Origin of the sequence: Roseibium sp. MMSF_3247, assembly GCF_030733765.1 — a bacterium.
Classification (GTDB): domain Bacteria; phylum Pseudomonadota; class Alphaproteobacteria; order Rhizobiales; family Stappiaceae; genus Roseibium.
In genome coordinates this window covers 921,537-979,207 of the sequence record NZ_JASHII010000002.1, presented here as the reverse complement: position 1 = coordinate 979,207, position 57,671 = coordinate 921,537, and the positions used below count along the sequence as shown (strand labels likewise).

Here is a 57,671-nt window from a genome sequence, read left to right as displayed (position 1 = left end):
GGTGTACTGCGCGTCCGGGGCAAAGGCGACCATGTCGGATGCCTGGCCGAAGCCGTGAACGCCGCGCTCTTGAGCGACCTGAAGCGGTGCGGTGGAGTCGGTATGCTGTGTGATGATGTCAGCGCCTTGGTCGATCAACGCCTTGGCGGCATCGGCTTCCTTGCCTGGGTCAAACCAGGTGTTCACCCAAACTACCTTCAATTGGAAGTCCGGATTGACGGATTGTGCGCCCAACATGAACGCATTGATACCAGCGATAACTTCCGGGATCGGGAAGGAGGCGATGTAACCCGCTACGCCAGTCTTGGACTGTTTGGCCGCGACCTGACCGATGATGTACCGGCCCTGGTGGAATTTGGAGTTATAGGTCGCGACGTTGTCGGCGGTCTTGTAGCCCGTGGCGTGCTCGAACTTCACATCCGGGAACTTCTTGGCAACCTTGATGGTCGGGTTCATGTAGCCGAACGATGTCGTGAAGATGATGTTGCAGCCTTCCCGCGCGAAACGCTCAATGGCGCGCTCTGCATCCGGGCCTTCTGCAACACTTTCAAGAAACGCGGTTTCGACCTTGTCGCCGAAATGCTCTTCAACGGCCAAGCGGCCCTGGTCGTGCTGGTAGGTCCAACCGAAGTCACCGACCGGTCCGACGTAAACGAAACATGCCTTAACATCGGCTGCGTTTGCTGCGGTTCCTGCTGCGAGGAACGCAGCGGCAGCCACAGTTGCTTTCAATAGAGATTTCATCAGTTTGGTCCCCTCTGTTTGATCTCTCTTTGTGTACGATCTTTTTGCTTTGATCCAGCCCTGATCGCTGCAGGCTGAACCCGACCGGTAACGGGGAGGCGCTACCGGTCCGGAACAAATGGCTTGCCAAGGCAGGCCGGTGTATTGACGAGCGTCAGTCTGCGGTTTGCGGAGATGAGCACAAGTACTCCAATGGTCGCAAGATATGGCAGGCTGGACAGGAATTGCGATGGAACCCCAAGGCCGATTGCCTGGGCATGCAAATTCAGAACGCTGACCGCGCCGAACAGGTACGCTCCAATGATGACACGGAACGGCAACCAAGATGCAAACACCACCAAAGCAAGCGCAATCCAGCCGCGGCCGGCCGTCATGTTTTCCACCCACTGCGGTGTATATGCCAGCGACATGTAAGCGCCGGCCAAACCCGCACAGGCCCCGCCAAACAACACCGCCATGAACCGGATTTTCAGGACTGAATACCCCAACGCATGCGCGGATCCGTGATTGTCACCAACAGAGCGCAAGATCAGGCCGGCACGGGTTCGGAAGAGGAAGTAGGCCACCCCGATGACAAGTGCAAAGCCGATATAAACGATGGCATCCTGCTGGAAGAAGACCGGTCCAATGAACGGGATGTCCGACAAGATCGGGATGTAGAGTTCCGGGATCCGCAGACCTGGCACCCCGATATAGGCTTCTCCGATCATCCCGGAGAGCCCAAGACCAAGGATCGTCAGTGCAAGACCGGTTGCAACCTGATTGGCGACCAGAACCAGCACCAAAAAACCAAACAAGGCAGACATGGCCATACCGGCCGCGATTGCACCGATAACCCCGAGTGTTCCAGAGCCGGTCTGGTTAGCGACTGCAAATCCAATCACCGCCCCCATGATCATCATGCCTTCAACGCCCAGATTGAGGACGCCGGAGCGCTCCACCACCAATTCGCCAATTGCCGCAATAAGAAGCGGGGTTGCCGCCGTGATGACTGTAAGCAGAACAGCCTCAAACATGAGAAACCTCCCCGGCCGGATTGGCAGCACGGCGGGAGACCATGCGGATGCGATAAAGAATGAGCGTGTCGCAGGCGAGCACGTAGAACAGAAGCAATCCCTGGATCACGCTTGCAATCTTGTTGGAGACGCCTAGCCCGGACTGGACGCCCTCCCCGCCGATGTAGGACAAGGCAAGGACAAACCCGGCGATGATAATACCGATCGGGTTCAAGCGGCCCAGAAAGGCCACGATGATCGCCGTGAAGCCATAGCCCGGAGAAATGGACGGCAGAAGTTGGTTCAGGGACCCTGAGACGACCATGGTGCCGGCAAGGCCGGCCAACCCGCCTGCCAAGGCGAACGAGAAAATGGTCAACCCTTTTGCTGAGAACCCGGCAAAGCTGCCTGCGCGCGGGCTTTCGCCCATTACGCGGATTTCAAAGCCCTTGATGGTTTTTGCCAAAACGAGCGCGAGCACCAACGCCACAATGATGGTGATGGGCGTCGCCAGGCTCATCATTCCGCCAAAGACTTCCGGCAAGGTCGCAGCATCAGAAAAGATGCGCGATTCCGGGAAGTTGAAGCCATCCGGATCCCGCCAGGGACCGCGAACGAGATAATCCAGCAGAAGCCCGGCCACATAAACCAGCATGAGGCTTGTGAGGATCTCATTGGTGTTGAACCGGGTCTTTAACAGCGCCGGGATCATCGCCCAAAGCGCGCCCCCGATCACACCGCAGATTAGCATCAGCGGCAGTGTCAGGCTGTTTTCAAAACTCGGGAACATGACCGGCAGGATGGAGCCGAACATTGCCCCCACTACGAACTGTCCTTCGGCGCCGATGTTCCAGTTGTTCGAGAGGTAACAAACCGCCAAACCGCAGCCGATCAGAATAAGCGGTGTTGCTTTTTCGATCGTTGCTTCCAGCGACCACTGTTCTGTCAAAGGTTCAATGAAGAACTTGTAGAGACCAAGGGCTGGATTGACGCCGGAAATGGCAAAGATGATCGCAGCGGACAGAGCTGTCAGGCCGACAGCAATCAGAGGCGACATCAGCGACATCAGTTCGCTGTGTTCCTTGCGTTTGACGAGTTCGATCCGCATCAAGCGACCTCCCCTTGTGTCTCGGCTCCACCTGCCATGAGAAGGCCAACCCGTTCGCGAGTCATATCCGCGGCCGGCTCTGGTTCAGACAGATAGCCTCTGGAGATCACCGCGATCTTGTCAGCAATTTCAAAGATTTCATCGAGATCCTGGCTGATCACCAGAACTGCAGAGCCGCTTCGGGCAAGATCAATGATCGCCTGACGGATCAGGGCAGCTGCCCCGGCGTCGACGCCCCATGTGGGTTGATTGATGATCAGGACGCCGGGTTGCCGGTCGAGTTCGCGACCGACAACAAACTTCTGGAGATTGCCACCTGACAGCGACCGAGCTTCTGGGTCATCATGCGACATACGGACATCAAATGCCTGTTTGATCCGCTGCTCCATTTCTCCGGCGTTGGCCGTGGACACCATCCCGCCATTGACCAGCTTGTCACCTGTGCTGTGCCGCGTGAGGACGATGTTCTGGGAGAGCTTCATGCCAGGAACGGCGCCATGACCGAGCCGCTCTTCGGGAACGAACGCGGCGTTTTTCTTCCGGCGCCAATTGATGCCCTTGGAGCCGCAGGGAACGCCATCCAGCAGGACCATGTTGGAACCAACGCGCATTTCACCAGAGATTGCGTCGAACAATTCCCCTTGCCCATTTCCAGCAACGCCCGCAATCGCCACAACTTCACCCGCACGGAGTTCCAGCGAAATGTTGTTCAACGCCGTTGCAAAGGGGGTGGCCGCAGGCGCGGACAACTTGTTCAACCCAAGCCGGCCATCTCCGATAGCCGGTTTTTGTGCTGCCGCGTTTACCGCGATCACTTCAGCGCCCACCATCATGCTGGCGAGTGTTGCTGGTGTTTCCTTCGTGGGATCACATTCATTGACGACCTGGCCGTGGCGCAAGATGGTCGCGTGATGGCAGATACGCTGAACTTCTTCCAAACGGTGGCTGATATAAAGGACAGCACAGCCTTCGGACGCCAACCGTTGCAGGGTCAGGAAAAGCTGATCCGCTTCCTGCGGCGTCAGGACAGACGTTGGCTCGTCCATGATGATCAAACGGGGTTCCTGAAGGAGACAGCGGACGATTTCGATCCTTTGGCGAATTCCGACAGGCAGATCGGCGACAATGTCACTGGGGTTCAGCGGGAGACCATACTCACGGGAAACCGTTTCGATCCGTTTGGCCAGATCTTTCATATTGCCTGGATTTGGAAGTGCGAGCGCAATGTTCTCGACCACATTCAGCGCCTCGAACAAGGAAAAGTGCTGGAACACCATCCCAATGCCGAGTTCGCGGGCAGCGGCAGGATTGTCTATCGCAACCTTTTGGCCATCCCACCAGATCTCGCCGCCATCCGGCTCGAGCGACCCGTAGAACATCTTGACAAGCGTAGACTTTCCCGCGCCGTTTTCACCAAGAAGAGCGTGAATCTCACCCTTGTTGATCGTCAGATCGACGGCGTCGTTGGCAAGGATATCGCCGAACCGCTTGGTCAGCCCTTGCGCGTCCAGCAACTTGTCTTTGCCGGATCTCGCGAACGGGGCAGCTGCCGTGTCCACTTCTGAATGGTTTTCTGTACCCACACTGTCCCCCGGTTGGATGCCGCCTTATTATTCATGTCTTATTTGTGTGCAAGCCTCCCGCTTGCAGCGGCTTGTTGATAACAGGCCTCGTCCCGGGCGATCAGGTCGACAACAATTCCAGCTGCGATCGCAGCCGGGTGTTTTGATTTTATCGTTGTCACCCCGACCGGGCAGACCATGGATGAAAGAACGCTTTCACTCAGACCGCGTGTTTTGAGACGTTTCAAAAACCGGGCCCGCTTGGTTCTGGAACCGATAACACCGCTGTATTTAAAGCGTTGAGCCAGAAGCGCACGGGCCATGATTTCTTCATCGAGGCCGTGTGAATGGGTCATGGCAAGAACGAAGGCACCATCCGGCGCATCCCCGAGTGCTTTTGCGGGGTCCGAAGTGCAGACCTTCGTGACATTGGCCGGGACGGCAGTTGGAAACTGATCCGCTCTGCTGTCGATCCAAACGATCGAAAACGGCAAGGGTGCCAGTGCCAGAACGAGGGCTTTTCCGACATGCCCGGCGCCGAAGAGATAGAGTGTCCGCCGTGTTTCGCCGAAATTTTCGATGAGCAGCTTTCTGCCGTTCTCCTCGACGATTTGAAATGCGTCTTCAGGCACTTGATCCACGAGTTCCCGTTCGAGAACGGAGCCGTTTTCAATGATCGCACGTGTTGCAAACTGAAGTTGTTTTTCTTCTTCCTGCGCTAGCCGTTCGGCAAATTCCAACTGTTCGTCGTTGAACACTTCGATCGCGATTTTGGCCCGGCCACCACAACACTGGCCGAGATCAGGCCCGAGAGAAACGGTTTTTAATTCGAAACCGGCCGTCTTTATGCTTGCAGCCTTTGCCGCCTGACGGATCACTTCAAATTCCAAAGTGCCGCCGCCGATTGTGCCGTAAAACCCGCCGTCCGGCCGTACGATCATCCGTGCGCCGGTTTCCCGCGGTGTCGATCCGCCAGTTTCAGCAACCGTGACGAGGGCGCAGGCGCCGCTGCTTTTCAGGCAGTTCGCGATGTGCCCCCAGACCTTCATGCCGAGACCTTTCGTGAGCGCAAATCCCTGACGGCCTTCATGATCGCTTCGGGCGTTGCCGGCGCATCAAGATTTGGAATTTGACCTGGCGCGATACTCGCCACCGCGTCATTGATGGCGCAGAAGACAGCGTTTGCCAGCATCACCGGTGGCTCACCGACCGCCTTGGACCGGTAGACAGTATCCTGAGGATTGCCGTTGCCGTTATAGAGACTGACGTTGAACTCCTCGGGAATGTCCGACGCCGTCGGGATCTTGTAAGTCGACGGGGCGTGGGTGCGCAGCCGGCCTTTTTCATCCCAGACAAGCTCTTCAGTGGTCAGCCAGCCCATGCCTTGCACAAACCCGCCCTCGATCTGGCCAAGATCAATCGCCGGGTTCAGCGAATGGCCGACATCGTGAAGGATATCGACCCGATCGACCGTCATTTCACCCGTCATGGTGTCGATTGTGACCTCAGCGCAAGCGCCGCCGAAGGCGAAGTAGTAAAACGGCCGGCCGGTTACACTTTCCCGGTCCCAGGTAATCCCGGGTGTCGCATAGAACCCGGCGTGAGACATCTGGATCCGCGCCATATGCGCCTGTTTGGCGACTTCCGCCAGAGTGAAACTCTGATCGCCAATAAGGACCTTGTTGTCCCCGAAATGAATAGCTTCAGGACTGCACTGGTGCTGCTCGCACAAGAACGAGATCAAGCGTCCCTTGATTTCCTGCGCTGCAAGTTTTGCAGCCATGGCATTCAAATCGGTCCCGGAGGACGCGGCTGTCGGGCCGGTATTGGGCACCTTGGAGGTGTTGGTTGCGGTGATCCGCACCTTATCCAGTGTCACGCCAAATTCTTCGGCGACGACCTGGGCAACCTTCTGGTAGAGCCCCTGCCCCATCTCGGTGCCGCCGTGGTTCAAATGAACCGAACCGTCGGTGTAAAGATGTACAAGCGCGCCTGCCTGATTAAGGTGTTTCAGCGTGAAGGAAATGCCAAATTTCACTGGCGTCAGGGCCAGCCCCTTCTTCAAGACGGCATTTACAGCATTGAAATCACGGACATCGTCCCGCCGGGACCAGTAATCAGAGGTTTCTTCTAGCTGGGCGATAAGATCATGCATCACCGCGTATTCTTCCACCGGCATACCGTAGGGTGTCAGATTGCGCTCGCCGTCATAAAAGTTCAGCTTGCGAATATCCAACGGATCCCGGCCGGTCTTGAAGGCAATCGCATCAATCATGCGCTCGGCAGCCAACATGCCTTGTGGCCCGCCAAACCCGCGGAACGCAGTGTTTGAACACGTGTCCGTTTTCAAGCGGCGGGACCGGATGGCCGCGTCTGGATAGAAATAGCTGGAATCCGCATGAAACAGCGTACGGTCGTTCACACCAAGGGACAGATCGACCGAGTAGCCGCACCGGGCCAGGAACTCCATATCAACCGCGCGGATCTTGCCCGTACCATCATGGCCAACGGTCCAGTCAACGCGGAAATCATGCCGTTTTCCGGTCATGATCATGTCATCATCCCGGTCAAGCCGAACCTTGCATGCCCGGCCCGTGGCGTGAGCGGCAAGCGCGGCCAAGCTCGCCCATTGGTTCGCCTGGGATTCCTTACCGCCAAAACCACCACCCATGCGCCGGACTTCCGCAGTGACCAAGGCATCCGGGACGCCAAGAACTTTTGCCACGGTGTGCTGCACTTCCGTCGGATGCTGGGTCGACGTATGAACCAGCATGCCGCCCGCTTCCTGCGGCACGGCCATGGCGATCTGGCCTTCCAGGTAAAAATGCTCCTGCCCGCCAATGCGGAAGGAGCCGGACAAGACCTCTTCTGCCGCTGTAATACCGGTTTCAGGGGATCCGCGCCGAAACTGATAGTCCGGCAGAACCATTGTTTCTGCAGCTTCCGCGTCTTCCTGCGTCAGGATTGGTGGGATCGGTGCGACCTCGATTTTGGCTTTCAGGGCGGCCTTACGAGCCTGATCCCGCGTCTCGGCAACAACAGCAAAGACAACCTGGCCGTAAAACAGGATTTCACCGTCTGCCAAAACCGGATCATCACCGAAACCGGATGAGCAATCATTGGTTCCCGGAATATCCTCAGATGTCAGCACGGCGACGACGCCGTCACTTGCGCTCACATCCGTCAGATCGATGGAGCTAATCTTGCCGCGGACCGCAGATCTCGCCCAGCCCGGAACGACATGCAGCGTACCAACGGCCTCCGTCAGATCATCAATATATGGCGCTGTACCTGTGACATGCATTTCTGCACTGTCATGGGGCAATGGTTTCCGCACGTGCTTTAGCGGGGCGGTCACTTTGCTCTGATCAAGCGGCGCGGTCATGATCTGCCTCCCGCTTTGCCAAAACCCGGACGCTTTCCGCCGCCGTTCCATCGGTTTCCATCAAGGCTTTCGCGAGCAAGGCCCGCGCCGTTTCCATGCGGTATTCCGCGCTTGCCCGCATATCCGTCAATGGCGTGAAGTCGGTGTTGAGTGCGTCAATGGCGGCCGCCCAGGTCGATGCATCCTCCAGGATCGCTCCTTTCAATGCCGCTTCTGCTCCACTGGCCCGCTTCGGTGTTCCCGCCATGCCGCCATAGGCGATCCGCGCGTCGATGATCCGGCCATCAACAATGGTAAACCGGAAGGCGGCCATGACGGATGAGATATCCTGGTCGAAGCGCTTTGAAATTTTGTAGCAGTGAAAGACCTGATTGGCGGAGGGGCGCGGAACAAACAGTCCGGTTACGAATTCCCCGGGAAGACTTTCCTGTTTACCGTAGTCGATGAAGAAGTCTTCCAATGCCAGAGCGCGATCAGTGTCTGCTGACTGAAGCTCCAAAGTTGCGCCAAGTGCAATGAGCGCTGGAGGCGAATCTCCGATCGGCGATCCGTTGGCGATATTGCCGCCAACCGTTCCGGACGCGCGAACCTGTTTGGACCCAATCCGCTTCCAGAGTTCGCCCAGATCCGGTGAGATCCGCGTCATCGCGGCCTCAGTTGCCGCAAAGGTCGCCGTCGCCCCCATCAAAATACCGGACTCGCTTTCCTCGACTCTGTCCAGGCCCTCGATCCGGCCGAGCCAGATGGTTTTAGGCAGATCGCGGAGGTGTTTTGTAATCCAGAGGCCGACATCGGTCGCGCCAGAGACCAGGGTGGCATCCGGATGCTGACCGTAAAGCGCTGCCAGGCCGTCCAAAGATGCCGGCGAGGAGAAAAACCGTTCACTGGTTCCGAGGAAGATATCCCGGCTGTCAGCGAGTTTCTTTAACTGCTCACGGGTTTCATTCGACCGCCAGGTGAACGCGTCATCTGCAACGTTGAAACAGGCTTCAAGCGCCGCATCAACGATGGGTCGATATCCTGTGCACCGGCAAAGGTTTCCGGCGAGCCATTCCGAGACCGTCTTGCGGGATTTTGCTTCACCCTCTGCGTGATACAGGGTGAATAGCGTCATGATGAAACCCGGTGTACAGAACCCGCATTGCGACCCGTGAAGATCCATCATGGCCTGCTGAACCGGGTGCAGTCTCTTGTCCTGAACAAGATCTTCCACGGTCACCAGTTCAGCGCCGTCGACCATACCCAAGAGTTGAATGCAGCTGTTCACAGGCTGATAAGTCAGCTTGCCATCTATGACCCGGCCAAGCGCGACGGTGCAGGCACCACAGTCACCTTCGCCGCAGCCTTCCTTGGTGCCGGTTTCCTTTCGGCGGAGCCGCAAATAGTCAAGAAGTGTCTCGGTCGGCCCGACATCGTGGAGCTCGACAATTTCACCGCCTTTGATGAACCGGATCGTGTCCCGCATCTCTCAACTCCCCCGATAAGTTGAATAGCCGAACGGCGAGAGCAACAACGGCACATGGTAGTGCGCGTTTGCGTCGGCGATTCCGAAGCGGATTGGAACGATATCCAGAAAGAGCGGATCCGGGAGGGTTTGATTGGTGCGTTTAAGATATTCACCTGCATGGAAGCGGAGCTCGTAGGTTCCGGTTTCAAACACATCGTCGGTGAGAATTGCACCGTCGACCCGGCCGTCATCGTTGGTCAAATGGCTTGAAATATGAGCCGGCGCATCGTTCGCAGACCAAAGCTCTATCTTGAGGCCCTTTGCAGGGACCCCCAAAGCAGTATCCAGAACGTGCGTTGTCAAACGCCCCATCAGTCTCTCCCTCTTGCGGCAGTGCCGCAAAATCCATCAGATTAAAAATGTGCCTGAAATAGACGCAGATCCAAAGCGCTCATTTGCGTACTTAATGATGCCTAATTGGCATCAATGGATGCTAGCCGCTCTTTCAAGGCGAACACTGCGTGATCAAAAAACATCGCCGGGGCCAATGCCAAGGCGCGCAAAGACGATGTTACCACACAAAGACGATCGGCCTGAAGAGGTTCATCTTTCAATGGCTTAAAGATCAGATGCCCGGCTTCAATATCTTCTTCGCAGCCGATCTGCGTTTGAAACCCAATAACGTTCTCATCCCGCGCCAGTGCCCGCATCAATTGCAAGGAATTCGCCTCAACATAGGTCATGGATGCGCCAGGAATCCGGCTCCGAATGACATCAATCCGGGCCCGGATCGACAAACCTTCTGCCGGCAAGGCAACCGGATAACGGAGACAATCGGCAAGACTCAGTCCGTTTTCGTCCGCCAGAGGATGGTCGGGCGCCATCACCGCGCCAATTACCAGGTCATGATGGAAGGCCGCGGTCAGGGTCGACATGTCGGGAGGGTCAAAGGTGAACCCGACATCCGCTTCGGCCGCTTCCACCTTCCGGGCCGCTTCCTGCGAAGAGGAAACCGAAACGTTGACATGGATGCCGGGATAAGTCCGGCGGAACGAACTGATCACCGCAGGTAAAAGCCGTTCGGCAACGCTTTCGACCGAGGCAATCGACACAGTGCCACGCCGCAAGCCCTTCAAGGCGTCCAACTCGGCGACCGTGCCCTCAAAGTCCGAGTAGGTCCGTCGGATGTGCGCCAGCAGCACCTCGCCCGCCTGGGACAACCGCATCCGCCGGCCTACGCGCTCAAAGAGCTGGAGCCCAAGCGCTTCTTCAAGCCACAGGATTTGCCGGTTGACTGCGGACGAAGCAACATTCAGCTCGCGCGACGCGGCCCGGATAGACCCAGCCTCGGCAGCGGCAAGAAAGTACCGCATCGCTGGGCTGTAAAGATTCCGGGCCAGCTCCTGTGCGCGCGCTGAACGCATTCTGAACCTTCCTTACGGGATCAGAACGGTCGTGCCGGTGGTTTTCCGGCCTTCCAGATCGGTATGCGCCTGGACCGCGTCGGCCAAACGGTACTCCTGGTTGACCGCGATCTTCACAATGCCTTTGGATACGACATCAAACAGATCGCCGGACGTCATCTCCAGCTGTTCGCGGGTCGCAATATAGCTAAAGAGCGTAGGCCGGGTTGCGAACAGCGATCCCTTTTGCGCAAGCAGTGCAAGATTGAAGTCCTGGATCGGGCCGGAGGACTGACCGAAGCTGACCCACAGCCCGCGAGGCTTCAAGCAATCCAGCGAACCCGGGTAGGTGTCCTTGCCAACAGAATCATAAACAACGTCGCAGCCCTTGCCGTTGGTGATTTCCTTGACGCGTTCGACGAAATTTTCGGTTCTATAGTTGATGACATGCTGGTAGCCGTTGGCCTTGGCCAGATCGACTTTGTCCTGTGACCCTGCAGTGCCAATCACCGTTGCCCCGAGATGGGCTGCCCATTGCCCGGCAATCAGGCCGACGCCCCCGGCTGCGGCATGAAACAGAAGGGTTGTCTCCGGGCCGACATTGAAGGTTTGGCGGAGCAAATACTGGGCCGTCATCCCCTTCAGCATCATGCCGGCCGCAGCCTTGTCATCAATTCCGTCAGGAACGACCACAAGGCGGTCCGCCGGAATGATCCGCTCTTGAGCATAGGCGCCAAGCGGACCGACATAGGCCACACGATCACCCGGCTTTATGTGGGACACGCCCTCACCGACTGTCTGAACAATACCGGCGCCTTCATTTCCTGGGATGAACGGCACCCCATCGGGTGCCGGATAAAGGCCGGACCGGAAATAGGTGTCGATGAAATTGAGGCCAATCGCCGTGTGCCGGATGCGCGCTTCACCGGGGCCCGGCTCGCCCACCTCTACATACTCCCAGGTTAAAACATCGGCGCTGCCTGTCTCATGCACGCGGATTGCCTGTACCATATCAACTCCCACAGATTTTCGTCATGATTGCACGCAAACAACTGGTGCAGATCCTTGCAAAGACCATATCCAGCCCGTCGCAACGATGCCAGCGCGAAACGAAGAACACACTGTTTACAGTGCATTAGAAGCTAGAGCCGGGAAAAGTTCCGGTTGAGTGACCGATCAATCCACGCGATCGATCAGCTGCTGAACCGCGGACACTGAGAAGAGGTAAAGGCTGGCACCTGTAAACAGGACAGCTGCCCAGGTGCTCAACACCATCCCATCCCAGATCGCGAGCGCAGCCAGCGCCATCCAAACAAGCGTGACTGGGAGGGTCAGCCAGCGCCAGCGTTTGACGCGGACCGGGTGAACAAACCGGATCGGCGCAAATGTGAGAACACAGCACACGATGACAGCGGCAATTGTGAAGGCTTCGGATGGCGACAGCACCATGAGACCGAACACCACCATATTCCAGCCTGCCGGGAAGCCCTTAAAGGAGCCGTCCGGCGTTTTCATGCCGTTGTCTGCAAAATAGAGCGCACCGGTGAACACAACGAGGCCGCCGCAGATCCAGTTCCACGGGCTTGAGAGCATCAGGCTCCAGGACAGTGCAAAGGCGGGCAAGAACACATAAGTGGCATAGTCGATGACAAAATCGAGGGACGCGCCCGACCAGCGCGGCAGGCGTTCCGCAATGTTGTACTTGCGCGCAAGTGGACCATCAATGCCGTCGACGAAAAGTGCCAGTCCAAGCCAGGCGAACATCTCGTCCCATTTGCCCTGTGCACCAGCGAGCAGCGCAATCAACGCAATCGGGGCTCCGGAAGCTGTCAGAATGTGGATCAAAAACAGCGCGGGTTCCGGCGCGACTTTGCCAGGCGTTACGTCCGTCACGGGCCTAGGTCCTCGTTTAAACAATAAAATCCGCGCGGAGTTGCATTTCTTTTTCCGTGGCGCGGCGGCTCCCAATTCTTCGCCCTGATAAGAGTGCTAAGGAGTCAACAGCTTCTATGTGTATTGCAAATCGATGACAGTGTGAACCGCAAAAGCAGAGAAACACTTCAAACTGCAATGTTTCTAAGAAGCGCCTTGGCCGAGAACCATTCCAAGCGCAAGCGCACCGCCCCACACCAGCAAAAATATCCCGATCCCGATTGGGAAAGCCCGGCTGGGAAATGTTTTTTCCAAAGCCATTACCGCGCCAAGCAATGCAATCCAAAGAATGTTCATCAACCCGACCGCAAACATCACCGTCATGACGGCCCAGCAGCAACCAAGGCAGATCCAACCCTGTGCCAGTCCCTCACGAAAAGCAGACTGGGTACTATAATCTGCTCGGTTCCGGGCAAAAGACCATCTGGGATACCAGCACCGTTCTAGACAGGCGCGCTTAGCCGGCGTGAATTGATACAGACCTGCGGCCAGCAAGATGGATGTCGTGAGCGCCATGCTGACCGGCGCCATCATGTCGGACAATGCACCTAGCTTGGACAAACCAACCTGCGCGGTAGTCGCAACAACCGCGTAGCCGATCCAGACAGCGAGATATCCAAACACAACTGCCACTGTTGCCGAAAAGACTGATTTTGTCTGAGTGCCCTCAATAGACACATACTGGTGAAAGGCTTTCACCATGGGCGTCGCGGACGGCAGCATCATGGCCAGTGCCATCATGGCCCACATCATAAAAATCTTGGCAATGTCGACACCCGTCAACGCAACGCTGGGCATGCCGAACGTTGCGCCGGCCGGCAAACAAAGGGCTGCAAGTGCTGCCCTGGCCTCTTCCGGCAAACCGCGCATGAAATTGAACTGATTGAACAGAATCATACCTGGGCCAGCTTCAGCCATGTCCATGCTTGGAACCATGGCTGCGACCATAACAATCAGATACGACCAGCCGCTCATTGTCAGTGCCGCGACGACCAAGAGAACAAGCGGCCATCCACGCTGTGGTTCGCCGATATGCGGTTTCAGGCCATCAGGAGAATGCAAAACAGTCATATGTGTTGTCTTGGGCCGGACTCATTGCCAATTTCGAGCAGAACCTACCGCGGATTTTAGCCCAACGAATTGATATTTCTCATGGAGCAGACCACACCGTCGGTGCACCAAAGATCTAATTACCGACCTGCGCGATTTGGTCCCGTTGATCTTTATGAGGTATAGCCCAACATCGTAAGGCAAGTTGCAACAAGTCTTTAAGTGCGGAAACGATCATGGCCCGGGCGAAGAAAGAAATCTCGTGTGATGCAGTTGTTGTCGGTGGTGGACCGTCTGGGCGGATCACGGCGCTGGCGCTTGGGAAGACCGGCATCAAAACGGCTTTGGTCGCCCCTTTTGACGCACCTCAAGATGCTCGGACCACAGCCCTCTGGCAAAAATCGATCGATCTGCTCAAAGGCCTCGGCGTCTGGGACGACATTCTGCCTACGGCAGAACCCTTGAAAACGATGCGCATGATCGATGGATCCAAACGGCTGATCCGCTCGCCCGAAACCCTTTTTGAAAGCGCAGAACTCGGCGTTGAAGAGTTTGGCTACAACATCATCAACGCCGAACTCAACAAGGTGCTGGCCGCTGCCTGTTCCGCTGAGGACAACCTCACTTGCGTCGATGACCTCGCTGAAAACGCTGCTTTTTCCGAAGATAAAACCGTTATCACCACAAAAACCGGGACAACCGTTTCTGCAGATCTCGCTGTTGCAGCCGATGGCCGTAACTCGCTTCTGCGGACTTCGGCCGGAATAGAGGTCAAGCGCTGGTCTTATCCACAGACCGCCCTTGTTCTCAATCTCGAGCACACGCTCCCACACAGCGGTATCTCGACCGAATTCCACACACCAACCGGACCGTTCACGCTTGTTCCGCTGCCCGGCCGGCAGTCCTCTTTGGTCTGTGTTGAGACGGCAGAAACCGCGGACCGGTTGAAAACCATGGACAAGACGCTGCTCGCACGGGATTTGGAAGACCGGGCATGCTCCATTCTCGGCAAGTTCACGGTATTTTCCGAACCGCAGACCTTCCCGTTGTCTGGCATGACGGCCCAGTCGGTGATTTCAAATCGTTTGGCTTTGGTCGGGGAAACGGCGCATGTCTTTCCACCAGTTGGCGCGCAGGGCCTGAACCTATCAATGCGTGACATCTCCGATTTAATATCAGCTGTGGCCGCGGCTCAGGCCAAAGGACAGGACATAGGCAGTCCGGAAGCCCTGATAACTTTTGAACACAAGCGGATGGCCGATATCCGGTCCAGGACCAATGCGGTCGATATGTTGAACCGGTCCTTTTTGACAGATTTCCTGCCGGTTCAGGCAGCCCGAAGCGCAGGCATGTATCTGGCGGGCAAGATTGGCCCCTTCCGGCGTTTGCTCATGCGCGAAGGAATGGCGCCAGGAACCGGGTTTCAGCTGCGCCCATAACGCCTGCCTCAGCGCGCCTGTTTCAGCGCGATTTTTTTCTGCTGTGGTAGGTCAGGGCCATCCGGATCATCTGCCGCAACTCCGGCAGTGGCAGGGGTTTGGCGAGGGAAAGATGCAGGCTGCGGTCACCGCCAAAGATGAGGTCTGGGAAGAGACCGCGCCATTCCGACACAAGACTGGTGTTGCAGGAAACATAAAGCGCAATGTCGCCCAACTCGGAACCATCTTTCGCAATGCGGATTGTCGTACCTGATTTGGGTTTTTCCGTCAGGTAGCTCGGCTGGCCCCATTTGAGCGTTTCGACAACTTTGCCGCTGCCGTCAGTCTCAGCGGCCGTCTCGAGGATCAGACGGCGCAGCTCCATTAATCCTTCACGGATGTCAGGTGGCTCGCGCTCTATGACTGAAAGTACGTCATTGTCCGGCACATCACCCTCCCCGCATGACTTCCGCGAATCCGGTCGGGAGTGCGCCTGTGGTGATGGCCCAAATGAAGGTGGTCACAGTGACAATTGAAACAAGCGTGCCTATCAGGACAAAGCTCGAGGCCCGCTGCACGTAAGTCCCGTAATGCTGGGCGATGACGAACACGTTTGTCGCCGGTGGCAAACATGCCATCAGGACTGCCGTCGCGATCCAGACCGGGTCGATATTGCCAAGCCACATCAACAACATGAAGATCAGCAATGGATGCACGATCAGTTTAACCGCCAGTACGATCGGCAGTTCGATCGGGATCCGGCCAATTGGGCGGATGGCTATGCTGACTCCCATGGCAAAGAGCGCACAAGGAGCTGCGGCGTTGCTTAGGTAGGTCAGGAGTGTCGAAAACGCCTGAGGCTGCTGCAACTCAAATGCAGCGGCCAACACCCCTGCGATGGTCGCCAGAATAAACGGATGACTGAAGATCCGCCAAAGAATGCTTTTGACGGTATCTGCGATGCTCTGATCTTCCGCGCCCGCAACCGCCATCATCATCGGTGCCAGAATAAACATCAGGGCGTTGTCGAACGACAGGATAAGCGCGGTTGGCACTGTCGCTTCTTCTCCAAGGACCGCGAGCGTCAGCCCCGGCCCCATGTAGCCGACGTTGGAATACGCGCCTGCAATGCCCAGAATCGTTGATTCGGCGATGCTGCCGCGTGTGGCGACCACCCCGATGCAGAAAGCCACCGCGAACACGATGTAAGTGGTGAAGGTCGTGGCCGCGATGAATGCGAAATTTGCCAATTCTTCAAAAGGGGTTCCGGACAACAGCCGGAAAAACAATGCGGGCAGAGCCAGATAGACAACAAAGAAGTTCATCCAGCTCAAACCGGCTTCGGGGATCTGTTTGATCTTGCCGGCCGCGTAGCCCAGGAAAATCAGCCCGAAAAACGGTAGAGAAAGCGAGATGACGTTCTGCATAGTGAGTTCAAAATACTTACGTTTGGCAGGCCGGTTGCGGTGATACGTGGCTGAACGCTTGCATAATCGTGCTGCCTTCGATAAGGACCCCAACATGCAAGACGGCGCGCCGGATCGCATTCCAAACAGGTCTTGAGGTGAACCGCAAGGCCATAACGTTCCGTATGCCGCTTGTCCCGTGTGCTTTTGCCGGAACGGTGAGACCAATTCAGGCCGTGTGGACCGGGACTGTCCACCATCAGTGACCAGTTCAGCTTCTATGACGTTTCGAAACCACCTTGAAAGCCTTCTGCTTTCCACAGCGATTGGCCTTTTCCGGTTGTTCCCGGTGGATTTTGCGTCCTGGCTGATGGGACGTTGCTGGCGCTGGATTGCTCCTTTGAATGCGCGCCACAAACGGGCGCTAACGCATCTGGAAAACGCTTATCCGGACATGCCACTCAAGGAGCGGGAAAAAATCGTTCTGGGGATGTGGGACAATCTCGGTCGGGTCGCTGCCGAGACCTTCCATATCGACCGGCTCCTGCATCAAGATCATCGGTTCGAGGCCGATGCCGACGAGATCACGCAGGCGGTTCTCCGCGGGGAACAGGCCGCTCTGTTCGTGTCGTTTCACAGTGGCAATTGGGAAATGTGCGTTCAACCCGCGGTGATTGGCGGTCTTGAGATTACCGGGGTCTATCAGGCTTTGAAAAACCCGGAGGCCGACAAGGCGCTCCGTTCGTTGCGCAAGGATCTTTACAAGGGTGGTTTGTTGTCGAAAGGCCACCAGACAGCGCGAAAGATTTTGTCGACCCTGAAAGCTGGCGGGATTGTCGCTATCATGGGAGATCTTCGTGAGACCCGCGGAATTCAGGTCCCGTTTTTCGGTCAGATGGCTTATGCGAACCCAATTCCCGCCTCTCTGGCCCGCTCCTGCGGTGTGCCGATTGTCCTTGGACGGGTTATCCGAAAGAACGGCGTGAACTTCCGCATAGAAGGGCGTGCAATCTCGGTGCCCGTCACAGAAGACCGGCAAGCAGACATTGAAGCGGCGACTGTCCGTATTCATGAGATTTTTGAAGAATGGATTCGCGAACATCCTGAGCAATGGATGTGGATCCATAAGAAATGGGCTGCAGCGGGAAGCGCCGCTCCGGCGAAGGACGCTGCGTAAGCAGGCCGCGCCTGTCCGCCTTTCGGAGCAGTTGCAGTGCAACATTTGAAAGATATGCTAGGGCCACAATTGTGGAGGACAGCATTTTGACCAAAACCCCGAGCGCATTTTACAAACCCCTTGCGATTGGCGCGCCGGATCCCTTCCGTGAACTGCCCGTTACCCTGGAGCGGATGATCCATTTCGTCCCGCCGCATATTGAGAAAATGCGCGCCAAGGTGCCGGATCTCATTGCCAAAGTGGACGTGGTCCTCGGCAATCTCGAGGACGCAATTCCCGCCGATGCCAAAACGGACGCACGCCGTGGCTTCATCCAGATGGCCCAAGACAACGACTTCGGCCAAACGGGGCTTTGGACACGGGTCAACTGCCTGAACAGCCCCTGGTTTTTGGATGATCTGATGGAAATCGTTCCGGCAGTTGGTGAGAAACTCGATGTCATCATGCTGCCGAAAGTCGAGGGTCCTTGGGATATTCACTATCTCGACCAGCTCCTTGCGCAGCTTGAAGCGAAGGCGGGCATTCAAAAACCGATTCTCATTCACGCGATCCTTGAAACCGCCGAAGGGGTGAAGAATGTTGAGGCGATTGCCGCTGCAAGTCCGCGGATGCACGGCATGAGCCTGGGGCCGGCTGATCTTGCAGCCTCGCGTGGCATGAAAACCACCCGGGTTGGTGGCGGACATCCAGATTACGCAGTTCTTGCAGACCCTACCGAAGGTGCGGCACGAACGGCTTACCAGCAAGATCTTTGGCATTACACGGTGGCAAAGATGGTGGATGCCTGCCTATCGTATGGATTGAAGCCGTTTTATGGGCCATTCGGCGATTTTTCCGATACCGATGCGTGCGAGAGCCAGTTCCGCAATTCATTTCTGATGGGCTGCCTCGGTGCCTGGTCACTGCACCCGACACAAATCGACATTGCAAAACGTGTCTTTTCGCCAGATCCCGGCGAAGTGGCGTTTGCCATGAAGATCCTTGATGCCATGCCCGATGGCACAGGCGCAGTCATGATCGATGGAAAAATGCAAGATGATGCAACCTGGAAACAGGCCAAGGTGATTGTTGACCTGGCTAAAGTTGTCGCATCCAAGGATGCAGAACTTGCAGAAGTTTACGGTCTTTAGATTTCGGCAAGTTTGCCGAGCTAATATTGACACTTAGACCCCTTGCATGTGCACAATAGGAAAGCTACTTCCTGCACATGCAAGCAGTTGGCGATTGAGTAATCATGCGTACGGCGAAATTCAAAATCGGTCAGGTGGTTCGGCACCGGGTGTACCCCTTTCGCGGGGTAATCTTTGATGTCGATCCGACCTTCAGCAACACCGAAGAATGGTGGGATGCCATTCCAGAAGACGTTCGTCCGAAACGCGACCAGCCGTTTTATCATCTGCTCGCCGAAAACGATGAAACCGAGTACGTCGCTTATGTCAGCGAACAAAATCTTGTTCCCGACATGACAGGTGAGCCGGTGCGCCATCCGCAGGTTGCTGAGATCTTCGAAGAACAGTCAGATGGCTCTTATCTGCCGCGGTCGGTGGAGATGCACTGAAGACCTTCCCGATTAACAGCTCCGAAGATTGAAAGCCGGGTCACTAGGTCCGGCTTTTTTGTTGGCCACGTCCCTGTTTTTCCGACACAAACAAAAAGGCCGGAGCATTTTCGCTCCGGCCTGATCGGATACTATCACAAAGAAGAGATCTTACTGGTTGGCCGCGTTTTGTGCGTCGATCAGCTTCTGACGTGCCTCATCAGCCCGTTTCTGCAACTCGTTCTGCAGTTCTTCCTGACGCTTTTGCAGCTCAGCAATGTCCATCGGCGCGCCGTCATAGACCTTGGTGAAGCCAATTAGCGTGACATCGAAAGCGATTTCCTTGCCCTGCTGGTTGAACGGGATGACCCGCATGCCACCGCCCTGCTTCATCGCGTTGACGAAGTTGTTGTCGATTGCCAACTCGGCGTAACACGCATTCGGCGCACAGATGCTGTACTTGCCCTGCACCGGCTTGCTGTCATCGATCTGGATGCGAACGCCCGGCTGAATCAAAACCCCGGTCGGTACGGCCACCAGGAGCTTCTTCCGAGCTTCGCCTTCAACTTCCTGAATGGCGACGTTGCTCAAGAACTGACCGGTATTCGTCCGCAACTCAATAGAAATAAAGCAGACTTCCTTGTTGTTGGTCTGCTCGTTCTTGTTACACGCCTTTGTCCAAGGGCTCTCTTCTTCCTGGGCAATTGCGGGAGCACTTGCGAAAGAAGACAGGGTCACGAGCGCGGCGGCGGCGCCAGCGATCAATCCTCTTTTCAAAACACTCTTCATCGAAACGTCCTCAATCGTGGATGTGCAAATCTTTGCGCTGTTCTGTGACATTCCGCATACAACCGCAAGACCCGGCCGCGCTTTCATGTCGGTTTTCCATGGTAAGACATCCAATTTGGGCAAGAGGGTGACCGATATGCAACGCACTTTCCGATCTGCGAAACAATTCTGAATATCCAACAGTTTCCTGCTTGTTCGGCGCGCTGCCTTTATTTCCTTGTGGTACGCTTTTGAAATGAGAATCAACCGGTTTTCCGTATTTGTCATGTTCAACTGGCCGCGACATTCAGAAAAAAGCAGTTGTGCGAAAACCGCACAGGCGTTGCTGTTTGCCGTTTCTCTAGGCATGGCCACTGTGCTTTCGACAGTTTTTGCCCCCGCTGCATATTCGACAGACGACTCGGTCAAATGGTCTCATGGCATTGCGATGCATGGCGAACCGGTCCTGCCACCTGATACGCCTTTTCCATACGCAAACCCTGATGCACCTAAAGGCGGTTCCATTACGTTGGGTGTTCAAGGGACTTTCAACAGCCTGAATTCTTTCATCGTTCAAGGCGGCTGGACGTCTGCCCGAGGTATGCGGGAACGTCAGTTCGGCAACAACATCTTTGAAAGCCTGCTAGTTCGGTCTTATGCAGAGCCGTTTTCCCTTTACGGGCTGCTCGCACAACGCGTTCGAATGCCAGATAGCCGCGAATGGATTGAGTTTGAGCTCAATCCGGACGCCAAATTCTCAGATGGTTCGCCGGTTACAGTTGAAGACGTGATCTTTTCCCTTGAAATCATAGAGGAAAAGGGACGTCCGCCGTTCCGTAACTGGTATGCGCAGATTAAGGAAAAGAGTATCACTGCGCCCGACCGGCTGAAACTGGTCTTTGAAAACGGCGACAACCGGGAACTGCCCCTGCTGGTTGCCCTTGCCCCGATCTTTTCCAAAAAACACACAGATGTCGAGACGTTCGACCGCTCGACCCTCACACCGCTTGTTGCCTCAGGCCCCTACACATTCAAGACTATCGAGCCGGGCCGGCTGGTGGTTTACGAGAAGAATCCGGACTATTGGGCGAACGACCTACCGGTCAAAAAGGGTTTCGACAATTTCGATGAGATCCGGGTCGAATACTATCGCGATGAGACCACGCTCCAGGAATCATTCAAAAAAGGCCTCATCGACTTTCTGAAATTCGGTGATCCCGTTCGCTGGGCTACAGGCTTTGACTTTCCTGCCGCCAAGGATGGCGATGTCATAAAGCTGGAGATCCCGCGTGGTGTTCCAGCGCCCACGCAAGGCATGGCGTTCAACACCCGGCGAGACCAATTCTCCGATCGGGTGACCCGAAAAGCACTCAGGATGCTGTTCGACTTCAAGTGGGTGAACGACAATCTCTACTATGGGCTCTACAGGCGGACAGCTGGTTATTGGGACAATTCCGAACTGTCATCGATCGGCCGGCCTGCGAGCGAACGAGAACGCGCGTTGCTTGCCCCCTTCCCCGATGCCGTTGATCCGGACGTTCTGGAGGGCACGTGGCGGCCGGCAGATGCGGATGGCTCTGGCAGGGACCGAAAAGTTCTCCGTGCGGCCCTGAATGAATTCAAGAAAGCCGGATACGCGCTTCAAGATCGCAAGCTTATCCATCAGGAAACAGGCCAACCACTCAGCTTCGAAATCCTGTCCAAGAACGAAGACGAGGAAAAACTGGCTCTTGCCTACATCCGGACCCTGGAATTGCTTGGAATAGAGGCAACAGTTCGCAGTGTAGATCCGTCCCAGTTCGAAGACAGGCGCACACGGCGCGATTTCGACATGGTGTTCAACACCTGGACGTCTTCGCTGTCTCCGGGCGCAGAACAATACGGGCGCTGGTCATCACAAGCTGCTGAAGCTGAGGGATCCTTCAACTTCGTCGGGGCCAGCGAACCGGCGATTGATGCCCTGATCGACGAAATCGTCGGTGCCCGGTCCAGGGAACACTTTGTTGATGCGGTGCGCGCCTTCGACCGGGTTCTGATCTCAGGGGCCTACTCGGTACCGCTTTATCACTTGCCCGACTATTGGGCCGCACACTGGAAACGCGTTTCGCCGCCGAGCCACCATTCTCTTTATGGGGATGAACTGGACACGTGGTGGTCAACCTCACTCAACTGATCGGACCTACGGACGACTTGAAAAATGAAAGTAACGCCTGAAAGCCTGGTGCAGGAACATCATGAAAGCGGAGCCTGGTCCGATTTGCCGCTTGATGAAATTTTCCGCCAAACCGCCGAAACCCACCCTGACCGTGTCGCCATCGTCGATGCGCCGGATCGCGCAACCTGGACAGGTGGCGCACCACGCCGACTAACATACGCTGAAGCGGATCGCGAGATCGACAAGCTTGCCGCGTTTTATGGCGCTGTCGGGCTCACGCAAGATCATGTGGTTGGAGTCCAATCGCCCAACACCGTAGACACCGTCATTGCAATATTGGCCGCCTTGCGCGCCGATTTGATCGTTTCCCCGCTGCCCCTTCATTGGCGGCAGAAGAACGTTCTGGATGCGCTTAATTCGATCGGTGCAAAGGGCCTGATTGCGGCAGACCGGATTGAAACCCGGGATGTTGGCACAGCCGCGCGGGATGTGGCGGCGGAACTGTTTTCGCTGCGCTTTGTTTTCGGTCTTGGAAAGGACATCCCAGACGGGTTGATCGAACTTGGACCAATGCTTGCCGAAATGGGAGATGAGCTGCAGTTCGAGCGGAGCGAACCGCGCCCGGATCCCGCGGATCATGCGGCGACCATCTGCTGGAGCCGGAGCGGCGAAGAAAACATGCCGGTCAGCCGGTGCCATAATCATTGGACGTCCTGCGGCACTTTGGTGATCAACGAAGCGCATATCAAGGAAGCGGGCAATATTGTCCTCCCCTATTCCCTCAGCGGGCTGACAGGTCTTGGCGGCGGGCTTGTGCCCTGGCTGATGACGGCAGGAACGCTTCATCTTCATCACCCGACGTCGCTTGCTAATCTTGCCGACCACGCCAAAGCCGTCAAAGCGGATGTTGTTCTCGCACCGGGGCCACTTGCGCAGACACTGGACCGTAAGCTTGGCGATGTGAACACAACCCTCCTGGCTGCCTGGAACATCTCGTCGCCGCAGCCAACAACGTTCGTACCGCGCAGGCGTATGGTTGATCTCAATATCGCCGACGAATTTGCGCTGACGGCCCACGCGCGGGGCCCGAGTGCGAAATCAAGGCCCATACCCCTGGGAAAGCATCAGGGGCCAGAGGGGTGTGAAAGCGGGCCAGCCCTAGTCGAAATCGCCGTCTCTGAGACATTTGAAGACCAAATGCCGACCTTGCTGGTGCGTGGTCCAATGGTGCCCGATATCGGGTGGCGGACACTAAACGGCAATCAGCGCCGCCTGCGGTGGGAAGGCAACGGATATCTGAATACAAATATCAAGGTCTCTGTCACCGATGAAGGGCTGAATGGTTTCGGCGTGCCGGGTCTTTATGCCTTGGGCACCGGTAACCTGGAGACGATTGACGTTATCTATTCGTCTTATCCCGGGATACGGGAAGCGGCCGCGTTCATTGTCGAAGACCCGGTCCTCGGTGCGCGCATGTACGCGGCCCTTGTTCCAGAACCCGGCCACGTGCCCGATGCCGGTGCTTTTTTCGCCTATCTTGACGCTGAGGGAGTTGACCTTGCCAAAATCCCACACAGAGTGTTGATATTGCAATCGTTGCCGCGAAACGACGACGGTACGGTGTGCCGGGACCGATTGACACTACGCACACAAAGGCTGCCTGCGGCTGTCGCGTAATATAAGAGGGGCCTGATGAAGGCAGGTCGATGGTGGGAAACGGGATGGACGTAGAAACCTCGCTCTCTTGGCGCGGACCTTATTGGTATGTGGGACGGTGCCCTCTCCGTCCAGCGTCTTCCCATGCTGAGAACGATCAAGATGTCTCTCTGATGGGGCTGTTTGACCGCTCACTGTCTCCACCACAGCAGCTGCCGGCGGCGGTAATCATCGACATTCAAGACATCCCTACCGAAAAAAGGCGCCCATTTTTTCTTTGGCTGGCAGAAGAGGTTCGAACTCTGCCTTGCGATGTTCCGCTTTACATTCTGACTGGAAGCGAAGATGAGCCGGTCGACGGGCTTCGACCAATGGCGATCCTGGAACGGTCAGTTCCAGATGACATCCTGGTGATGCTGATTTGCATTCATCAACGGGCTCTACTTCGTTCGGAAGAAGCTCGGATCCGCCGGCGCATCTTCGGTAGGATCCCCGGGTTTGGTGCGGCACCACACTACACCGGCGGCAGCGGCCTGATGGTTGTCGGGGTGAGCGGACGTTTTCTGGAATGGCAGGCCGCAAGCAGCCACAATGTGGAAGTCGTCGGAGCGTTTGACGGGGGCATGGCCACCGAATTCATGGCGCAGCGGGCGTTTGACGCGGTTGTCATCGACAGCACGTCCGAAGACACCATCGACTACATGCAGCAAATCAGGCGGGACGCCCGCTTTGCGAGCTTACCGGTCTTGGCTGTGTGTGAAGATCCAGAAGATGTCGTTACCTTGTTCCGGAATGGAGCCTCCGACGTCCTTCTTGGAAGAAACAGCCCCGAAACACTCAACCGGAGGCTGGCGTCAGCCATTCGCCTTGGCAAACGGCGCCGTCTCGCCGACCGCGTTCTCTCAGAAAGTCATATGTGGCTTCAGCAACAAATTACCGTCGGTGGCCTCGATCAAGATCGGTATGAGCATTATCTGGAGACGACAGCCAACGCGATGGCAGCCCGCGGGCTCGATCTTTGGGAAATGCGCCTGTCTCCGGAAAACTTTAATATTCCTGCTTCAACCGCAGAGGATCTTGCGGAACTGAACGGTACTTTGCTGTCTGTTGCGGATGCCACAAGCCGGGATGAAGACCTGGTTTGCCTGGTCCGCGGTCTTGGCCCTGTGGCTGTCTTGAAGAATGAAGCCGGTACTTTGCGCCTTCAAAAACGGATAAACTCCATTCTCGCTCACACGGTGATGGCGCCCTGAACCCGGTTCACAAAGTGTAGATCGGACGTCGGGGCATTTCCCCGGCGCACTCATCCTGCTAGTCTGGCGGTGAGAATACAAAAACTGCAACAAACCCAAGGTCTCCCGAATGAGTAGCACCCCAGCAATCACCATTGATATCGTCTCAGATGTGATGTGCCCCTGGTGCTATATTGGCAAACGCCGGCTGGAGGCTGCGCTCAAACAAGTGCCTAACATTCCCGTCGAAGTTCGCTGGCACCCGTTTCAGCTCGATGCAACGCTTCCCAAAACCGGTAAGGACCGGAAACAGTATCTGAGCGACAAGTTTGGAGGAATGGAACGGGCGAATGCCTTCTATTCCCAAATCAAAGCGGCCGGTACGGAAGAAGGTATCCCGTTCGACTTTGACGCCATCAAGCTGTCACCGAACACGCTGGATTGTCATCGACTCGTTCTGTGGTCCCGAGCCGATGATGTTCAGGATGATGTGGTGGAGCGGCTGTTTAAGGCTTATTTTGTCAATGGCGAGGACCTGACAAAGTCCGAACTTCTGGTCCGCATTTCAGAAGAAGCGGGAATGCAATCGGATCTCGTCGAGCAACTGCTCGAGACCGAGACCGACCTCGACAAAATCATTACTCAGATAGGCAAAGCCCAGGAATCAGGCGTGACCGGTGTTCCGTGCTTTATCATCGACGGACGTTTTGTGCTGGCTGGCGCCGAAAAAGCCGAAACAATTGCAGCCGGCATCATGCACGCCGATGCGACACGCACCGACGTGGAAGCAGAAACCGCGTCATGATTGGTTTGGCTTACTTTTCGTAAGGCGCGATATCGACGAATCCGAGTTCAGTCGTTGGGTCAAGACGGAAGTCGACGATCCGCCGGACCTGCCGTTTCTTTTCCATCTTCAAGCGTTTCCAAGCCAGCGCGGCAGCGGCCTTAGGATAAACGTGGAAGCCTCGGGGTGCCGTCGACAAATTTTCAAGACCCAGTGTCCGGCGCAAGACACCATTGCCATAGCGAACAGCAAATTCGTGGCGGATGTCGCGCGTCCAATGTTCCGTCGTAACTGAGATGTTCAGGCAATCGTGGTTCTCGACCCGGTGCGGGCCATAGAGCGGCCAATGCATCATCTCCCCGGCCTCCAGGTCGTGCACCTCGGCATACTCGTCAAACCACGGCTGATACGGAACTTCCTCTTCCGTTTCCTGCATCAAGATCTTTTCAAGCGACTCGTCGGTCAAGAACGCCTGATTGACCGGGTATACGTAGACCCGTTTTTTTCCCTGCAGTTGCCAGAGGCTCTGCCCCTGCACATCAGCATGGTAATAAACTTGGATTTTGGGTGAGGACACCAAAAGGGACATGTTGCGCATTGTGGTCTTCAAGTGCGGAACACGGACCTCGAACTCTGAGAAAATCTGGTTGAGTACGCGATCATATTGCGGATCGATGTCCATGATCCGGAATACGTTCATCCACAAACGGCCGTTGCGAATGCAATTGATCACTTCGGTCCCGCTGGTGCTGCCGATTTCCCCATGGCGCCACTCCTTGACATTCTTGTCGTGGCCCATCGTGTTCAAGGTGTATTGATGCGGCTCAAGCTTGTCGATCAGCTTTCCAAGAGCTTCCTCGGAAAACAATCCAGTTTCCGCGAGCCGATGCTTAAGCTTGATGTTCTGACGGTCAAACAGCGCACTGTGTTGATCTTGCCAATTGGCAATGACATCTTGGGTTTGGGAAATCGCATTCATAACGCAGCCAATCATCCAGAGTTGAACGCTGCATATGTATAAGAACAACTTCAATATATTGTAAATATTGACGCTGTACTCGTGGTTAATGCATTAACCATTAGTCCGGTAATTTGCCAATTGGAACAACAAAACACCGTTATCCGAATGGTAAAAAAATACCCCGCAGAATTTTGCGGGGTATCGAATAGCGTGAATACAACGATCAGCCTTTGAGAATGGACCGGCCGGCGTAGAAAGCTTGCGGACCGAGTTCTTCCTCGATGCGGATCAATTGATTGTACTTGGCAAGCCGGTCAGAGCGCGCCAAGGAACCGGTTTTGATCTGACCGCAATTGGTTGCGACCGCAAGATCTGCAATTGTTGCATCTTCGGTCTCGCCAGAACGGTGCGACATCACGGCTGTGTAAGACGCCTTGTGTGCCGTCTCAACAGCATCGAGTGTTTCAGACAATGTTCCAATCTGGTTGACTTTCACCAGGATGGAGTTGGCTACGCCCTTCTCAATACCCTGACGCAGACGCGCTGAGTTGGTCACGAAGAGATCATCACCAACCAGCTGACATTTGCTGCCGAAAAGATCGGTCGCAGCCTTCCAGCCATCCCAGTCATCTTCCGCAAGACCATCTTCGATGGAAATAATCGGGTAGCGGTTGACCAAGTCTTCCAGATACTTCGCCATTTCCTCAGGATTCAGGGTCTTGCCCTCGCCTTCCAGAACGTATTTTCCGTCCTTGAAAAACTCGGTCGACGCCGCATCGAGTGCCAGGAACATGTCTTCACCCGGCTTGTAGCCCGCGCTCTCGATCGCCTTCATGACGAACCCGATGGCGTCATCGGTTGATGCAAGGTTCGGGGCAAAGCCGCCTTCATCGCCGACATTCGTGTTGTAACCGGCGGCAGACAAAGCTTTTTTCAGTGTATGGAAGACTTCTGAACCCATGCGGACAGCTTCGCTGAGGCTTTCCGCGCCAACCGGCATGATCATGAATTCCTGGAAATCGATCGGGTTGTCGGCGTGTTCACCGCCGTTGATGATGTTCATCATCGGAACAGGCAGGGTGCGGGCCGAAGTTCCACCGACATAGCGGTAGAGCGGCAAACCGGTTGCCTGCGCTGCAGCGCGCGAGACAGCAAGTGAAACACCGAGGATTGCGTTTGCACCAAGGCGTGCCTTGTTCGGGGTTCCATCCAGATCGATCATTGCGCGGTCGATTTGGAGCTGGTCTTCGGCTTCCAGGCCACCGATCGTTTCAAAAATTTCGCCATTCACGGCATCAACGGCGTTCTGGACACCCTTGCCCATGTAGCGGTCGCCGCCGTCCCGCAGCTCGACAGCTTCGTGAGCGCCGGTGGATGCGCCGGACGGTACAGCTGCGCGGCCGAAAGATCCGTCTTCAAGAAAGACGTCGACTTCCACGGTCGGGTTGCCACGGCTGTCAAAAATCTGACGGCCGGTGATGTCGATAATGGCGGTCATGAATTACTCCTCGTTTGCGCTCATCGGTTCCCAGCATTTGGAAGAACCGCCGCGATAAGTCCGGGGCAGCGATTTCAAACACCGCCTCCCCCAAGCAAAACGGGCCGCAAACTCGCGGCCCAATCGATCAAGCCGGCGAACCGGCGGATTTCTTTACAACAGCATCAATGGCTTTCAGCTCAGCCAGAAGAGCTCCAAGGTTCCGCAGCGCGATCATGTTCGGGCCATCTGATGACGTCGTGTTCTCAGGATCTGGATGGGTTTCAATAAAGACCCCGCCAACACCGACAGCAACGGCTGCGCGCGCCAGCACAGCAACCATTTCACGGTCACCGCCGGAAGATCCGCCAAGACCGCCTGGCTGTTGGACGGAGTGGGTTGCATCAAAGACCACCGGTGCTCCGGTTTGCGCCATGATCGGCAACGCGCGCATATCGCTTACCAGCGTGTTGTAGCCAAAGCTCGCGCCACGCTCGGTCAGGAGAACATTCGGATTGCCGGAATCCGTTATTTTCCGGAGGACGTTCTTCATGTCCCAAGGAGCCAGAAACTGCCCTTTCTTTACGTTGATCACAGCACCCGTTTCAGCAGCTGCGACCAGAAGGTCTGTTTGGCGGCACAAAAAGGCCGGGATCTGGAGGACGTCGACCACGTCAGCGACTGGAGCACATTGCTCTGCGTTATGAATGTCAGTCAGGACCGGAAGTCCAAATGTCTCTTTGATTTCAGCGAAAATCGGCAAGGCTTCGTTCAAACCGATGCCGCGGGTTGCTGACAGGGACGTCCGGTTCGCCTTGTCGAACGAACTCTTGTAGACAACCGGAATTCCAAGACCGCCCGCAATTTCCTTCACCGCTGCAGCACATTCCAGCGCATGGTCGCGGCTTTCCAATTGGCATGGCCCGGCAATCAAGCTGAAGGGCGCGGAATTGTTGAAGGAAACGCTCCCCACGTTCACAGTGCGGTTGGCTTCAGTCATCAAGGATCCTTTGTCTACTTGGAAACAGCGGCCCGCTCAATTGAGCGAGTAAATGGGGGTGATGTGAATTCGCGTGTTCAATAACCTTCTTTTCCAGAACCTGCAATATCAGGCGGCTCGGAACGCAGAATTCATTTTAATCGATTTAAAATGCAAGCAGCTCCAGACGTGTGATTTACGCCACATCCGTTTCACGCAGATAAGAGATACATTCAGTGTTAATACTCTCCGGGGTATTGCCAATACAAAAGAAACGTTACGTCCTGAAGCGTGTTGCGGTAACGCGCGGTTGGATGTGAGCACACGTTGATAAGAGCCACCTGCGTGGCGGAATTTGCAAGAGTTGGAATTTCAGGCATGACCAAACCGATCCGCAAAGCCATCCTTCCCGTTGCCGGTCTCGGAACCCGCTTTTTGCCGGCAACAAAAGCTGTGCCGAAGGAAATGCTGACGATCGTCGATCGGCCGATCATCCAGTACGTGGTGGACGAAGCGCGGGCTGCTGGCATTGAACACATCGTTTTCGTTACCGGCCGCAACAAACAGGTGATCGAGGACCACTTCGACGTGGCTTATGAGCTTGAAGACACCTTGAAAACCCGCAACAAAACAGCGGCTCTGGATCTTCTTGATAAGCATCGCCCAACACCCGGATCAACCAGCTTTACGCGCCAGCAAGCCCCGCTAGGGCTTGGCCATGCCATCTGGTGCGCACGCGACATCATCGGCGACGAACCATTTGCCATTCTTTTGCCGGACGTGATTATCAAGTCGAAAGTCAGCTGCCTGAAACAGATGGTCGACCTTTATGACGGGACCGGCGGCAACGTCATTGCGGTCGAGGAAGTGCCGGAAGACCAGACCCAGAACTACGGTATTGTGGAGCTTGCTGAAAAGATAAAAGAAAACGCAGCGCACATTTCCAACATGGTCGAAAAGCCGGCCCCTGGAACCGCCCCGTCCAATTTGATGATCACGGGACGCTATATTCTGCAGCCCCAGATTTTCGAGCTGTTGTCAAAACAAGATACCGGTGCGGGCGGCGAGATCCAGCTGACGGACAGCATGTTGAAGCTGATGGAAACTCAGCCGTTCTCGTCGATCAAGTTCGAAGGCCGGAGTTTCGACTGCGGCTCCAAGGCGGGGTTCTTGAGCGCCAACATTGCGTTCGGTCTTGATGATCCGAAACTCGCCAGCGAAATCCTGCCGTTCATGCGTGAGATTATCGACCAACCGGCGGCAGCTGAGTAACTGTTCAAAACTGCAGTCTGATCAAAACCCGTCACGAACCGTGGCGGGTTTTTTATTTCACGGCGTAGCGACCGTTCCGAAGTGGCGGCAAGAAGCTGACTTATCCCCACCGGGTGCATTCCGCAGGGGATTCTTAGCTATTTAAGAACTGAAAAGGAAATACCGGCGTATAGTTGGAGTGTTCGAGAAAGGAGACACCGACTATGGCAGCCTCTTATTTCCGGAAATACGCGGCCGGCGCCGTCCTCGGCGCAGCCCTGGCTATTGGCACGGTTTCACCAAGCTTTGCCGCAGATACCAGCGTGTTTCAGTCCATCATCAAGAACCAGATGAGCGCATTTGCTGCGGACGATGCCAAAACTGCATTCTCCTTTGCAACAAGGTCTCTGCAGCAGCGGTTCCAGACCCCTGAGTTCTTTATGCAGATGGTCAAAAGCGGGTATCAGCCGGTCTACCGGCCGAAAAACGTGACATTCGGGCAGTCCAAAATGACCAAGTTCGGCCCGACCCAGGAAGTCTACGTTACTGGCCCCAAAGGCCAGAATTGGCTCGCCCTCTACAGTTTTGAAGAGCAAGAAGATGGGTCGTGGCGGATCTCCGGATGCTATCTGACAAAGTCGGACGGGTTCGCAGCTTAGAAGACCTGGGCAAGTTTCAAGGACATCACAGCGCGGCGATGTCGCCGCGCGCCCAGTCGTCCTTGGTTTTGGCGTAGAAATCCTCGAACCGGCTCTCTTCAATCGCGTCCCGCATGCCCTGCATGAGCGTTTGATAGTAGGCGATGTTGTTCCAGGTCAGCAGCATTCCGGAGAGAGCTTCTCCTGCGCGAAACAGGTGGTGAAGGTAAGCGCGGCTGTACGTGCTTGTCGCTGGACATGCGCTCTCTTCGTCCAAGGGGCGCGGATCGTCCTGATGCCGGGCGTTCTTCAAGTTGACCTTGCCGAACCGAGTGTAAGCCAATCCATGCCGTCCGGCACGGGTTGGCATGACACAATCAAACTGATCGATCCCGCGTTTCACGCTCTCCAAAAGATCGTCTGGTGTGCCAACACCCATTAGATAACGCGGCTTGTCGACCGGCATGACAGGGGTGGTGATGTCTAGCATCTTCAACATCACTTCTTGCGGCTCTCCAACCGCAAGGCCGCCGACGGAATAGCCTTCCATCGGCAGTTTGCCGAGCTCCTCGGCTGAGCGAATGCGGAGTTCGGGAACATCACCGCCCTGAACAATACCGTAGAGCCCCTGCCCCTTGCCCGGGCCGCCCATTTTTTCAAATTGGGTCCGCGAGCGTTCTGCCCAGCGAAGGGACAATTCCATAGCCCGCTGAACTTCCTCGCGCGGGCTTGGCAACTTGATGCACTCATCAAGCTGCATTTGAATATCGGAGCCGAGCAGCCCTTGTATTTCGACAGACCGCTCCGGTGTCAGATGATGCTTGCTGCCGTCGATATGGCTTTGAAAACGGACCCCATCCTCATCCAGCTTGCGCAGTTGAGCCAGAGACATCACCTGAAATCCGCCACTGTCAGTCAGGATCGTATGCGGCCAGTTCATGAATTTGTGCAAGCCGCCGAGCCGGTCGACCCGTTCGGCGGTCGGGCGCAGCATCAAGTGATAGGTGTTTCCCAAAACCACATCCGCGCCGGTTGCGCGCACATGGTCGGTGAACATGGCTTTCACCGTTGCCTGTGTCCCGACAGGCATGAAGGCCGGCGTGCGAACAACACCATGCGGTGTCGTGATTTCACCGCGGCGGGCCATACCGTCCGTGGTGATCAGTTTAAAGCCGAATTTCTTGTTTTCGGTCATGACGATGCGTCCTGGTTCGCGTCTGGGAACAGCAGCGAAGCATCGCCATAGCTGTAAAATCTGTACTCGGTATCGATGGCATGCTGATAAGCAGCCCGCATGGTCTCAAGGCCTGAAAGCGCTGAGACCAGCATGAAAAGTGTCGACCGCGGCAGATGGAAATTGGTCATCAACGCATCGATGGCCTTGAATTTGTATCCAGGCGTGATGAAGATTGACGTCTCATCTGCAAACGGCACAATTGTCCCGGTTTCCTGGGCCGCGCTTTCAAGAATACGCAAGGACGTGGTTCCAATGCTGACCACCTTGTTGCCCCGCGCCTTGACGGCTTGAAGGGCTGCAGCGGTTTCCTCCGACACTTCCCCCCATTCGGCATGCATCTTGTGATCATCTGTATCGTCGGCTTTGACGGGGAGGAACGTCCCTGCCCCGACATGTAACGTCACCCGGTGCATCTCAATCCCGCGGTCCTTGATGGCCGCGAGCAGCTCAGGAGTAAAATGGAGTCCGGCAGTCGGTGCTGCGACCGCGCCGTCCTTTTCCGCAAAGATCGTCTGATAGTCTTGCCGATCCTGCTCGTCTTCGCCGCGCTTTTGCGCGATGTAAGGTGGCAGCGGAATGTGACCGACCTGTGCAATGGCAACATCCAGCTCCGGTCCGGAACAGTCGAACACCAGCAGAACCTCGCCGCCGTCGGTTTTTTCCGTTACCGTCGCCGTCAACCGGGCGCCGTTGCCTTCGAATACAACAAGATCATCGACCTGGAGTTTTTTGGCCGGGCGGACAAAGGCCTTCCACCGGTCAGCCGCAGATCTCAGGTGCAGGGTGACACTGATCCCTGCTTCAATGTCGCCGCGCCGCCGTTTACCCTCCAGCTGCGCCGGAATGACCTTTGTATCGTTGAACACAAGCGCGTCGCCCGGCTCCAAAAGAGCAGGAAGATCGCGCACGCCCTTGTCGCTCAGCTCAGGTGTTTCAACCGGGCGCACAACAAGCATGCGCGCGGCATCGCGTGGCCGCGCAGGCCGCAAGGCAATTCGTTCATTGGGAAGCTCAAAGTCAAACTGATCGACACGCATGGTGAAGGCTAACTGATCCGGTTTTCGGGGTGTTCGGTTGGGGCTGATAATGCCGGTTTGGCATCAGGTCAACCGGAGGTGAAAACAAACACAGCGCGGATGTTGCCACCCGCGCTGCAAAAGTCAGAGCTGAAGTCGAGACTTAAGCGTCTGCGGCAACCTTCATTGAATTGATCTTGTCCGGATTTTGGACAGGCTCACCGCGTTTGATCTTGTCGACATTTTCCATGCCTTCAATCACCTTGCCCCAGGCCGTGTATTGGCGGTCAAGGAAGGTGGCATCGTCGAAGCAGATGAAGAACTGGCTGTCACCGGAATTCGGATCCTGAGCACGCGCCATGGAACAAACGCCGCGCACATGCGGTTCGGCGTTGAATTCCGCCTTCAACTTAGTTCCGGAACCGCCGGTGCCTGTGCCATTCGGGCACCCGGTCTGGGCCATGAATCCTTCGATTACGCGGTGAAAGACGATTCCGTCATAAAAACCCTCACGGACCAATTCCTTGATGCGCGCAACGTGGTTGGGCGCAAGGTCCGGGCGCATTTCGATCACTACCTCGCCTTGAGTGGTGTCCATGATCAATGTGTTTTCGGCGTCTTTGATGTCAGCCATGGTTTTCTCCTTGGGTATTCAGGGGCCAGTCGGTGCAGCACCGGTTAGCCGGCGTCTGCAGCAACTTGCATCTTGATGATTTTATCCGGGTTTGCAGGTGGCTCACCCTTTGTGATGTTGTCGACGAGGTCCATACCTTCGACGACCTTGCCAAACACGGTGTATTGACCGTTCAGCCAGTCACCATCATTGAACATGATGAAAAATTGGGAATTGGCACTGTTCGGATTCTGGGCCCGGGCCATGCCAAGCGTCCCACGCTGGAACGGCTCGGACGAAAATTCAGCGTTCACGTCCGGCTTGTCAGATCCGCCGCGGCCGGTTCCGGTCGGATCGCCTGTTTGCGCCATGAACCCATCAATCACACGGTGAAAGACGATGCCGTCATAAAACCCGTCGCGCGTCAGTTCCTTGATGCGCGCAACGTGGTTCGGCGCGAGATCCGGGCGCAGCTCGATGACCACACGGCCATCTTTCAAATCCAGATAAAGCGTGTTTTCCAGATCCTGCTGTGCAGCGGCCATAGCCGGCATGAAGATCAGGGCCGCCAAAACAGCCAGGGCTGTGAGAATTCGTGACATTGGTTACTCCCGCAGTTCACGTCGTTGACATGGGGTGAATTGGGATCGACTTAAAATGTGTCAGTCCGGTCTTGCACGCCGGCGCAGGGGGGCTGCAACCGGCTCAGGAACAAAAGCGGAGATTTCCCCGCCCATTTGCGCGATTTGGCGCACCAAAGTGGCCGTAATGTGCCGCACTGCCGGTGATGCCGGAAGGAACACGGTTTTTATGTCCGGCTCCAAAGTTCCGTTCATTCCGGCCATTTGCATCTCGTAATCAAGATCAGTTCCATCCCGCAACCCGCGCACCAGATAATCGGCCTTTTGGGTGCGTGCTGTGTTGATTACGAGATCGGAGAACGCGATTACCTCGATCCGGCTGGCTTCAGCCTCGGAGAATTCGGCAACCGCGGATGTGTGAATCAGCTCAACCCGTTCTTCGAACGAAAACAGCGGTTTCTTTCCCGGATGAATGCCGATGGCCACGACGACCTTGTCCGCCAGTGCAAGCGACTGTCTCAAGATGTCCATATGGCCGTTTGTTACCGGGTCAAAAGAGCCCGGGTAAAGCGCGATACGTGTCATGGGCTCATCCTTACTCTGGCGCTCGCCGCATCACAAGGCATCCGAGCCCGTGAAAGACAATTTCCGCCATGCGACATTGTGTGATGGCGGTCACAGGTTTCTTGCCGGACATGGGCCAAGGTGGCCTCATCAACAAACGGCGTGAGCAGGAGCCAAGACGATGAGGAGCAGCAGTTTTTACAAAACAACCGGTCATCACCAGGTTGCCCGTCCCTTTACAGCGAAAACCAAAGCCATGGACCCGATTGCAAATTTCAAACTGGCCTCGATCTTCATCCTGGCCCTGCTGACTGTCTTGATCGCAGGCATCATCAGCATGAACGCGAGCAACGCTTCACAGGCACAGGAAGTTGGTCAGACAACACCGCAGGGCATGATGGCGACCAAGACTGACCGCGCTGTCATCCCGGCTCAGGCTGCCAACTGTGAAAGCCAGACATGGGGCGCTTGGAGCGCTGAATGTGCCGCAGAGCTGACCGGCGCCTCCAAGGTTCGCACCGTTTCCTACGTCACGATCGAAAAACAGCCGAACACCGTCAACCAGACCATTTTGGCCCGCTACCCATCGACCAACTGATATAAAACCTCCAAACCCAATATCCCTAACGGCAAACAGCGGCTCAGGTTCCACCCTGGCCGCTGTTGTCGTTTTCGGTTTCCCAAATCGCGAAGAAACTCTCCAAATCCGGCAAATCCTGACCAACTAGGATCAGCAACAAATTCATCATAGCGTCTGTTTTAATTGGCTTTTTTCAGGTCAAGAAGGTTTGGCAAAGAGTTTGCTCCTTTAGGCATATCAGCGCTTCGGCGCACCATCACAGGGAGCAGAATGATGACGAAGACCCACGCAACACGCCGCCCTCGTGCCACTACATGGGCCCAAACTGCACAGATCAAAAACTATGAGGATCTTGGTATCGCCGCGTTGCATGCGGCGCTGGTATGCAAAAATTTTCGTTCACCGGCAGCAGCAGCCAAACTAGCCTCGACTTGGCATGGCGCCCCGAACATGTCCGGTATTCTTGCAGGCGTTGCAGAGAGTTGAGCTGGCAACAGAATAACCTGAATCTGACAAAGAAAAGGGCGGCAAATCCATCTCTGAAATGCCGCCCGAATTCTAAGTGTTACTCATCTGAACCTGAGGAGCTGTCCGGTGCATCACCATCGCCCCCCTCGCGTGATCCAGCGTCGCCCTCGGCTGCGCCACCTTCTGGCAGTTCACCTTCGACGAGCTCTTCATCCTCATCAACCTCCGAGATCCCTTCAACGGCGACGACCTTCTCGTCTTCGGCCGTCTTGAATATGATCACCCCTTGGGTCGCGCGGCCAGCAATACGGATTCCATCGACCGGACAGCGGATCAACTGACCGCCATCCGTCACCAGCATGATCTGATGACTGTCTTCAACCGGGAACGAGGCTATCAAGCCGCCATTCCGGTTGTTGACGGCCATTGCCGTAATGCCCTTACCGCCGCGGCCGGTGACACGGTACTCGAAAGACGACGTCCGTTTGCCATATCCGTTTTCAGAAATGGTCAGGATGATCTGTTCAGCAGCGCTCATTTCCGCATAGCGTTCCTGAGACAACTCGCCAGCAACAACACCATCCTCGTCTGCAGCCCCGCCGTTTTCATCCGCTTCGCCGCGCATGGCCCGGGAAAGCTTCAGATATGCGGCGCGCTCCTCGGCATCGACATCGATGTGATGCAGGATTTGCATGGAGATGACACGATCGCCGTCCGCAAGACGGATGCCGCGAACACCTACTGAGTTCCGTCCGGCAAAAACGCGAACGTCTGTCACAGGGAAACGGATACACTGGCCGGAATTCGTGGTCAGCATGACATCCGAATGTTCGGAACATGTGTCGACCCCCACAATGCCGTCGCCATCTTCCAGCTTCATGGCAATCTTGCCGTTCCGGTTGATGTTGACAAAATCGGAGAGCTTATTCCGGCGCACGGTGCCGCGCACCGTTGCAAACATCACGTCGAGGTTTGCCCAGGTGTCCTCGTCTTCCGGCAACGGCAGAATTGAGGTGATCTGTTCGCCTTGCTCCAACGGCAGCATATTGACCAGGGCTTTGCCGCGCGAGGTCGGGCCGCCGAGAGGCAGACGCCAGACCTTCATCTTGTAGCAAATACCTCGGGAGGAGAAGAACAGAACCGGCGTATGCGTGTTGGCAACAAAGAGACGGGTGACGAAATCCTCATCCTTGGTCGCCATGCCCGACCGGCCCTTGCCGCCGCGGCGTTGTGCGCGGTAAGTCGCAAGCGGAACACGCTTGATGTAGCCGCCATGAGACACGGTCACGACCATGTCTTCGCGCTGGATCAGGTCTTCTTCGTCAAAGTCCGCTCCGCCCTCGATGATCTCGGTCCGGCGCGGGGTTGCGAATTCTTCCTTGATCTCCAGCATCTCGTTGCGGACGATCTCCTGGATCCGCGCCCGAGAGCGAAGAATGTCGAGATAGTCGCTGATTTCGGCGCCGATCTTGTTGAGCTCTTCTTCAATCTCGTCCCGGCCCATGGCCGTCAGGCGCTGCAGCCGGAGATCGAGGATCGCACGAGCCTGTTCTTCGGACAGCTTGTAAGTGCCGTCCTCTTGAACCATGTGGCGCGGATCGTCGATCAAACGGATCAGATCTTCCACGTCCCTGGCCGGCCAGTTGCGTTCCATCAATTGCGCGCGCGCAGTCGCCGGATCCGGGGCGGCCCGAATGAGTTTGATCACCTCATCAATATTGGCTACGGCAATTCCGAGACCGACCAAGATATGCGCCCGGTCACGGCACTTTTTCAGCAGGTACCGCGTCCGGCGCTGGATGACCTCTTCGCGGAAGGCGACGAAAGCCTTCAGCATGTCGGTCAGGTTCATCTGTTCGGGCTTGCCGCCGTTCAGCGCCACCATGTTCGCCCCAAAGGACGTTTGAAGCTGGCTGAACCGGTAAAGCTGGTTCAAAACCACATCCGGCACGGCGTCGCGTTTAAGCTCAATCACGACCCGCATACCGGAGCGGTCACTTTCATCGCGAATGTCGGAGATGCCTTCGACGCGCTTGTCCCGCACCATCTCGGCGATCTTTTCGATCATCGTGGACTTGTTGACCTGATACGGAATTTCCGAAACGATCAGGGCCCAGCGATCCTTGCGGATTTCTTCCGTGTCGACCTTGGCCCGCATCGGCACGGACCCACGGCCCGTCTCATAAGCGCTGCGGATACCGGAGCGGCCGAGGATCATGCCGCCGGTCGGGAAGTCCGGTCCGGGCACGATTTGCATGAGCTCTTCCAGCGTCATCGCCGGGTTTTCCATGAGCGCGATGGAGGCGTCGATCACTTCGCCCAAATTGTGCGGTGGGATGTTTGTCGCCATACCGACCGCGATACCGCCAGCACCGTTGACCAGAAGGTTCGGGAATTTTGCAGGAAGGACGACCGGCTCGGATTCAGAGTTGTCGTAGTTCTCCTGAAAATCGACCGTTTCCTTGTCGATGTCATCGAGAAGCCGGTGCGCAACCTTTTCCAGACGGCACTCGGTGTACCGCATCGCCGCGGCCGGATCGCCATCGATGGAGCCGAAGTTGCCCTGGCCGTCGATCAACGGCAAGCGTAGGGAGAAATCCTGCGCCATGCGGACAAGGGCATCATAGATCGCGCTGTCACCATGCGGGTGGTACTTACCCATAACATCGCCGACCACACGGGCCGACTTGCGGTAAGGCTTGTTCCACTCATAGCCGTTTTCATGCATCGAATAGAGAATGCGCCGGTGCACCGGCTTCAAGCCGTCCCGGACGTCCGGTAGCGCACGGGACACGATCACGCTCATGGCGTAATCGAGATAGCTGCGCTTCATTTCATCGACGATGGAGACCGGCTTGATGTCCGACGGAAGCCCGCCTGAAGGGGTGCTGTTGTCCTGGTCAGCCAAGGAGACACTCATTTGTTTGTTATTGCTGGTGTCTTTATATCCGATTCAATTCGCGGGACCAAATTTGTGGGCGTTTTTGAGCTTGCTAATAATCTCGTAATTTCAATGCCTTATAAATCATATACACAGGCACACAGAAACATTTCACAAGGCTTGGTCGCGCAAGGGGCAAAAGCCCTGTAAAACGCACGTCAAACGCCCAATCAGCCTGTCGGAGACACGCGATGATCGACTTTTACATCAATGCCTTCGCCACGCTTTTTGTGACCATCGATCCCGTCGGATTAGCGCCGATGTTTCTGGCGATAACGGCCGGCATGAGCTCCGCCGACCGGCGCCGGGTTGCCATCCGGGCGACCATCACTGCAGCCGGTATTTTGGGCCTGTTTTATTTCACTGGTCAGACGGTGCTAAATGTTTTGGGGATCTCGGTTTCCGCCTTCCGGGTCGCGGGTGGCATTTTGTTGTTCCTGATCGCTATCGAGATGATTTTCGGCAAACGCCAGGAACGCAAAAGTGAAACGGCCGAAAAAGCGATGGAATCCGCTGAGGCCCATCATGCGACCATCAACGAACTCGCCATCTTTCCCCTGGCCATTCCACTGATTTCTGGCCCGGCTGCCATATCTGCAATCATTCTCCTGTCCAGCCAGGCCCCGGACACCCTGACATATGCCGGTCTTGGCGGCGTGATCTTGATCATCCTGGTCAGTTGTCTCGGCGCCTTCTTGCTGGCAGAACGCATTGAGCGCGCGCTGGGGGATACGGCTCAGCTGGTCATCACGCGCCTGCTGGGCGTCCTACTTGCAGCCCTTTCGGTACAATTTGTCGCCGACGGGATCCTGGCGTTCCTCGCGTAACCGGTTACGGAAGCTCCAAACGGAATTCCTGCGGCGAAACACCGTGAACGCTGTCCCGCGCGCGGATTATCACGGAGGTGATATCGTCCGGAACCTGAACGCCGGACAAGGACCGGGTAAATGGTTGCTCGTTGACATGCGGGTGCGCCAGGACCCTTTTGCCGAGAAGTTCGCCCTCCGGCGTGTAGACCTCCCAAAGATCCGAATAGTGGTCCCAGCCTGTATCGCCGTGCTTGAGCGTGACAGAAAACGTCCACCCGCCGGCACCCTCTTTCGCCGTTGCATCAACAATCTCAACGTCACCAGCGACGCCTGCGCCAGAGACGAGCGCGCTGATGATTGCGGCGATGGAGATAACCCTTTTTCCCAGCATTCAAATGCTCCAAACATTCTTTTCAATGCGGCCAGTTTGCCGGGAAATCGAGAGCACAAACAGTCAAACTTGCGTCACTGGGAGTTAATTTAAGGATACGCGCGTGTTGCGGAGGGGCTAATTTCAAGGATTTACAAACCCCGTCTGGCTCTTCAGCACGTTGTGAAAACGCAATCTTACTGCTGGAACCACGAAACCCTTGTGTAACCGTTCGGGTTCATTTTTGGATCCCGCCGAACAGCCCAGACTTTAGTATTTATTTAGAACTCTCGCGCTCTACTGAGCTAAAGATGATTTATTCTTGCGAGCATGCCATGCAGTCCGTTGCCAACACGACATATTCTGGTCTTCAAGAACTCTCGTTTGTCGAAGAATCCATGCCGGAATACAATGAGCATATCGTGAAACTCATTTCCGGAGCGCTTTATGACTGCGAATCTATCGTAGACTTCGGTGCCGGAATCGGAACATTGGCGGACGTTGTACACAAGCAGACAGCTGTGCGGCCGCGGTGCGTCGAAATCGACGAAACCGCACAGTCAATTCTTCGCCATCGAGGGTATCAGGTCTCAAATAGTCTTCTCGATCTTCCGGAACAGGTTGGCGGCATTTACAGTTCCAACGTTCTCGAACATATCGAAGATGACCGTGGAGCTATCAGTGACTGTTTTGAGGCTTTGCAGCCAGGCGGAACCTTGGTCCTCTACCTTCCAGCGTTTCAGTTGCTGTTTTCTGGGTTGGATAGGTCTGTCGGACATTATCGCCGTTATTCGAAGCGGGACCTCATCCACAAACTCCAATCTTCCGGCTTCGCCCTCAAAGATTGCCACTATGTTGAAAGCTTGGGGTTCTTTGCCAGCCTTGTGGTGAAGCTTGTCGGTTATGATGTCGAAGGCGGTCTCGGCTCAGCATCTTCCTATGAGTTTTACAACAAGTACGTCTTTCCCCTCAGCAAGAAAATCGACGCTGTTGGAGCGCGGCACTTGCTGGGCAAAAACATTTTTGTCGTCGCGCAAAAACCGCACGCAGCCTAATTCGCTATTCCGGTAATACAAAGCCCGCTTGGCAACAGCTCCCTAATTTCACTCTGCCTTGTGATGTCGTGCTCTGATCTGTCAAACTGAACGCCAGGACAGGAGGGGCCTCTATGAACGATGCGGCGGTTCGAGAAACGCTGGTCAAGCTGAAGGCAGAGCTCGAGAGCTTCAGCGAGATTTCCGAGGACGCGCGGGCGACCGTCATGCTGGACCAACAGGCCGTTGGCCGGCTCTCGCGCATGGACGCTCTCCAGGGACAAGCCATGGCACAAGCCTCCGAGCGTCAGCGCCGCGCCGATATTCAACGGATTGAAGCGGCGCTCAAGCGCCTGAATGAGGGAGAATACGGCTATTGCGCCCAATGCGGCGAAGACATTGCTGCAAAACGTCTTGAGGTTGATCCGGCAGCGGCCTTTTGTATCCGCTGTGCGAAATAGGCCTTTATGACACCAGTCCGCGCAGTTGCTGCATCCAATTGCTGATGTCACCGGCGATTTTATCGATTGGGAACCGAGAAAGTGTCTCTTCGCTCCAAGTGTCGTTAGAACACAGTATGGCTTCGAAGGATTGTATTTGCGCAAGTTGTTCCGGTGTCAGCGGCAACCCTCGCGCGGCATTCAAGAGAACCAATTGTTCATGGATCCGCCGCAGTACAGATAGTGCCGCGCCCATCCTGGCTTTTAGCGCTGGTTCTTCCCGCCAACTCGCGCCACCAAAGACCTCTTGAGTAACCCGTTGGCCGGCTCCAAAACAGGTGTAGCTGACACAGCCCGGAAATCCACGTTCAACCCGTTCTCCAAAAATCTTGCAAGTATTGTCGGTGTTGAGGTTCGGGCATTCCTCACCCGCCGCCTTGTCAAGACCAAACGACTCAGATTTGTCGAACGCAAACACGACGCAGCACAGCGCAGCGCATTTTGAGCAATTCGGTTCTAGATCGATGAGCGCCACGGGCACGAAAGCCTTTTACTTCACCTAAAACAAAGAGACCGCAGCTTGTTTCCAAACCGCGGCCTGCCAAAACTATTCCCACTCGATCGTGCCCGGAGGTTTTGACGTGATGTCGTAGGTCACGCGGTTGATGCCTTCGACCTCGTTGATGATCCGGGTCGCGGTTTCACCGAGAAACTCGTGGCTGAACGGATAATAGTCCGCGGTCATGCCGTCGACGGAGGTTACAGCACGGAGCGCACAGGCGTAATCGTAAGTCCGGCCATCACCCATCACGCCGACCGTGCGGACCGGCAGGATTGCTACAAAAGCTTGCCAGATCTCGTCATACAGGCCGTGCTTGCGGATTTGGTCGATGTAAACCGCGTCCGCCTTGCGCAGGATTTCCAGTTTATTACGGGTGATTTCCCCCGGACAGCGAATGGCAAGGCCCGGTCCTGGAAACGGGTGACGACCGATGAAACTCTCCGGCAACCCAAGCTCACGGCCGAGTGCCCTCACCTCGTCCTTGAACAATTCGCGCAGAGGTTCGACCAGTTTCAAACCCATCTTTTCCGGCAGGCCGCCCACATTGTGGTGAGATTTGATCGTCACCGAAGGCCCGCCTGAGAAGCTGACGCTTTCAATCACATCCGGGTATAGCGTGCCCTGAGCCAAGAACTCCGCGCCTTCAATCTCATTGGCGTGTTTCTGGAACACGTCGATGAACAGCTTGCCAATGATCTTGCGTTTTGTTTCCGGATCGGACTGGCCGTCCAGTTCGCCAAGGAACAGATCGCTCTCGTCGGCGTGGATCAGCGGAATGTTATAGTTGTCCCGGAACATCGAGACGACTTCTTCCGCCTCATTCAGCCGCAACAAACCATGATCAACAAAAACACACGTCAATTGGTCGCCGATCGCTTCATGGATCAGGACAGCGGCAACGGAGCTGTCGACGCCGCCCGACAGACCACAGATGACTTTCTTGTCGCCGACCTGCTGACGGATCTTTTCGATCGCATCGTCCTTGTAGGCGCCCATGGTCCAGTCACCGGTGAACCCGGCGAGCTTGACGAAATTCTCATAAAGCGTCTTACCGTTCGGCGTGTGGTGCACCTCGGGGTGAAACTGAACGGCGTAAAAGTTCCGGTCCGTGTCCGCGGTGATCGCGTAAGGCGCGTTCGGCGAGGTGCCGAATACCTCGAAACCTGGCGCGAGCTTGGCGACATGATCACCATGGCTCATCCAGACCTGCTCCCTGCCACCCGCGAACCAGCCGTTCAGGATCGACAGATCGGTACCGGCGGGTGTCACGAATGCGCGGCCGAATTCTGCGGTGCCGCCACCGCCGGAAATCTTGCCGCCATGCACTTCACCGCCCAGCTGCTGCATCATCACTTGCTGGCCGTAGCAGATGCCGAGGATTGGAACACCGATGCTGTATACGCTCTCCGGCGGCCGCGGTGAGCCTTGCCGCGTCACGGAATCCGGCCCGCCGGAGAAGATCACCGCCTTTGGCGCGAACTCGGCCAAAAACTCGTCGGTGACCTTTTGATACGGGTGGATTTCGCAGTAGACATTCAGCTCGCGCAAGCGGCGGGCGATCAGCTGGGTCACCTGCGAACCGAAGTCGATGATAAGGAGGCGGTCGTGATGATGTGTCATGGCGCGCTTCTACCCGTCTTTTTGCCGAAATTGAACCGGATTCTTGCGCCGCAAACGCTCTCGCACAACATTTTGCCTCTGGCTGTACTGCGCACCGATCCGGGAGAAGCTGTGTACGGTTGGATTTGGCGTTTGCTCCGGACTCCCCGCCTGCCCTAGGTTAATGAATCAATAACCAGCCCAACCGAGCATCATGACCGCAGCTGCCCGCGAAATTTACGATCAGGCCCTTGGCTTTGAAGCAAATGGTGATCTGCTAAGAGCCAAGACCGGCTATTTGCGCGCCAGTGAGATGCTGCCGCATGACACCGATATAGCCTATCGGGCGGCCTCGGCATTGCTGCGGACCGGCGAGCTTGAAGAAGCGCAATCCCGTTTGCGCCGGCTCATATTTGCCGACCCCAGCCATATCAATGCCCGGTCCAGCCTTGCCAATTGCCAGTTGCTTATGAACGATTTGGAGCTGGCCGAAAGCAATTTTCGGGAGGTTCTGGATCGGGATCCGGACCATAAGAACGCGTTGTTCGGACTGTCCAATCTTCTTTTACAACGTGAACAGGCGCGGCTTGCAGCGCCCTATGCGCAGCGGTTGTCAGCACTGTTGCCCAACAGCCCCGCAGCGCAGACCGTTGTGGCTGAGGTTTTGGAGAAGGGCGGACAGGCACCGCAGGCAGTGGCTGCGTATCGGAAACTCCTAAAGAGTGCACCAAATCATATTCCCGCGCTGCTTGGCCTTGCCCGAACGTTGTTAAAATCGAAGCGCTACGATGACGTCATATCTTTGGCGGTCCGGGCTGCCGAGCAAGACGCAGACAACTCCGATGCGTTTGACATGCTGAGCCAGGCCTTGGAAGGACGCGGCGATTTGGAAGATGCTCTTGAGGCCGCCTCAGAAGCACTTCGCCTCGCACCAAACAATACAGATCTACTGACCCGTCTCAGCGTCATTTGCCGCAAGCTCGGCAAATTCGGCGCAGCGCTTCGTTACGCCCTGCAGGCGGTTGACGCAAATCCGGAAAGCCGCGGCCCAGCAAATGCGCTTGGCGCCGCGCTTGCCGCGATGAAGTTCCCGAACCAAGCCCGCGTGGTTCTGACTTCGGGCAACGGCAAAGACCTGGATCCGAAAATTCGCATCCTGGTTGAAAAGCTGATCAAGGCGTCAGAGGGTGCCGCAAAAACACCCAAGAGCACTTCGATTGGTGTCGACAATTCCGGCAACAATGCAGCGCAGGGCTCGGAATCAGATCACGAAACAGCAGAAATCGACAACGCAACAGAGACGGCCGCGAACAGCGTTTCCGTCGATGGTACGGAAGCAAAACAAACGGAAGCCGGAGACAAGACCGAAGCAATTCAGTCTTCCGGAGACGGTGAAAAACCGAAATTCGGCGCAGGCCCGGACGAACCTTTGCCGAATGTGCTCGGGCTCAGCCGAAGAGACGTGTCCTAAAGGTCTTTACGCGGTCCGCTCCAGGATCGCGATGAAGAAGCCATCCGTCTTGGTGGATGCAGGCGTCAAGGTCAGGTCACCGCGCTCGGTGATATAGGCTGGAACTGGCTTGCCCGGCAGCATTGCAGTCCAGACATCCAGTGCAGAGACAGACGCAAAGTCCGGATTTTCGGAGAGAAACCGGCTGATTTGGTCGGCATTTTCTTCTGGGAGCAACGAACAAGTTGCGTAGACCAAACGCCCACCGACCTTTACATACTCTTTCGCGTTATCAAGAACATGCACCTGATCGTTCATGCGATCGTTGAGCGCCTTTTCTGTCAATTTCCATTTTGAATCCGGCCGGCGGCGCCAGACACCGGTGCCCGTGCATGGCGCATCAATGAAGACAAGATCCATCTGGCTTTTCAGATCGTCCAACGTGGAGCTCGCGGGATCACGAACCTGTATGTTGCGGACACCGGCCCGCTGCAGCCGTTCATGGATCGGAGCCAAACGCAAACGATCTGCGTCATAGGCGTAGAGCTGACCCTTGTTCTCCATTGCAGCAGCCAGCGCTAACGTCTTGCCACCACCGCCTGCACAATAATCCAAAACCTGTTGTCCCGGCTGTGCCCCTGCCAGCAAGGCTGCCAGCTGACTGGCCTCATCCTGAAGGTCGAACCAGCCTTTGCGGTAGCCCTCTTCGGCTTGAACATGCGGCATCCGGCCAAGACCCGGTTTTGCTTCAATCCGCATTCCAAATGGCGACAAACCGGTCTCTTGGGCACCTGCATAGCTGAGTTTTTTCAAGAGTTTTGCCCGATCCGACTTCAGGGTGTTCACCCGCATGTCGACGGGTGCGCGGTGCGCAAGGGCCCGGCCCTCGGCGACCGCATTGTCGCCAAAAACCGCGGAGAATGTGGGCCACAGCCATTCGGGCACATCGGCCGCCTGCCACGGCTGTAAATCGTTCGGCACAGGCGCGGCAAGGCGGTCTGCCTCAGCGTCGGTCAATGGCTCGGGCGCATGCCGGTCTTCACTCAAGACGGTGGTAAGCGCCTCAAGACCTTTGTCCCAGGTCAGCACATAGGTCGCAAGCGCCAGTGCGCGCGGACTGTCGTCCTGCATTTGAGCTGACAAAGAGGCCCGGTTGCGAAGAGCGTCAAAGACGAGATTGCCAATGACGGTGCGATCTCCCGACCCGGCAAACCGGTGCGCAGATCCCCACTCTTTCAAGGCAACCTGGACCGGCCGATGACGGCGTTCCACTTCGTCCAGGACTTCAATTGCCGCCGCGAGGCGTCCGCCGTCTTTCATTGCTTACCCTTTGAAAAGAGCCGATATCAGATCGGCTCCTTCGATATGTACAGTCGATCAAACGTTTGATGGATAATTCGGGCTCTCGCGCGTGATGGTCACGTCATGCGCATGACTTTCCCGCAAACCCGCGCCGGAAATTTGGACAAAGCGCGCTTTTTCCTGGAAGTCTTCAATGGTCTTGCCACCGACGTAGCCCATGGCTGCACGCAGACCGCCCGCCAATTGGTGCAGGACACTGCCAAGCATGCCCTTGTAGGGAACCTGCCCTTCAATGCCTTCAGGAACCAGCTTCAGACTGTCGCGGACTTCGGCCTGGAAGTAACGGTCGGCCGAACCGCGTGCCATGGCGCCAACGGAACCCATGCCGCGATAAGATTTATAAGACCGTCCCTGGTGCAGGTAGACCTCGCCCGGGCTTTCTTCGGTGCCGGCAAGCAGTGAGCCAACCATCACGGAAGCAGCACCGGCTGCAATTGCCTTCGCAAGGTCGCCAGAAAACTTGATACCGCCATCGGCGACGACCGGAACACCTTGTTTGCTGGCTTCGTTGACCGACTCAATGATCGCTGTCAGCTGCGGGACGCCCACACCCGCCACGATCCGCGTTGTGCAGATGGAACCTGGACCAATTCCGACCTTCACGGCATCCGCCCCGGCATCAATGAGGGCTTTTGTTGCTTCAGCTGTGGCCACGTTACCGGCCAAAACCTGCACCGAGTTGGAAAGCTTTTTGACGCGGTTCACTTGGTCAAGAACCTTTTGGGAATGACCATGGGCCGTGTCGACCACCACCATGTCGACCCCGGCGTCGATCAGCCGCTCGGCGCGGGCAAATCCCTCTTCACCAACGCTGGTCGCCGCAGCGACGCGCAAACGCCCTTGGGCATCCTTGGACGCGTTCGGGTTGAGTTGGGCCTTCTCCATATCCTTGACTGTGATCAGGCCGGTACAATTGCCGGCATCATCAACCACCAGCAATTTTTCAATGCGGTTTTGGTGGAGCAGGCGCTTTGCTTCGTCTTGTTTGACGTTGTCATTGACCGTAACCAGATTGGAGCTGGTCATCAGCTCGCGGATTTTCTGGTCCGGATTGGATGCAAAGCGGACGTCACGGTTTGTCAAAATGCCTACGAGTTTGCCAGTCACCTGGCCGCCGGTCCCGCCATTCTCAACGACTGGTACGCCGGAAATCCCAAACCGCTTCATTAGATCAAGCGCATCTTGCAGGCTGGCATCCGGTCCGATCACCAGCGGGTTCACAACCATGCCGGATTCGAACTTCTTGACCATGCGGACCTCTTCGGCCTGTTGATCAAGGGAGAGGTTTCGGTGAATGACCCCGATGCCACCGGCCTGAGCCATGGCAATCGCCAGACGGCCTTCGGTGACCGTATCCATGGCCGACGATAGGATAGGAATGTTCAGCTCAAGCTCACGCGTGACTTTCGTGCGCAGATCGACCTCACCCGGCATAACTTCCGAGTGGCCGGGGATCAGCAGCACATCGTCGAAGGTCAGGGCTTGTTGCCCGGTCGATGGGACAAAGAAAGATGCCATTGCCAATTCCCCTATAAATACAAATTGAGACGCACGCTTTTAGGAGAGCTTGCATCTTGTCGAGTCGCTTCGGCTGTGCCGGAGAAGTTGGCGCGGGTGAATAACATGCAGGTGACAGAATGAAAAGGGCCTGTTCGAACAGGCCCTGCACTTTCCATCGCCGTTGTTTCCAAACACTGCCTTTGAGTTTAGTCTTCAGGCAGGTCGCTGCCGCGAAAACCCTTGGCAATCACATAGAGCTCCGGGCTTTCTTTCCGGCTTGCCGGAGGTTTCAGGTGCGCAACGGATTTGAACTCCCGCTTCAACTCCTGAAGCATGGCATTCTCGGTCCCACCACGGAACACTTTGGCCAAGAAAGACCCGCCGGGGACGAGATTTCGGCGCGCAAAGTCAATCGCGATCTCAAAGAGATGCGTGGTGCGCAAATGGTCAGTCTGTTTATGCCCCGTTGTCGGCGCCGCCATATCCGACAGGACAACATCCGGTTTGTGTCCGCCGAGCGCTTCCATCAACGCTGCCGGTGCATCGTCATCCAGAAAGTCTTTTTTGAGGAACACCGCGCCGCGCACGTGATCCATATCCAGATAGTCGATCCCGACGACCTTTGGAGAATCGACCGTCGACTTGACCCGGTCGACTGCAATCTGACACCAGCCGCCCGGCGCACAGCCCAAGTCCACCACCCGGTAGCCGGGTTTCAAGAGCTTGTGCTTGTCGTCAATCTCGATCAGCTTGTAAGCGGCGCGGGACCGGTAGCCATCAATTTTGGCACGCCGGACATACGGATCGTTCAATTGCCGCGAGAGCCAGCGGGTCGACGATTCCCGCCGCCCGGCCGCCGTCTTGACCTTGACGTGCATACCGCGGTCACCAGATCCCCGTTTTTTCGATCCACTCATTATCTGTTCCTCGGACGGCCACGTCCTTGCCGCGGCCCGTTTTTCCTGCGCGCCCATACACCATCGGCCGCCATCAACTCGGTCAAGATGCCCTCGCGCAACCCGCGGTCCGCAACCCTCAATCTCGGGCAACTCCAGCGCCGCCGGATGGCCTCCAAAATCGCACAACCGGCCAGCACCAGGTCGGCCCGGTCTTCGCCGATGCAAGGATTGTTGACGCGCGCCTCATACGGCATGTCGCGCAGCTGATCAATCATACCGCCGACTTGTGTGTCTTCCAGCCAGGTGCCGTCGACGCGCCGGCGATCGTAGCGCCGGAGCCCAAGATGAACCCCGGCCAGAGTTGTTACCGTGCCCGAGGTTCCAAGCATATGAACCTTGCCGCTGGAGATCGCTTCGGAAAGATCATCTGCAAGGTTGAACTCGGCCAGATGATCGGCCGCATCGTCCACCATCGCTTCAAAGATGTCCGGTGTGACATGAACGCCGCCGTGCCGCTCGGCCAGATTGACAACACCAACCGGCAAGGAGATCCAGGACCGGATGAACCGCGTCAGTGCATATCCGCGCGCGCCGCATCTGTTGCGCAGATCGAGCCAGACGATTTCAGAAGAGCCACCGCCGATATCAAACAAAATGACACCGTCGGCATCATGATCAACCAGGGATGCACATCCTGCCACGGCCAGCCGTGCTTCGGTTTCCCGATTGACGATTTCCAAGGCGAGGCCGGTCTCAGCCTGAACACGCGAAATGAAGTCTGCCCCGTTTTCGGCCGCCCGGCAGGCCTCCGTTGCGATCAGACGGGACCGTTCGACGCCGCGTTCCGCCAGCTTGCGATGGCACTGGGCCAACGCATCAATGGCGCGGTCCATGGCCGCATCGCCAAGCCGCCGGTGCGCGCCGACCCCTTCCCCGAGCCGCACGATCCGAGAATAGGCATCGACGACGCGAAAACCACGTTCTTCGGGACGCGCGATTAGCAACCGGCAATTGTTCGTTCCAAGATCGAGCGCAGCATAAAGAGGCGCATTGCCGGATGCGTGCACTGGATGACGGCGATGTCCGGTCCGAAGGCCTTCCGGACCGCGCGTGCGAGGGCGGCGAATAGGTTGCTGCTCACGTCCTGACGGTTCTGGCGGACGCGGTCCTCCGTCCGGTTTAGGTATGCCATTCAAAGGTCTGGAAAGCTGCGGATCCGCTCCGGTCTCAGTTGCAACAGCCGGTGTTTCCTGGTTGGTGTGCGCAGCTTGACCACGATTCTTTTTGGCTTGCCAACGTTTGCGGCCCCGCCGGTTGGCAGCTTTTTTGCCCTTCGCAGAGGGAGACCCCTCGGACAGCGGCGCATCTTTCCCAGCGATGGCTGGATCCATATGTGCGTTTGTTTGCGGTTCCGGATTCGCAGTCCCACTTTGCCCCGGCCGCCGTCGGCCGCGCCGCTTTTTCTTCCGATGGGACGGGGTCACCGTCCCAGCATCTTTAATGCCGTTCGCCGTGTTGGCGTCAGCTTGTCTGGTCTGCCCGGCCGCTTGAGAGACACTTGTGGCGTCAGATCCACTTGAAGAAGCTTGGCCGTCGGGCCTGTTGCCCTCCCGACCCTGTGCTCCTGAACCCTGACCGGACCGGTTTTTCCGGCGCCGTCGGTTTCGTCCCTTGCGCTCGTTGAGCGCTGCGTTTTGTCCGGACACATCAGGGGCACGTCGCCCGGATTCGGGCGGTTCCTGACCTGAATGAGTCACGTTTTTGCCTTTCGATGCCTCAGGTATATGGGCGTTTCAGCGCGCCACGTACCCGGAGCAAGTCCTTTAGTTGGGAAAACTGTATCAGGTTGACCGCCGCTCGAAAAGAACCCCGCTTGGCAAATTCTCTAAGAGACGGCAGGCTGTTCTGCAGGTGTGCAAGGTCCGCGGACTTTTGTGATCAAAAAAGCTAAAACTTGCTCTTGCATTTGAGGGGCGGTTGGATGTATACGCCCCTCACCATTCGGGATGCCACCGTGCGCCTCCGCCCGCACCAACATGCGTGGCCCGGATTGGGGAATAGGTTAACGGTAGACCCGCAGACTCTGACTCTGTTAGTCCTGGTTCGAATCCAGGTTCCCCAGCCAATTATTCTGTAAGTCATTGATTTTGCGTTATTCTATCCTGTTCCGGATCGAATTTCGGCAATTTATTCAACTGGCACACAAAACCAGACCCCAGAAGTTTTGCGTCTTGTCATAGCATCACTGTTGGGGAATTGGGCAAAGGTCCCGTCGGCAAACTCTCAGAACCTCATGCGTGTTGGCAAGGCTTGTTACCGGCGACCACACTTTCATGATTCACTTTTGAACTAAGATCCAAACCACACGCTTCCATTGAGCATTAAACCGTCGTGCTCTTTAATTTCAGTACGCAAAGCACGCAGTTAGGTGGAGACATGTGCCCTTCAGAAGGACCCGAAGTGCACGCCAGTTACCGGTCATGTCCGCAGCAAAAACTGTTCTTCCAAGATCAGCCAGACACCGACTTAGCTATTAGCAGCACCGATCCGGTGGAGGCGATGGAGAGCATCAGGATGCGCCCCGCCGCCTGCGTCATGAACCTTCGTGCCCAACGCCCAAAACCGTACCCGATCAGCAGCCCCGGAAATAGCAACAGGCCATCCAATGCCAGACGGACATTGAACACCCCCACATAAGCAAGCGCACAAAGAGAGGTTATGTAGGAAAACGTGAAAACCAAAGCCATGGTCGGGCGCGTTTTTTCCAATGGCTCGTTTTGGTACATGATAACAAGCGGGGCACCTGGAATGCCTGATGTTGATCCCATGATGCCGACGGCCACGCCGCATATGGAGAGGTTTCGAGGTGTGAATGGCGGCGCCTTTGCAAAGATCGAAATTGCAACGGCCAGCAGTATCAAGCTCGCAAACACGACAGCCATGCTGTCCCCAGGAATGCGGCTCAGGATGGCAGCACCGATGAGTGTGCCGAACAGAATGGCCGGACCAAGCGCCAAGATCTCGCGGCGAACGACATGAGATCTCCCATCCCCAAGCATGACGACAGACAAAAAGAGATTGATGAACAACATCGGCCCCGGCACGAAACTGATGCTCACAAGCGCCAGCAACGGCGCGGCAATCATCGCGAACCCCATGCCGGTGGAAGTCTGGACCAAAGCGGCGATCACGACGGCGCAATTTGCCAAAAAGAATGCGTCCAGTGCGTGACTCACTTCCACGAAAAGGCTCCCTGTCCTGTCTTCAACCTCTTGGTTCCAGACAGCTGTTCCACCGCCACCGGACCAGACCCGTTGATTTGATTGGGGTACAAACACCCAGACAAAGCGGTTTGCGCGCTTTCAAAACCCGAGCTGGGAGCTGTGAACCTTAAAATGGCGGCGCGCGCAGACTTTCTGTGAGCGCGCGCCTTTTCTGCCACTTGTTCGCGACGGGTTAGACCGCCTGCTCCATCATATCCGCAGGATCGATGCCGGCGACGCCAACCGGTTTTTTCATTGCGTCACGGCGGAAGGGTTCTCCCAATTCCTGATTGATCATCGCCTCGATCAACGTGGTCTTTCCGGCCTTTTGATCTTCAAGCGCCTGGTTCAGAGCGTCGGTCAGTTCTTGCATGGTGCGGGCAACAACGCCCTTCAACCCGCAGGACTGGGCGATCCCTGCGTAAGAGACCCCTTCATCAAGTTCCGTGCCGACGAAGTTGTCGTCAAACCAGAGCGTCGAGTTGCGTTTTTCCGCGCCCCACTGGTAATTGCGGAAAACGATCTGAGTAATTGCCGGCCATTCGCCGCGTCCGATCGCGGTCAGTTCGTTGACAGCGATGCCAAAAGCACCATCACCTGCAAAGCCCACCACGGGCACATCCGGGCAGCCGATCTTTGCCCCGACAATTGATGGCAAGCCGTAGCCGCACGGGCCAAAGAGCCCTGGTGCGAGGTATTTGCGGCCCTCTTCGAAGGACGGATAGGCATTGCCAATTGCGCAGTTGTTGCCAATGTCGGATGAGATAATCGCCTCTTTCGGCAGCGCTGCCTGGATTGCGCGCCATGCCATACGCGGGCTCATCCAATCCGGCTTAGCCGCACGTGCGCGTTCATTCCATGTTGTTCCTGGATCGTCATCTTCATGATCCATCGAAGACAATTGCTGCGCCCAACGGGACTTGACGAGCGAAACACGCGCCAACCGTTCATCGCGTCCATCATTGCCCGCAGTATCCGACAGGTTCGCCAGGATACCCTCCGCGACCTTTTTCGCGTCACCGACAATACCGACCGTGACCTTCTTGGTCAGACCGATCCGGTCTGGATTGATATCAACCTGAATGATTTTCGCATCCGTTGGCCAATACTCCATGCCGTAACCGGGGAGCGTTGAGAACGGGTTCAATCGCGTACCGAGACAGAGAACGACGTCGGCCTCCTTGATCAGTTCCATACCGGCCTTCGACCCGTTGTATCCCAGAGGCCCGGCAAAAAGCGGGTGCGAACCCGGGAAGGCGTCGTTGTGCTGATACCCCACACAAACGGGCGCCGAAAGACGCTCAGCCAGCGCAACAGATGCAGGAATTGCGCCCGAGAGGACCACTCCCGCACCATTCAGGATGACAGGATTCTTGGCGGAACTCAGAAGCTCGGCAGCCGCGGCAACAGAGTTTTCACCGCCCGGCGAAGCTTCGAAAACGATCGGGTCGGGGATCTCAATGTCGACGACCTGTGTCCAGAAATCCCGCGGCAGATTGATCTGGGCCGGGCCACTCAGGCGGCGGGCTTGCGAGATCACACGCGTCAGAACCTCGGCGACACGCGTCGGGTCACGAACCTCTTCTTGATATGCCACCATATCTTCGAAAAGCTTCATCTGCTCGACTTCCTGGAAGCCGCCTTGTCCTATGGTCTTGTTCGCTGCTTGCGGAGTAACCAGCAAGAGCGGTGTGTGGTTCCAGTAGGCGGTTTTTACTGCAGTTACGAAGTTGGTAATGCCCGGGCCGTTTTGCGCGATCATCATCGACATTTTACCGGTAGCGCGCGTGTAGCCGTCAGCCATCATCCCAGCGCTGCCTTCATGCGCGCAGTCCCAGAAGGTAATGCCCGCAGTCGGAAACAGATCAGAGATCGGCATCATGGCGGATCCGATTATGCCGAATGCATTTTTGATTCCGTGGCGTTGGAGAACTTTGACGAAGGCTTCTTCAGTCGTCATTTTCATGCCGTTACTCCCTTGGAGATGAACATTGGAACTGGAATTCGGGGCGCTACATTGCGCCAACTTTCTGGTCTTCCAGGATCATGTCGGACACTTTCTCACCGATCATGATTGCTGGAGCGTTGGTATTGCCCGAGACGATTTCGGGCATGATCGAGCAGTCAGCGACACGCAGTCCCTCAATGCCGTGAACGCGCAGTCGCTCGTCGACAATGGCGCCTTCGCCTTTGCCCATCTTGCAGGTGCCGGTTGGATGATAGATTGTCGTCGAATTACTCCGCGCCCAGTCGAGCGTGGCTTCGTAGTCGTCTATATCAAGCGAGGCGTCCGGCCGGAATTCTTCTGAAATCTTATGCTTCAGCGGAGCATGCTGAGCGATGCGCCGGGCAATGTTGATACCGGCCACGATCGTCCGGCGATCGGTCTCGGTCGCTAAATAGTTTGGATGTATTTTCGGATAAACGCTGGCATCCGGCGACGCAAGACGGATTTCACCGCGGCTTTCCGGGCGAAGTTGGCAAACCGACATCGTAAATGCCGAAAACGGATGAACGCCTTCTCCAGGACTGTCGGCTGACCAAGGCTGGACGTGGAACTGGATGTCCGGCGTATCAACGTGATCACCTGTGCGCAGGAACCCCGTCGCCAAGCTTGCGGCCATCGTCATCGGTCCGGCCCGGAACAGCGCGTATTTCAATGCGATACGTGCCTGGTTGAGTAAACTGCGAACTTCGTCGTTCAGTGTAGGCTCATTACACTTGAAGACGAGGCGCGCCTGTAGATGGTCCTGCAAGTTCTTACCGACGCCCGGCAGGTCAGCAACAATATCAATACCGTGCTCTTTCAGGTGTTGGGCCTCCCCGATTCCCGACACCATCATAAGCTGCGGTGAGCCGATTGCGCCGGCCGAAAGAATGACTTCCGCGCGTGCTTTCACAGTGTGCTCGCGCCCTTCAGTGTCGCGATAGACGACACCTGTTGCGCGGCGCCCTTCAAAAAGGATGCGTGTCGTTGCTGCCCGGGTCACAATCTTAAGGTTCGAACGCGACCGAACCGGTTTCAGGAACGCAACGGCAGAGGAGCATCGCCGTCCGTTGCGCGTCGTGAGTTGAAAATACCCGACGCCTTCCTGTTCAGCGCCATTGTAATCGGGATTTAGAGGATAACCCGCAGCCTGGGCTGCCTCCACCCAGGCATCGCAGATAGGCCTTCGCAGGCGCATGTCCGATACCGACAACGGACCGCCCTGCCCGTGGTATGCATCAGCGCCACGCTCTTGATCTTCCGAGCGCTTGAAAAGCGGTAGGACATCGTCCCAGCCCCAGCCTGTATTCCCCATTTGACGCCAGCGGTCATAATCTTGCGGTTGCCCGCGAACATAGAGAAGGCCGTTGAGAGACGAAGACCCTCCGAGCACTTTCCCACGCGGCCAGTCAAGTTGCCGGCCATTCAATCCTGGATCTGGCTCTGTCTTGTAACACCAGTCGACACTGGGGTTATGCATGGTCTTGAAGTAACCGACCGGAATATGGATCCACGGGTTTCGATCCGCGCCACCCGCTTCCAGAAGGAGGACCTTGGTGTTCGGATTCGCACTCAGCCGATTTGCGATCACGCATCCCGCCGAACCGGCGCCGACGACCACAAAATCTGCTTCCATTTTCAAAAAACCCTCCATCAGATGCAATTATCTCTATGCAAGTTACCAATACTAATCTAGCTTTTTTTGATAAATTCAGTATCATTAATTCACAAAATGGGAGGAATAGATGGGAATTTATGATCGCATAAAGGGTGTCTCACGCCGAGATTTCTTCAAAATTGCAGGAACTTACGGCATGAGCTCGACGCTCTTTGCCGCAGGCGCGTTCGGTGGTGTGATGACGGCGGCGAACCTCGCCAAAGCGGCGGAGTCCACCTACAACAAGCGCTTCGCAAAGGACGCTAAGCACACTCTGAAGTTCGGCGCGGCCGGATTTAACCCGCAAAACCTTTTGATCGAGCGGGCCGGTTGTCTTGAGTTTGCCCGTGACCTGGAGGAGCGTACGGACGGAGAAATCCGCATCGAATTCATCGGCAATAACCAGATTTGCGGCCAGCTCTCGTGCGTCGAGAAAGCACAGCAGGGGATCATCGATCTCTATGCCGCGTCGACCCAGAATTCAGCCGGTGGCGCGCCCTACCTTAACGTCCTTGACTATGCGTATATGTTCCGCAGCCGCGCTGACCAGTACTACTTCATGTACTCACCGGAATCGCAGCGGATACTGCGCGAACCGTTCGAGAAGCGTCACGGACTGAAGTTCCTGTTCACACACGCTGAACTTCGGGGCATCCAGCTCGGTCTTTCCTGGCAAGACAAGGAAACGGTCACATCGATTGACCAACTGGCAGGCACCAAGAACCGCGTTACGGGAACGCAGCTTGGCCGGATCGCAATGAATGCACTCAACCTGAACCCCGTGCCTGTCGCGTGGGAAGAGACACTTGACGGCCTCAAGCAAGGGTTGATCGATGGCGCTGAGACATGGGCTTCGGCCGTGGCCTATGCCAACATGTCGCCGGTTGTGAGCCAATGTGTTGACCTGCGGTTCTTCTGCGGCACCGAACACACGGCGATGACCGTATCAACCTTCGACAGCCTGAGTGGCGAGTTGCAGGATGCCGTTATGGAATCCTCATACCTCACCCAAGTTCACGTTCAGGCAGCAAACGAGGCCGCTCTCGTCAATACCGTCGGTTTCTCCAACCCGCAGTTGCCGGACACGATTTTCGCCCAGAACAATGTTCGGGTTGCGTCTCTGTCGGATGCTGAAATTCGCAAGGCCGAAGAGATGTGCTCGCCGGAGTTCCAACCGCAGCTCTGGGAGCAGTGGCGCGAACGGATCAACGGCTGGGCCGGTGGCATCGACACCTACCAGGATATTTACAACGAGGTGCGCAACAACCCGCACACCCTCGCTGAAAATGTTGAACCACGCCGTTGGTGGAAAGGCTGATAAAGTCCCAATGCCTATCGCCGGAGGGCCTCCGCAAAGAGTGTGTGAGGGCCTCCGGCAAAGAACAAATGACCGGATAATCCCGGCGACAATAGGAAACAGGGAGGACGGCCGATGGAGCTCTGGTCCGATTTGGCAGCGCTCATCAGCGCGCTTGGAAGTCAAGATTCTTGGACGATCCGGCAGGCGCTTTCACCTAATACGGTCTACATTTTCGGTGCTGTGTTCCTCGCGATCTCAGGTATGCTACTTGCTTGGATCTACCACCATGTCCCCGTCATTGAACGCTACTTTGAACGGACCGTTATGGTGACCTGCTATCTTTTGACGGCAGCCATCATCTTCTGGGGCGTCAT

51 protein-coding genes and 1 tRNA gene (2 of these 52 cut by a window edge) are annotated in these 57,671 nt (G+C 56.3%); 18 read left to right on the top strand and 34 right to left on the bottom strand.

The annotated features are described in order from the left end of the window. The 12 genes from RBB44_RS09860 to RBB44_RS09805 all read right to left on the bottom strand — a co-directional run. On the bottom strand, positions 1-744 hold the 5' portion of the coding sequence (locus RBB44_RS09860; protein WP_306147193.1) for a BMP family ABC transporter substrate-binding protein. It extends 321 nt beyond the left edge of the window; the window shows 744 of its 1,065 coding nt (coding positions 1-744); it begins with the start codon at positions 742-744; its stop codon lies off the left edge, out of view. 101 nt (positions 745-845) lie between these two features. Further along, on the bottom strand, positions 846-1,760 hold the full coding sequence (locus RBB44_RS09855) for an ABC transporter permease (RefSeq protein WP_008190621.1): 915 nt from the start codon (positions 1,758-1,760) through the stop codon (positions 846-848). Then, complete coding sequence (locus tag RBB44_RS09850; RefSeq protein WP_306147192.1) at positions 1,753-2,847, bottom strand: ABC transporter permease; 1,095 nt, start codon at positions 2,845-2,847, stop codon at positions 1,753-1,755. Before RBB44_RS09850 ends, RBB44_RS09855 begins: the two co-directional genes overlap by 8 nt. Further along, positions 2,847-4,406, bottom strand: coding sequence for an ABC transporter ATP-binding protein (locus RBB44_RS09845; protein WP_306147318.1), 1,560 nt, complete (start codon positions 4,404-4,406; stop codon positions 2,847-2,849). Before RBB44_RS09845 ends, RBB44_RS09850 begins: the two co-directional genes overlap by 1 nt. Positions 4,407-4,468: 62 nt before the next feature. Beyond that, entirely contained in the window at positions 4,469-5,458 is a 990-nt protein-coding gene (xdhC, locus tag RBB44_RS09840; protein ID WP_306147191.1) for a xanthine dehydrogenase accessory protein XdhC, read from the bottom strand. Beyond that, on the bottom strand, positions 5,455-7,794 hold the full coding sequence (xdhB, locus tag RBB44_RS09835) for a xanthine dehydrogenase molybdopterin binding subunit (protein WP_306147190.1): 2,340 nt from the start codon (positions 7,792-7,794) through the stop codon (positions 5,455-5,457). Before xdhB ends, xdhC begins: the two co-directional genes overlap by 4 nt. Continuing rightward, on the bottom strand, positions 7,778-9,259 hold the full coding sequence (gene xdhA / locus RBB44_RS09830; protein WP_306147189.1) for a xanthine dehydrogenase small subunit: 1,482 nt from the start codon (positions 9,257-9,259) through the stop codon (positions 7,778-7,780). The genes xdhB and xdhA overlap by 17 nt, the downstream gene beginning before the upstream one ends. A 3-nt stretch (positions 9,260-9,262) precedes the next feature. After that, positions 9,263-9,613 (bottom strand): hydroxyisourate hydrolase, encoded by a 351-nt coding sequence (gene uraH, locus RBB44_RS09825; RefSeq protein ID WP_306147188.1) that lies wholly within the window; start codon positions 9,611-9,613, stop codon positions 9,263-9,265. 101 nt (positions 9,614-9,714) lie between these two features. Next, complete coding sequence (locus RBB44_RS09820) at positions 9,715-10,665, bottom strand: LysR family transcriptional regulator (protein ID WP_306147187.1); 951 nt, start codon at positions 10,663-10,665, stop codon at positions 9,715-9,717. A 12-nt stretch (positions 10,666-10,677) separates the two neighbouring features. Continuing rightward, positions 10,678-11,655, bottom strand: a complete 978-nt coding sequence (locus RBB44_RS09815) for a quinone oxidoreductase (protein ID WP_306147186.1) — start codon at positions 11,653-11,655, stop codon at positions 10,678-10,680. Positions 11,656-11,820: 165 nt separating this feature from the next. Then, positions 11,821-12,537 (bottom strand): phosphatidylcholine/phosphatidylserine synthase, encoded by a 717-nt coding sequence (locus RBB44_RS09810; RefSeq protein ID WP_306147185.1) that lies wholly within the window; start codon positions 12,535-12,537, stop codon positions 11,821-11,823. A gap of 183 nt (positions 12,538-12,720) precedes the next feature. Continuing rightward, positions 12,721-13,647: a DUF2182 domain-containing protein gene (locus RBB44_RS09805; RefSeq protein ID WP_306147184.1), complete on the bottom strand. Its 927-nt coding sequence runs from the start codon at positions 13,645-13,647 to the stop codon at positions 12,721-12,723. A 215-nt stretch (positions 13,648-13,862) separates the two neighbouring features. Here RBB44_RS09805 and RBB44_RS09800 point away from each other — a divergent pair, with 215 nt between their 5' ends. Next, the gene (locus tag RBB44_RS09800; RefSeq protein ID WP_306147183.1) at positions 13,863-15,065 is read left to right on the top strand and encodes a UbiH/UbiF family hydroxylase; all 1,203 of its coding nucleotides are present in this window, start codon (positions 13,863-13,865) and stop codon (positions 15,063-15,065) included. A 22-nt stretch (positions 15,066-15,087) separates the two neighbouring features. On the opposite strand, the gene RBB44_RS09795 is transcribed toward RBB44_RS09800, so the two are convergent. Both RBB44_RS09795 and RBB44_RS09790 read right to left on the bottom strand, forming a co-directional pair. Next, positions 15,088-15,492, bottom strand: coding sequence for a DUF1801 domain-containing protein (locus RBB44_RS09795; protein WP_306147182.1), 405 nt, complete (start codon positions 15,490-15,492; stop codon positions 15,088-15,090). 1 nt (position 15,493) lies between these two features. Next, entirely contained in the window at positions 15,494-16,471 is a 978-nt protein-coding gene (locus RBB44_RS09790) for an AEC family transporter (RefSeq protein ID WP_133947461.1), read from the bottom strand. A 241-nt stretch (positions 16,472-16,712) separates the two neighbouring features. On the opposite strand from RBB44_RS09790, the gene RBB44_RS09785 reads away from it, so the two are divergent. From RBB44_RS09785 to hspQ, 3 genes are all read left to right on the top strand, one after another. Continuing rightward, on the top strand, positions 16,713-17,627 hold the full coding sequence (locus RBB44_RS09785; protein WP_306147181.1) for a lysophospholipid acyltransferase family protein: 915 nt from the start codon (positions 16,713-16,715) through the stop codon (positions 17,625-17,627). 86 nt (positions 17,628-17,713) lie between these two features. Next, on the top strand, positions 17,714-18,757 hold the full coding sequence (locus RBB44_RS09780) for a CoA ester lyase (protein ID WP_306147180.1): 1,044 nt from the start codon (positions 17,714-17,716) through the stop codon (positions 18,755-18,757). A gap of 104 nt (positions 18,758-18,861) precedes the next feature. Then, positions 18,862-19,185, top strand: a complete 324-nt coding sequence (gene hspQ, locus RBB44_RS09775) for a heat shock protein HspQ (protein ID WP_133947467.1) — start codon at positions 18,862-18,864, stop codon at positions 19,183-19,185. A 150-nt stretch (positions 19,186-19,335) separates the two neighbouring features. On the opposite strand, the gene RBB44_RS09770 is transcribed toward hspQ, so the two are convergent. After that, positions 19,336-20,040, bottom strand: a complete 705-nt coding sequence (locus tag RBB44_RS09770; RefSeq protein WP_133947469.1) for an invasion associated locus B family protein — start codon at positions 20,038-20,040, stop codon at positions 19,336-19,338. A 259-nt stretch (positions 20,041-20,299) separates the two neighbouring features. Between RBB44_RS09770 and RBB44_RS09765 the strand changes: the two genes are divergently transcribed. The 4 genes from RBB44_RS09765 (at position 20,300) to RBB44_RS09750 (ending at position 25,780) form a co-directional block, all read left to right on the top strand. Then, a complete protein-coding gene (locus RBB44_RS09765; protein WP_306147178.1) occupies positions 20,300-22,105 on the top strand; it encodes an extracellular solute-binding protein in 1,806 nt (601 codons plus the stop codon). 24 nt (positions 22,106-22,129) lie between these two features. Continuing rightward, complete coding sequence (locus RBB44_RS09760) at positions 22,130-23,764, top strand: class I adenylate-forming enzyme family protein (RefSeq protein WP_306147177.1); 1,635 nt, start codon at positions 22,130-22,132, stop codon at positions 23,762-23,764. A 44-nt stretch (positions 23,765-23,808) separates the two neighbouring features. Next, positions 23,809-24,996, top strand: coding sequence for a hypothetical protein (locus RBB44_RS09755; RefSeq protein ID WP_306147175.1), 1,188 nt, complete (start codon positions 23,809-23,811; stop codon positions 24,994-24,996). 109 nt (positions 24,997-25,105) lie between these two features. Next, the gene (locus RBB44_RS09750) at positions 25,106-25,780 is read left to right on the top strand and encodes a DsbA family oxidoreductase (protein ID WP_306147174.1); all 675 of its coding nucleotides are present in this window, start codon (positions 25,106-25,108) and stop codon (positions 25,778-25,780) included. 10 nt (positions 25,781-25,790) lie between these two features. Here RBB44_RS09750 and RBB44_RS09745 read toward each other — a convergent pair whose 3' ends face one another. From RBB44_RS09745 to kdsA, 3 genes are all read right to left on the bottom strand, one after another. Further along, positions 25,791-26,738, bottom strand: a complete 948-nt coding sequence (locus tag RBB44_RS09745; protein WP_306147173.1) for a hypothetical protein — start codon at positions 26,736-26,738, stop codon at positions 25,791-25,793. Between the two features lie 205 nt (positions 26,739-26,943). Then, entirely contained in the window at positions 26,944-28,218 is a 1,275-nt protein-coding gene (gene eno, locus RBB44_RS09740) for a phosphopyruvate hydratase (RefSeq protein ID WP_306147172.1), read from the bottom strand. A 127-nt stretch (positions 28,219-28,345) separates the two neighbouring features. Further along, positions 28,346-29,197, bottom strand: a complete 852-nt coding sequence (kdsA, locus tag RBB44_RS09735; RefSeq protein WP_306147171.1) for a 3-deoxy-8-phosphooctulonate synthase — start codon at positions 29,195-29,197, stop codon at positions 28,346-28,348. A gap of 357 nt (positions 29,198-29,554) precedes the next feature. On the opposite strand from kdsA, the gene galU reads away from it, so the two are divergent. After that, positions 29,555-30,448, top strand: a complete 894-nt coding sequence (gene galU, locus RBB44_RS09730) for a UTP--glucose-1-phosphate uridylyltransferase GalU (protein WP_306147170.1) — start codon at positions 29,555-29,557, stop codon at positions 30,446-30,448. A 203-nt stretch (positions 30,449-30,651) separates the two neighbouring features. Then, entirely contained in the window at positions 30,652-31,086 is a 435-nt protein-coding gene (locus tag RBB44_RS09725; protein ID WP_306147169.1) for a DUF4864 domain-containing protein, read from the top strand. A 25-nt stretch (positions 31,087-31,111) separates the two neighbouring features. Here the strand turns inward: RBB44_RS09725 and tgt are convergent, their stop codons facing one another. The 5 genes from tgt to coaD form a co-directional block, all read right to left on the bottom strand. Further along, entirely contained in the window at positions 31,112-32,260 is a 1,149-nt protein-coding gene (tgt, locus tag RBB44_RS09720; protein ID WP_306147168.1) for a tRNA guanosine(34) transglycosylase Tgt, read from the bottom strand. Beyond that, positions 32,257-33,339 carry a tRNA preQ1(34) S-adenosylmethionine ribosyltransferase-isomerase QueA gene (gene queA / locus RBB44_RS09715; protein ID WP_306147167.1) on the bottom strand — a complete coding sequence of 361 codons (1,083 nt, stop codon included), beginning with the start codon at positions 33,337-33,339 and terminating at the stop codon, positions 32,257-32,259. Before queA ends, tgt begins: the two co-directional genes overlap by 4 nt. Positions 33,340-33,481: 142 nt before the next feature. Beyond that, entirely contained in the window at positions 33,482-33,952 is a 471-nt protein-coding gene (locus RBB44_RS09710) for a peptidylprolyl isomerase (RefSeq protein ID WP_008190151.1), read from the bottom strand. Positions 33,953-33,996: 44 nt separating this feature from the next. Continuing rightward, on the bottom strand, positions 33,997-34,533 hold the full coding sequence (locus tag RBB44_RS09705) for a peptidylprolyl isomerase (RefSeq protein ID WP_306147166.1): 537 nt from the start codon (positions 34,531-34,533) through the stop codon (positions 33,997-33,999). 60 nt (positions 34,534-34,593) lie between these two features. Further along, complete coding sequence (gene coaD, locus RBB44_RS09700; RefSeq protein WP_306147165.1) at positions 34,594-35,097, bottom strand: pantetheine-phosphate adenylyltransferase; 504 nt, start codon at positions 35,095-35,097, stop codon at positions 34,594-34,596. Between the two features lie 160 nt (positions 35,098-35,257). Here coaD and RBB44_RS09695 point away from each other — a divergent pair, with 160 nt between their 5' ends. Continuing rightward, positions 35,258-35,674 carry a phosphopantetheine adenylyltransferase gene (locus RBB44_RS09695; RefSeq protein WP_306147164.1) on the top strand — a complete coding sequence of 139 codons (417 nt, stop codon included), beginning with the start codon at positions 35,258-35,260 and terminating at the stop codon, positions 35,672-35,674. 547 nt (positions 35,675-36,221) lie between these two features. On the opposite strand, the gene gyrA is transcribed toward RBB44_RS09695, so the two are convergent. Further along, entirely contained in the window at positions 36,222-39,044 is a 2,823-nt protein-coding gene (gene gyrA / locus RBB44_RS09690; protein ID WP_306147163.1) for a DNA gyrase subunit A, read from the bottom strand. A 212-nt stretch (positions 39,045-39,256) separates the two neighbouring features. Here gyrA and RBB44_RS09685 point away from each other — a divergent pair, with 212 nt between their 5' ends. Next, a complete protein-coding gene (locus RBB44_RS09685) occupies positions 39,257-39,892 on the top strand; it encodes a MarC family protein (protein WP_133947499.1) in 636 nt (211 codons plus the stop codon). 4 nt (positions 39,893-39,896) lie between these two features. Here the strand turns inward: RBB44_RS09685 and RBB44_RS09680 are convergent, their stop codons facing one another. Next, positions 39,897-40,265: a hypothetical protein gene (locus RBB44_RS09680; RefSeq protein ID WP_306147162.1), complete on the bottom strand. Its 369-nt coding sequence runs from the start codon at positions 40,263-40,265 to the stop codon at positions 39,897-39,899. A 290-nt stretch (positions 40,266-40,555) separates the two neighbouring features. Here RBB44_RS09680 and RBB44_RS09675 point away from each other — a divergent pair, with 290 nt between their 5' ends. Both RBB44_RS09675 and RBB44_RS09670 read left to right on the top strand, forming a co-directional pair. After that, positions 40,556-41,299, top strand: a complete 744-nt coding sequence (locus tag RBB44_RS09675) for a bifunctional 2-polyprenyl-6-hydroxyphenol methylase/3-demethylubiquinol 3-O-methyltransferase UbiG (protein ID WP_306147161.1) — start codon at positions 40,556-40,558, stop codon at positions 41,297-41,299. A 113-nt stretch (positions 41,300-41,412) separates the two neighbouring features. Then, the gene (locus tag RBB44_RS09670) at positions 41,413-41,739 is read left to right on the top strand and encodes a TraR/DksA C4-type zinc finger protein (RefSeq protein ID WP_306147160.1); all 327 of its coding nucleotides are present in this window, start codon (positions 41,413-41,415) and stop codon (positions 41,737-41,739) included. Positions 41,740-41,743: 4 nt separating this feature from the next. Here the strand turns inward: RBB44_RS09670 and RBB44_RS09665 are convergent, their stop codons facing one another. Then, positions 41,744-42,259, bottom strand: a complete 516-nt coding sequence (locus tag RBB44_RS09665; RefSeq protein ID WP_306147159.1) for a hypothetical protein — start codon at positions 42,257-42,259, stop codon at positions 41,744-41,746. A gap of 66 nt (positions 42,260-42,325) precedes the next feature. After that, the gene (gene guaA / locus RBB44_RS09660) at positions 42,326-43,900 is read right to left on the bottom strand and encodes a glutamine-hydrolyzing GMP synthase (RefSeq protein ID WP_306147158.1); all 1,575 of its coding nucleotides are present in this window, start codon (positions 43,898-43,900) and stop codon (positions 42,326-42,328) included. Positions 43,901-44,093: 193 nt separating this feature from the next. On the opposite strand from guaA, the gene RBB44_RS09655 reads away from it, so the two are divergent. Beyond that, positions 44,094-45,350: a lipopolysaccharide assembly protein LapB gene (locus tag RBB44_RS09655; RefSeq protein ID WP_306147157.1), complete on the top strand. Its 1,257-nt coding sequence runs from the start codon at positions 44,094-44,096 to the stop codon at positions 45,348-45,350. 6 nt (positions 45,351-45,356) lie between these two features. On the opposite strand, the gene RBB44_RS09650 is transcribed toward RBB44_RS09655, so the two are convergent. The 4 genes from RBB44_RS09650 to RBB44_RS09635 form a co-directional block, all read right to left on the bottom strand. Beyond that, positions 45,357-46,649 carry an RsmB/NOP family class I SAM-dependent RNA methyltransferase gene (locus RBB44_RS09650; protein ID WP_306147156.1) on the bottom strand — a complete coding sequence of 431 codons (1,293 nt, stop codon included), beginning with the start codon at positions 46,647-46,649 and terminating at the stop codon, positions 45,357-45,359. Positions 46,650-46,706: 57 nt separating this feature from the next. After that, a complete protein-coding gene (gene guaB / locus RBB44_RS09645; RefSeq protein WP_306147155.1) occupies positions 46,707-48,209 on the bottom strand; it encodes an IMP dehydrogenase in 1,503 nt (500 codons plus the stop codon). Positions 48,210-48,397: 188 nt separating this feature from the next. Continuing rightward, positions 48,398-49,108 carry an RlmE family RNA methyltransferase gene (locus tag RBB44_RS09640; protein WP_209175734.1) on the bottom strand — a complete coding sequence of 237 codons (711 nt, stop codon included), beginning with the start codon at positions 49,106-49,108 and terminating at the stop codon, positions 48,398-48,400. Beyond that, the gene (locus tag RBB44_RS09635; RefSeq protein WP_306147154.1) at positions 49,108-50,481 is read right to left on the bottom strand and encodes a Ppx/GppA phosphatase family protein; all 1,374 of its coding nucleotides are present in this window, start codon (positions 50,479-50,481) and stop codon (positions 49,108-49,110) included. Before RBB44_RS09635 ends, RBB44_RS09640 begins: the two co-directional genes overlap by 1 nt. Before the next feature lie 660 nt (positions 50,482-51,141). On the opposite strand from RBB44_RS09635, the gene RBB44_RS09630 reads away from it, so the two are divergent. Next, positions 51,142-51,215: transfer RNA gene (locus RBB44_RS09630), tRNA-Gln, on the top strand. A 385-nt stretch (positions 51,216-51,600) separates the two neighbouring features. Here the strand turns inward: RBB44_RS09630 and RBB44_RS09625 are convergent. The 3 genes from RBB44_RS09625 to RBB44_RS09615 all read right to left on the bottom strand — a co-directional run bounded on the left by RBB44_RS09625 (position 51,601) and on the right by RBB44_RS09615 (position 55,976). Continuing rightward, positions 51,601-52,332 (bottom strand): sulfite exporter TauE/SafE family protein, encoded by a 732-nt coding sequence (locus RBB44_RS09625; RefSeq protein WP_306147153.1) that lies wholly within the window; start codon positions 52,330-52,332, stop codon positions 51,601-51,603. Between the two features lie 214 nt (positions 52,333-52,546). Beyond that, on the bottom strand, positions 52,547-54,319 hold the full coding sequence (xsc, locus tag RBB44_RS09620; RefSeq protein ID WP_306147152.1) for a sulfoacetaldehyde acetyltransferase: 1,773 nt from the start codon (positions 54,317-54,319) through the stop codon (positions 52,547-52,549). A 46-nt stretch (positions 54,320-54,365) separates the two neighbouring features. Then, positions 54,366-55,976, bottom strand: coding sequence for a GMC family oxidoreductase (locus RBB44_RS09615; RefSeq protein ID WP_306147151.1), 1,611 nt, complete (start codon positions 55,974-55,976; stop codon positions 54,366-54,368). 109 nt (positions 55,977-56,085) lie between these two features. On the opposite strand from RBB44_RS09615, the gene RBB44_RS09610 reads away from it, so the two are divergent. Then, on the top strand, positions 56,086-57,315 hold the full coding sequence (locus RBB44_RS09610; RefSeq protein ID WP_306147149.1) for a TRAP transporter substrate-binding protein: 1,230 nt from the start codon (positions 56,086-56,088) through the stop codon (positions 57,313-57,315). Positions 57,316-57,429: 114 nt separating this feature from the next. Continuing rightward, a protein-coding gene (locus RBB44_RS09605; RefSeq protein WP_306147148.1) for a TRAP transporter small permease crosses the window boundary here: on the top strand, positions 57,430-57,671 show its 5' portion. 427 nt of this gene lie beyond the right edge of the window; only the first 242 of its 669 coding nucleotides appear in the window; it begins with the start codon at positions 57,430-57,432; the stop codon falls past the right edge of the window.

Coding starts and splice junctions, on each gene's coding strand:
- RBB44_RS09855 (WP_008190621.1), bottom strand. CDS start 1,760: ATGTTTGAGGCTGTTCTGCTTACAGTCATCACGGCGGCAACCCCGCTT.
- RBB44_RS09710 (WP_008190151.1), bottom strand. CDS start 33,952: ATGGCTGACATCAAAGACGCCGAAAACACATTGATCATGGACACCACT.
- RBB44_RS09755 (WP_306147175.1), top strand. CDS start 23,809: ATGGACGTAGAAACCTCGCTCTCTTGGCGCGGACCTTATTGGTATGTG.
- RBB44_RS09695 (WP_306147164.1), top strand. CDS start 35,258: ATGAGGAGCAGCAGTTTTTACAAAACAACCGGTCATCACCAGGTTGCC.
- RBB44_RS09705 (WP_306147166.1), bottom strand. CDS start 34,533: ATGTCACGAATTCTCACAGCCCTGGCTGTTTTGGCGGCCCTGATCTTC.
- guaA (WP_306147158.1), bottom strand. CDS start 43,900: ATGACACATCATCACGACCGCCTCCTTATCATCGACTTCGGTTCGCAG.
- xdhC (WP_306147191.1), bottom strand. CDS start 5,458: ATGAAGGTCTGGGGGCACATCGCGAACTGCCTGAAAAGCAGCGGCGCC.
- xdhB (WP_306147190.1), bottom strand. CDS start 7,794: ATGACCGCGCCGCTTGATCAGAGCAAAGTGACCGCCCCGCTAAAGCAC.
- RBB44_RS09765 (WP_306147178.1), top strand. CDS start 20,300: ATGGCCACTGTGCTTTCGACAGTTTTTGCCCCCGCTGCATATTCGACA.
- RBB44_RS09610 (WP_306147149.1), top strand. CDS start 56,086: ATGGGAATTTATGATCGCATAAAGGGTGTCTCACGCCGAGATTTCTTC.
- RBB44_RS09790 (WP_133947461.1), bottom strand. CDS start 16,471: ATGCAGAACGTCATCTCGCTTTCTCTACCGTTTTTCGGGCTGATTTTC.
- RBB44_RS09750 (WP_306147174.1), top strand. CDS start 25,106: ATGAGTAGCACCCCAGCAATCACCATTGATATCGTCTCAGATGTGATG.
- coaD (WP_306147165.1), bottom strand. CDS start 35,097: ATGACACGTATCGCGCTTTACCCGGGCTCTTTTGACCCGGTAACAAAC.
- RBB44_RS09760 (WP_306147177.1), top strand. CDS start 22,130: ATGAAAGTAACGCCTGAAAGCCTGGTGCAGGAACATCATGAAAGCGGA.
- RBB44_RS09675 (WP_306147161.1), top strand. CDS start 40,556: ATGATTTATTCTTGCGAGCATGCCATGCAGTCCGTTGCCAACACGACA.
- RBB44_RS09815 (WP_306147186.1), bottom strand. CDS start 11,655: ATGGTACAGGCAATCCGCGTGCATGAGACAGGCAGCGCCGATGTTTTA.
- RBB44_RS09640 (WP_209175734.1), bottom strand. CDS start 49,108: ATGAGTGGATCGAAAAAACGGGGATCTGGTGACCGCGGTATGCACGTC.
- RBB44_RS09745 (WP_306147173.1), bottom strand. CDS start 26,738: ATGAATGCGATTTCCCAAACCCAAGATGTCATTGCCAATTGGCAAGAT.
- RBB44_RS09850 (WP_306147192.1), bottom strand. CDS start 2,847: ATGCGGATCGAACTCGTCAAACGCAAGGAACACAGCGAACTGATGTCG.
- RBB44_RS09680 (WP_306147162.1), bottom strand. CDS start 40,265: ATGCTGGGAAAAAGGGTTATCTCCATCGCCGCAATCATCAGCGCGCTC.
- galU (WP_306147170.1), top strand. CDS start 29,555: ATGACCAAACCGATCCGCAAAGCCATCCTTCCCGTTGCCGGTCTCGGA.
- RBB44_RS09800 (WP_306147183.1), top strand. CDS start 13,863: ATGGCCCGGGCGAAGAAAGAAATCTCGTGTGATGCAGTTGTTGTCGGT.
- guaB (WP_306147155.1), bottom strand. CDS start 48,209: ATGGCATCTTTCTTTGTCCCATCGACCGGGCAACAAGCCCTGACCTTC.
- uraH (WP_306147188.1), bottom strand. CDS start 9,613: ATGGGGCGTTTGACAACGCACGTTCTGGATACTGCTTTGGGGGTCCCT.
- RBB44_RS09770 (WP_133947469.1), bottom strand. CDS start 20,040: ATGAAAGCGCGGCCGGGTCTTGCGGTTGTATGCGGAATGTCACAGAAC.
- RBB44_RS09670 (WP_306147160.1), top strand. CDS start 41,413: ATGAACGATGCGGCGGTTCGAGAAACGCTGGTCAAGCTGAAGGCAGAG.
- RBB44_RS09635 (WP_306147154.1), bottom strand. CDS start 50,481: ATGGATCCAGCCATCGCTGGGAAAGATGCGCCGCTGTCCGAGGGGTCT.
- xdhA (WP_306147189.1), bottom strand. CDS start 9,259: ATGCGGGACACGATCCGGTTCATCAAAGGCGGTGAAATTGTCGAGCTC.
- RBB44_RS09655 (WP_306147157.1), top strand. CDS start 44,094: ATGACCGCAGCTGCCCGCGAAATTTACGATCAGGCCCTTGGCTTTGAA.
- RBB44_RS09725 (WP_306147169.1), top strand. CDS start 30,652: ATGGCAGCCTCTTATTTCCGGAAATACGCGGCCGGCGCCGTCCTCGGC.
- xsc (WP_306147152.1), bottom strand. CDS start 54,319: ATGAAAATGACGACTGAAGAAGCCTTCGTCAAAGTTCTCCAACGCCAC.
- kdsA (WP_306147171.1), bottom strand. CDS start 29,197: ATGACTGAAGCCAACCGCACTGTGAACGTGGGGAGCGTTTCCTTCAAC.
- RBB44_RS09650 (WP_306147156.1), bottom strand. CDS start 46,649: ATGAAAGACGGCGGACGCCTCGCGGCGGCAATTGAAGTCCTGGACGAA.
- queA (WP_306147167.1), bottom strand. CDS start 33,339: ATGCGTGTCGATCAGTTTGACTTTGAGCTTCCCAATGAACGAATTGCC.
- eno (WP_306147172.1), bottom strand. CDS start 28,218: ATGACCGCCATTATCGACATCACCGGCCGTCAGATTTTTGACAGCCGT.
- RBB44_RS09820 (WP_306147187.1), bottom strand. CDS start 10,665: ATGCGTTCAGCGCGCGCACAGGAGCTGGCCCGGAATCTTTACAGCCCA.
- RBB44_RS09615 (WP_306147151.1), bottom strand. CDS start 55,976: ATGGAAGCAGATTTTGTGGTCGTCGGCGCCGGTTCGGCGGGATGCGTG.
- hspQ (WP_133947467.1), top strand. CDS start 18,862: ATGCGTACGGCGAAATTCAAAATCGGTCAGGTGGTTCGGCACCGGGTG.
- RBB44_RS09685 (WP_133947499.1), top strand. CDS start 39,257: ATGATCGACTTTTACATCAATGCCTTCGCCACGCTTTTTGTGACCATC.
- gyrA (WP_306147163.1), bottom strand. CDS start 39,044: ATGAGTGTCTCCTTGGCTGACCAGGACAACAGCACCCCTTCAGGCGGG.
- RBB44_RS09805 (WP_306147184.1), bottom strand. CDS start 13,647: ATGACTGTTTTGCATTCTCCTGATGGCCTGAAACCGCATATCGGCGAA.
- tgt (WP_306147168.1), bottom strand. CDS start 32,260: ATGACCGAAAACAAGAAATTCGGCTTTAAACTGATCACCACGGACGGT.